The organism is Streptomyces sp. NPDC060205 (assembly GCF_042728395.1).
GTDB lineage: Bacteria > Actinomycetota > Actinomycetes > Streptomycetales > Streptomycetaceae > Streptomyces.
This window is the reverse complement of sequence record NZ_JBHWZP010000002.1, coordinates 1-56520: the sequence shown is the minus strand read 5'-3', so window position 1 is coordinate 56520 and position 56520 is coordinate 1. Positions and strand designations below refer to the sequence as shown.

At 70.4% G+C, this 56520-nt stretch carries 51 protein-coding genes and 2 pseudogenes (1 of these 53 only partly in view); 27 read left to right on the top strand and 26 right to left on the bottom strand.

All coding sequences use genetic code 11. The features are described 5' to 3' along the window. A protein-coding gene (locus tag ACFWGJ_RS00685; RefSeq protein WP_387320029.1) for a hypothetical protein crosses the window boundary here: on the top strand, window positions 1–241 show its final stretch. Its footprint begins 317 nt before the window's first position; 241 of the gene's 558 nt are visible here — the last part of the coding sequence; the start codon falls outside the window, past its left edge; its stop codon occupies window positions 239–241. A 126-nt stretch (window positions 242–367) separates the two neighbouring features. Here ACFWGJ_RS00685 and ACFWGJ_RS00680 read toward each other — a convergent pair whose 3' ends face one another. From ACFWGJ_RS00680 to ACFWGJ_RS00660, 5 genes are read right to left on the bottom strand one after another with little or no spacing between them, the layout of a single operon-like run. Next, complete coding sequence (locus ACFWGJ_RS00680) at window positions 368–1363, bottom strand: ornithine cyclodeaminase family protein (protein ID WP_387320028.1); 996 nt, start codon at window positions 1361–1363, stop codon at window positions 368–370. A gap of 58 nt (window positions 1364–1421) precedes the next feature. After that, window positions 1422–2345, bottom strand: coding sequence for an ABC transporter permease (locus ACFWGJ_RS00675; protein ID WP_387320027.1), 924 nt, complete (start codon window positions 2343–2345; stop codon window positions 1422–1424). Further along, window positions 2342–3421 carry an ABC transporter permease gene (locus tag ACFWGJ_RS00670; protein WP_387320026.1) on the bottom strand — a complete coding sequence of 360 codons (1080 nt, stop codon included), beginning with the start codon at window positions 3419–3421 and terminating at the stop codon, window positions 2342–2344. The genes ACFWGJ_RS00675 and ACFWGJ_RS00670 overlap by 4 nt, the downstream gene beginning before the upstream one ends. 52 nt (window positions 3422–3473) lie before the next feature. Next, on the bottom strand, window positions 3474–5195 hold the full coding sequence (locus ACFWGJ_RS00665; RefSeq protein WP_387320025.1) for an ABC transporter ATP-binding protein: 1722 nt from the start codon (window positions 5193–5195) through the stop codon (window positions 3474–3476). Beyond that, window positions 5192–6250 carry a BMP family protein gene (locus ACFWGJ_RS00660; RefSeq protein WP_387320024.1) on the bottom strand — a complete coding sequence of 353 codons (1059 nt, stop codon included), beginning with the start codon at window positions 6248–6250 and terminating at the stop codon, window positions 5192–5194. The genes ACFWGJ_RS00665 and ACFWGJ_RS00660 overlap by 4 nt, the downstream gene beginning before the upstream one ends. Window positions 6251–6415: 165 nt before the next feature. Between ACFWGJ_RS00660 and ACFWGJ_RS00655 the strand changes: the two genes are divergently transcribed. Continuing rightward, window positions 6416–7135 carry a GntR family transcriptional regulator gene (locus ACFWGJ_RS00655; RefSeq protein WP_387320023.1) on the top strand — a complete coding sequence of 240 codons (720 nt, stop codon included), beginning with the start codon at window positions 6416–6418 and terminating at the stop codon, window positions 7133–7135. A gap of 50 nt (window positions 7136–7185) precedes the next feature. On the opposite strand, the gene ACFWGJ_RS00650 is transcribed toward ACFWGJ_RS00655, so the two are convergent. Then, window positions 7186–7653, bottom strand: a complete 468-nt coding sequence (locus ACFWGJ_RS00650) for a MarR family winged helix-turn-helix transcriptional regulator (protein ID WP_387320022.1) — start codon at window positions 7651–7653, stop codon at window positions 7186–7188. 102 nt (window positions 7654–7755) lie between these two features. On the opposite strand from ACFWGJ_RS00650, the gene ACFWGJ_RS00645 reads away from it, so the two are divergent. Next, window positions 7756–8970, top strand: coding sequence for an amidohydrolase family protein (locus tag ACFWGJ_RS00645; protein WP_387320064.1), 1215 nt, complete (start codon window positions 7756–7758; stop codon window positions 8968–8970). A gap of 109 nt (window positions 8971–9079) precedes the next feature. Here the strand turns inward: ACFWGJ_RS00645 and ACFWGJ_RS00640 are convergent, their stop codons facing one another. Beyond that, window positions 9080–10264 carry a serine hydrolase domain-containing protein gene (locus ACFWGJ_RS00640; RefSeq protein WP_387320021.1) on the bottom strand — a complete coding sequence of 395 codons (1185 nt, stop codon included), beginning with the start codon at window positions 10262–10264 and terminating at the stop codon, window positions 9080–9082. A 109-nt stretch (window positions 10265–10373) separates the two neighbouring features. Here ACFWGJ_RS00640 and ACFWGJ_RS00635 point away from each other — a divergent pair, with 109 nt between their 5' ends. Then, window positions 10374–10934, top strand: coding sequence for a hypothetical protein (locus ACFWGJ_RS00635; protein WP_387320020.1), 561 nt, complete (start codon window positions 10374–10376; stop codon window positions 10932–10934). A gap of 21 nt (window positions 10935–10955) precedes the next feature. On the opposite strand, the gene ACFWGJ_RS00630 is transcribed toward ACFWGJ_RS00635, so the two are convergent. Beyond that, window positions 10956–11327: a winged helix-turn-helix transcriptional regulator gene (locus tag ACFWGJ_RS00630; protein WP_387320019.1), complete on the bottom strand. Its 372-nt coding sequence runs from the start codon at window positions 11325–11327 to the stop codon at window positions 10956–10958. A 77-nt stretch (window positions 11328–11404) separates the two neighbouring features. On the opposite strand from ACFWGJ_RS00630, the gene ACFWGJ_RS00625 reads away from it, so the two are divergent. From ACFWGJ_RS00625 to ACFWGJ_RS00600, 6 genes and pseudogenes are all read left to right on the top strand, one after another. Next, window positions 11405–11815: a RidA family protein gene (locus tag ACFWGJ_RS00625; protein WP_387320018.1), complete on the top strand. Its 411-nt coding sequence runs from the start codon at window positions 11405–11407 to the stop codon at window positions 11813–11815. A gap of 232 nt (window positions 11816–12047) precedes the next feature. Beyond that, window positions 12048–12632 carry a dihydrofolate reductase family protein gene (locus tag ACFWGJ_RS00620; protein WP_387320017.1) on the top strand — a complete coding sequence of 195 codons (585 nt, stop codon included), beginning with the start codon at window positions 12048–12050 and terminating at the stop codon, window positions 12630–12632. A gap of 126 nt (window positions 12633–12758) precedes the next feature. Continuing rightward, on the top strand, window positions 12759–13580 hold the full coding sequence (locus ACFWGJ_RS00615) for an APH(3'') family aminoglycoside O-phosphotransferase (protein ID WP_387320016.1): 822 nt from the start codon (window positions 12759–12761) through the stop codon (window positions 13578–13580). A 274-nt stretch (window positions 13581–13854) separates the two neighbouring features. Beyond that, window positions 13855–14088 (top strand): annotated as a pseudogene (locus tag ACFWGJ_RS00610) (hypothetical protein); the annotation flags it as partial. A 124-nt stretch (window positions 14089–14212) separates the two neighbouring features. Continuing rightward, the gene (locus ACFWGJ_RS00605) at window positions 14213–14395 is read left to right on the top strand and encodes a helix-turn-helix domain-containing protein (RefSeq protein WP_387320015.1); all 183 of its coding nucleotides are present in this window, start codon (window positions 14213–14215) and stop codon (window positions 14393–14395) included. Window positions 14396–14553: 158 nt separating this feature from the next. Then, a complete protein-coding gene (locus tag ACFWGJ_RS00600; protein ID WP_387320063.1) occupies window positions 14554–15237 on the top strand; it encodes a hypothetical protein in 684 nt (227 codons plus the stop codon). 86 nt (window positions 15238–15323) lie between these two features. Here the strand turns inward: ACFWGJ_RS00600 and ACFWGJ_RS00595 are convergent, their stop codons facing one another. From ACFWGJ_RS00595 to ACFWGJ_RS00540, 12 genes are all read right to left on the bottom strand, one after another. Continuing rightward, window positions 15324–16934, bottom strand: a complete 1611-nt coding sequence (locus ACFWGJ_RS00595; protein WP_387320014.1) for a nucleoside hydrolase-like domain-containing protein — start codon at window positions 16932–16934, stop codon at window positions 15324–15326. 38 nt (window positions 16935–16972) lie between these two features. Continuing rightward, a complete protein-coding gene (locus tag ACFWGJ_RS00590; protein ID WP_387320013.1) occupies window positions 16973–17941 on the bottom strand; it encodes a sugar-binding transcriptional regulator in 969 nt (322 codons plus the stop codon). A 115-nt stretch (window positions 17942–18056) separates the two neighbouring features. Further along, on the bottom strand, window positions 18057–19049 hold the full coding sequence (locus tag ACFWGJ_RS00585; protein ID WP_387320012.1) for a D-ribose ABC transporter substrate-binding protein: 993 nt from the start codon (window positions 19047–19049) through the stop codon (window positions 18057–18059). Between the two features lie 118 nt (window positions 19050–19167). Further along, window positions 19168–20343 (bottom strand): ABC transporter permease, encoded by a 1176-nt coding sequence (locus ACFWGJ_RS00580; protein WP_387320011.1) that lies wholly within the window; start codon window positions 20341–20343, stop codon window positions 19168–19170. Further along, window positions 20336–21895, bottom strand: coding sequence for a sugar ABC transporter ATP-binding protein (locus ACFWGJ_RS00575; RefSeq protein ID WP_387320010.1), 1560 nt, complete (start codon window positions 21893–21895; stop codon window positions 20336–20338). The genes ACFWGJ_RS00580 and ACFWGJ_RS00575 overlap by 8 nt, the downstream gene beginning before the upstream one ends. After that, window positions 21892–22566 carry a DUF2291 family protein gene (locus ACFWGJ_RS00570; protein ID WP_387320009.1) on the bottom strand — a complete coding sequence of 225 codons (675 nt, stop codon included), beginning with the start codon at window positions 22564–22566 and terminating at the stop codon, window positions 21892–21894. Before ACFWGJ_RS00570 ends, ACFWGJ_RS00575 begins: the two co-directional genes overlap by 4 nt. Further along, window positions 22563–24032: an FGGY family carbohydrate kinase gene (locus ACFWGJ_RS00565; RefSeq protein ID WP_387320008.1), complete on the bottom strand. Its 1470-nt coding sequence runs from the start codon at window positions 24030–24032 to the stop codon at window positions 22563–22565. The genes ACFWGJ_RS00570 and ACFWGJ_RS00565 overlap by 4 nt, the downstream gene beginning before the upstream one ends. Continuing rightward, window positions 24032–24985, bottom strand: a complete 954-nt coding sequence (locus tag ACFWGJ_RS00560) for a transketolase family protein (protein ID WP_387320007.1) — start codon at window positions 24983–24985, stop codon at window positions 24032–24034. The genes ACFWGJ_RS00565 and ACFWGJ_RS00560 overlap by 1 nt, the downstream gene beginning before the upstream one ends. Continuing rightward, on the bottom strand, window positions 24982–25890 hold the full coding sequence (locus ACFWGJ_RS00555; protein ID WP_387320006.1) for a transketolase: 909 nt from the start codon (window positions 25888–25890) through the stop codon (window positions 24982–24984). Before ACFWGJ_RS00555 ends, ACFWGJ_RS00560 begins: the two co-directional genes overlap by 4 nt. Next, window positions 25887–26924 carry a TIM barrel protein gene (locus ACFWGJ_RS00550; protein WP_387320005.1) on the bottom strand — a complete coding sequence of 346 codons (1038 nt, stop codon included), beginning with the start codon at window positions 26922–26924 and terminating at the stop codon, window positions 25887–25889. Before ACFWGJ_RS00550 ends, ACFWGJ_RS00555 begins: the two co-directional genes overlap by 4 nt. A 233-nt stretch (window positions 26925–27157) precedes the next feature. Next, on the bottom strand, window positions 27158–27811 hold the full coding sequence (locus ACFWGJ_RS00545; RefSeq protein WP_387320004.1) for a hypothetical protein: 654 nt from the start codon (window positions 27809–27811) through the stop codon (window positions 27158–27160). A 14-nt stretch (window positions 27812–27825) separates the two neighbouring features. After that, complete coding sequence (locus tag ACFWGJ_RS00540; protein ID WP_387320003.1) at window positions 27826–29355, bottom strand: alpha/beta hydrolase; 1530 nt, start codon at window positions 29353–29355, stop codon at window positions 27826–27828. 221 nt (window positions 29356–29576) lie between these two features. On the opposite strand from ACFWGJ_RS00540, the gene ACFWGJ_RS00535 reads away from it, so the two are divergent. From ACFWGJ_RS00535 to ACFWGJ_RS00480, 12 genes are all read left to right on the top strand, one after another. Beyond that, a complete protein-coding gene (locus ACFWGJ_RS00535; RefSeq protein WP_387320062.1) occupies window positions 29577–30755 on the top strand; it encodes a sensor histidine kinase in 1179 nt (392 codons plus the stop codon). Next, window positions 30752–31462, top strand: coding sequence for a response regulator (locus ACFWGJ_RS00530; protein WP_387320002.1), 711 nt, complete (start codon window positions 30752–30754; stop codon window positions 31460–31462). Before ACFWGJ_RS00535 ends, ACFWGJ_RS00530 begins: the two co-directional genes overlap by 4 nt. Window positions 31463–32277: 815 nt before the next feature. Further along, window positions 32278–33543, top strand: coding sequence for an aminotransferase class I/II-fold pyridoxal phosphate-dependent enzyme (locus tag ACFWGJ_RS00525; RefSeq protein ID WP_387320001.1), 1266 nt, complete (start codon window positions 32278–32280; stop codon window positions 33541–33543). After that, a complete protein-coding gene (locus ACFWGJ_RS00520) occupies window positions 33543–34967 on the top strand; it encodes an FAD-dependent oxidoreductase (RefSeq protein ID WP_387320000.1) in 1425 nt (474 codons plus the stop codon). Before ACFWGJ_RS00525 ends, ACFWGJ_RS00520 begins: the two co-directional genes overlap by 1 nt. 74 nt (window positions 34968–35041) lie before the next feature. After that, window positions 35042–35779: an SDR family NAD(P)-dependent oxidoreductase gene (locus ACFWGJ_RS00515; protein ID WP_387319999.1), complete on the top strand. Its 738-nt coding sequence runs from the start codon at window positions 35042–35044 to the stop codon at window positions 35777–35779. Between the two features lie 52 nt (window positions 35780–35831). Continuing rightward, window positions 35832–36821 (top strand): UDP-glucuronic acid decarboxylase family protein, encoded by a 990-nt coding sequence (locus ACFWGJ_RS00510; RefSeq protein ID WP_387319998.1) that lies wholly within the window; start codon window positions 35832–35834, stop codon window positions 36819–36821. After that, on the top strand, window positions 36818–38044 hold the full coding sequence (locus tag ACFWGJ_RS00505; RefSeq protein ID WP_387319997.1) for a pyridoxal phosphate-dependent aminotransferase: 1227 nt from the start codon (window positions 36818–36820) through the stop codon (window positions 38042–38044). Before ACFWGJ_RS00510 ends, ACFWGJ_RS00505 begins: the two co-directional genes overlap by 4 nt. Further along, the gene (gene rarD, locus ACFWGJ_RS00500) at window positions 38041–38994 is read left to right on the top strand and encodes an EamA family transporter RarD (RefSeq protein WP_387319996.1); all 954 of its coding nucleotides are present in this window, start codon (window positions 38041–38043) and stop codon (window positions 38992–38994) included. The genes ACFWGJ_RS00505 and rarD overlap by 4 nt, the downstream gene beginning before the upstream one ends. Before the next feature lie 155 nt (window positions 38995–39149). Further along, window positions 39150–40424, top strand: coding sequence for a UDP-glucose dehydrogenase family protein (locus ACFWGJ_RS00495; protein ID WP_387320061.1), 1275 nt, complete (start codon window positions 39150–39152; stop codon window positions 40422–40424). A 205-nt stretch (window positions 40425–40629) separates the two neighbouring features. Further along, window positions 40630–41046 (top strand): hypothetical protein, encoded by a 417-nt coding sequence (locus ACFWGJ_RS00490; protein WP_387319995.1) that lies wholly within the window; start codon window positions 40630–40632, stop codon window positions 41044–41046. 6 nt (window positions 41047–41052) lie between these two features. Beyond that, window positions 41053–44730: a hypothetical protein gene (locus ACFWGJ_RS00485; protein ID WP_387319994.1), complete on the top strand. Its 3678-nt coding sequence runs from the start codon at window positions 41053–41055 to the stop codon at window positions 44728–44730. Window positions 44731–44871: 141 nt separating this feature from the next. Continuing rightward, complete coding sequence (locus tag ACFWGJ_RS00480) at window positions 44872–45681, top strand: GAF domain-containing protein (RefSeq protein WP_387319993.1); 810 nt, start codon at window positions 44872–44874, stop codon at window positions 45679–45681. Window positions 45682–45748: 67 nt separating this feature from the next. Here the strand turns inward: ACFWGJ_RS00480 and ACFWGJ_RS00475 are convergent, their stop codons facing one another. Both ACFWGJ_RS00475 and ACFWGJ_RS00470 read right to left on the bottom strand, forming a co-directional pair. After that, a complete protein-coding gene (locus tag ACFWGJ_RS00475) occupies window positions 45749–46180 on the bottom strand; it encodes a hypothetical protein (protein ID WP_387319992.1) in 432 nt (143 codons plus the stop codon). 334 nt (window positions 46181–46514) lie between these two features. Continuing rightward, window positions 46515–47507, bottom strand: coding sequence for a LacI family DNA-binding transcriptional regulator (locus ACFWGJ_RS00470; protein WP_387319991.1), 993 nt, complete (start codon window positions 47505–47507; stop codon window positions 46515–46517). A gap of 328 nt (window positions 47508–47835) precedes the next feature. Between ACFWGJ_RS00470 and ACFWGJ_RS00465 the strand changes: the two genes are divergently transcribed. The 5 genes and pseudogenes from ACFWGJ_RS00465 to ACFWGJ_RS00445 all read left to right on the top strand — a co-directional run. Further along, window positions 47836–49554 (top strand): discoidin domain-containing protein, encoded by a 1719-nt coding sequence (locus ACFWGJ_RS00465; protein WP_387320060.1) that lies wholly within the window; start codon window positions 47836–47838, stop codon window positions 49552–49554. Between the two features lie 142 nt (window positions 49555–49696). Further along, complete coding sequence (locus ACFWGJ_RS00460) at window positions 49697–51067, top strand: DUF1996 domain-containing protein (protein ID WP_387319990.1); 1371 nt, start codon at window positions 49697–49699, stop codon at window positions 51065–51067. Continuing rightward, window positions 51043–51642 carry a DUF305 domain-containing protein gene (locus tag ACFWGJ_RS00455; protein ID WP_387319989.1) on the top strand — a complete coding sequence of 200 codons (600 nt, stop codon included), beginning with the start codon at window positions 51043–51045 and terminating at the stop codon, window positions 51640–51642. Before ACFWGJ_RS00460 ends, ACFWGJ_RS00455 begins: the two co-directional genes overlap by 25 nt. Window positions 51643–51804: 162 nt before the next feature. Next, window positions 51805–52602: a hypothetical protein gene (locus tag ACFWGJ_RS00450; protein ID WP_387319988.1), complete on the top strand. Its 798-nt coding sequence runs from the start codon at window positions 51805–51807 to the stop codon at window positions 52600–52602. Between the two features lie 156 nt (window positions 52603–52758). Next, window positions 52759–53139 (top strand): annotated as a pseudogene (locus tag ACFWGJ_RS00445) (hypothetical protein); the annotation flags it as partial. A 178-nt stretch (window positions 53140–53317) separates the two neighbouring features. On the opposite strand, the gene ACFWGJ_RS00440 reads toward ACFWGJ_RS00445, so the two are convergent. The 4 genes from ACFWGJ_RS00440 to ACFWGJ_RS00425 form a co-directional block, all read right to left on the bottom strand. Continuing rightward, on the bottom strand, window positions 53318–53617 hold the full coding sequence (locus tag ACFWGJ_RS00440) for a hypothetical protein (protein WP_387319987.1): 300 nt from the start codon (window positions 53615–53617) through the stop codon (window positions 53318–53320). Between the two features lie 254 nt (window positions 53618–53871). Further along, window positions 53872–54798 carry a Ku protein gene (locus tag ACFWGJ_RS00435; RefSeq protein ID WP_387319986.1) on the bottom strand — a complete coding sequence of 309 codons (927 nt, stop codon included), beginning with the start codon at window positions 54796–54798 and terminating at the stop codon, window positions 53872–53874. A 181-nt stretch (window positions 54799–54979) separates the two neighbouring features. Next, the gene (locus ACFWGJ_RS00430; protein ID WP_387319985.1) at window positions 54980–55156 is read right to left on the bottom strand and encodes a hypothetical protein; all 177 of its coding nucleotides are present in this window, start codon (window positions 55154–55156) and stop codon (window positions 54980–54982) included. Window positions 55157–55807: 651 nt separating this feature from the next. Next, window positions 55808–56386 carry a dihydrofolate reductase family protein gene (locus ACFWGJ_RS00425; RefSeq protein WP_387319984.1) on the bottom strand — a complete coding sequence of 193 codons (579 nt, stop codon included), beginning with the start codon at window positions 56384–56386 and terminating at the stop codon, window positions 55808–55810. Between the last annotated feature and the right edge of the window lie 134 nt (window positions 56387–56520).

Sequence of the window (56520 nt, the reverse complement as noted above, 5' to 3'; positions counted from 1 at the left end):
GGTGATCGACGAGGACACACTCCGCCACCGGCTCGCGACCCGCACCACGAACACCTTCGGCCGGCATCCCGAAGAACTGGCGGCGGCCCTGAAATGGAATCCGTTGCTGCAGTCGATCCATGAAGGCCGTGGGTCGACGGTCATCGATGCGTCCAGGCCGCTGGCCGAGGTGGTGAGCGACGTGCTCGACGCAGCTCAGACGCTGGCGGACGGCCGATCGAGGCTGTCCGACGGACCGTGACGGTCTGGGCCGCCAAGCCGTCCTCGACCCGTGTCCGAACGTGGCCGGCGCCCCCGCCGGTCATGTCTCCCTGACGGCTGACGGGGGTGCCGGCCCGGGGCGGCGGGTCCGGTCGCGGACTCGGTGTCAGGCTGCCAGGTCGGTCCGGGTGCCCGTCCCGGACTCCGTGGCGAGGTCGATCAGCAGGCGGGCCACGGCCAGGTCCTGGAGTCCCACGCCCACCGAGTCGAAGAGAGTGATCTCGTCGTCCGCCGTGCGCGCCGGTACGAGTCCTTCGAGCACATCCCCCAGCTCCCGGTCGAAGTCGGCTTCCGTGAGCGCGCCTTCGGCCAGGGGGATCAGCACCTCGCCCGACTTGCGGCGGGCCGTGGCGAAGGAGTCGACGACCAGCCGGGAGCGTACGATCCCCGCGGTGTCGATCTCCCGGTGGTCGGGGCGGGGCGGCGCGCCCACCGCGTTGACATGGGTTCCCGGGTGCAGCCACCCGCCCTCGATCACGGGCTCCCGGGACGGCGTGAGGGTGCACAGCACGTCCGCCGCTTCCGTCACCTCGCGAGGACCGGGCAACAACTCGGCGTGCAGACCCAGTTCGGCCGAGATCCGGTCCACGAGGGCGGCGCCGTTGGCGGGGGTGCGGCCCCACACCACCACCGACTTCCAGTCCCGTACGCTCGACAGCGCCCGCGCATGGGCCAGGGCCAGTGGCCCCGTCCCGACCAGGCCGAGGACCTGGGCGTTCGGCCGGGCCAGCAGCCGGGTGGCGACGGCGGTCGCGGCGGCCGTACGGAACCGGGTGATCAGAGCCCCGTCGAGGACGGCCTCGGCCTCCCCGGTCCGGGCCGACAGGACCAGGACCGTCGAGCGCTGCACGGGCAGCCCGCGCTCCCGGTTGGCGGGCAGATCCGCGAGGAGCTTGACCGAGGCCAGGCCCGCGGGTGCGGACACGGCGGCCATGGGCAGGAACGTGCCGTCCGAGCCGGGCAGGTCCAGAGCGGGTGGTGCGGGCAGGGACACCCGTCCGCGGCTGAGATCGCGGTGGGCCTGTTCCACCGCCGCCTCCACCTCGGCGGTGGCGTGTTCGAGCAGGCCGCGGATGTCGGAGCGGTTCAGGATCAGGGTCATCGTCGGCTGTCTCCGGTACGTCTGGTGGGGTGGGGGGATCGGTGAAGGCAGGGCGGCGTCATGTGCCGCGTACGAACGGCACGGTGAGCGCCGACGGCGCCCTGCTGCGGCCGACCAGACCGCTGACCGCCAGCAGGGCGAACACGTACGGCAGTGTGGTGAGCAGTGGCGCGGACACATGGAGTCCGAGCGCGGGCGCGGCGAACTGGAGGGCCTGCGCGGTGCCGAAGAACAGGCAGGCCAGCATGGTGGGCCAGGCCCGCCAGCGTCCGGCGATCACCGTGACGACGGCCAGATAGCCCACACCGGCCGTGAGGTTGTCGCTGAAGGAGTGCACCTCCGACAGCGCGAGCTGCGCGCCCGCCAGGGCCGAGGTGGCGCCGGTCAGCAGGACGACGCCGTACCGCACGGCCCGTACGGGCAGCCCGCACCGGTCCGCGGTGGTCGCGTCCTCCCCGACCGCGTCGACCGCCAGCCCCCAGGCCGTACGCCGGGCTCCGGCGACGGCGAGTACGGCCGTGACGGCGAACGCCGTGTAGCCGAGGGCGCTCTGCTGGAAGAGGGCGGGCCCAAGGACCGGGATGTCCCTGAGGACCGGTACCGGCAGCGGGTCGAAGCCGGGCACCGAGTCGGCGCCGCCGTCGCCGAACCACAGCCGCGCCGCGTAGGTCGTGCCGCCGAGAGCCAGGGCGTTGATCGTGATGCCCGTGACGATCTGGTCGGCCCGCAGGGTGACACTCAGCACCGCCTGGAGCAGCGCGACGGCCAGACCCGCGACGAGCGCGGTGCCCACCCCCACGACCGCGCTCCCGGAGGCGAGCGCGCCGGCCGCACCCGCGAACGCGCCGGTGAGCATCATCCCTTCGACCGACAGATTGAGAACTCCCGCGCGTTCGCTGAGCAGTTCACCGGCCGAGGCGAGCAGCAGCGGCACCGCGAGGCGGACCCCGCCCGCGGCGAGTTCGTCGAGCACGGCGCTCATACGGCACCTCCCGCACGGCGGTTGCTCCACAGCATCGCCGCCGCGATCAGCAGCACCAGGACGCTCTGCACGATCTGCACCGACGACGCGGGCACCCCTGCCGCGAGCTGCAGGTTGATGCCGCCGCTGGTGAGGAAGCCCAGCAGCAGGGAGACGGCGGCCACCGCGATCAGCGAGCCGCGCGCCAGCAGGCCCACGACAAGCCCCGTGAAGCCGTACCCGGAGGAGAAGTGCTCCGCCAGCACGTACGGCGCGCTCGCCACCAGACAGGCACCGGCGAGCCCCGCGAGGCCGCCCGCGACCGCGAGCCCGCCCTCCTGGAGACGGGACACCGGCAGTCCGAGCCGCGCGGACGCTGCGGGGGAGTGGCCCACCGACGTCAGCTTGAGGCCGGTCCCGGTGTACCGCAGGACGACGGCGGTCACGACGACGGCGACGGCCGCGACGACCACGATCGCCGTCGCGGGCGACTGCGTCCCGGCGACCAGGGGGAGCCGGGCGCCCTCCGCGAGCGCCTGCGACTGGGGCAGTGTCTCCGATGAGGTGACCGGCTGCCGCAGCAGTCCCTCCTCGTGCACGGCCACCGACACCGCGCCCGCGCCCACGAAGTTCAGCAGGAGTGTCGTGATGACCTCGCTGGTGCCGCGCCGGGTCTTCAGCAGCGCGGCGATCCACGCCCATCCGGCGCCGCCCAGGAACCCGGCGAGCAGGGTCAGCGGTACGCCGACCGCGGCCGGGACCTGGGCGGGCAGGGCCAGTCCGGTGGCCGCGGCGGCGAGTCCGCCCGCGCACAACTGCCCTTCGCCGCCCACGTTCACCAGCCCCGCCCGGTGCGCCACGCTGAAGCCGGTGGCGATCAGGGCGAGCACGGCCGCCGAGTTCAGGGAGGTGCCGACGGAGTACGCGGACCCGAACATGCCCTCGTCGAGGGCGGCCCAGGCGGTCGAGGGGTCGGTGCCCGCGGCGACGACGAGCACCGCGCCGACCCCGAAGGTCAGGATCGCGGCACCGGTGGCCAGCGACAGGGGATGGCGCAGCCGGGAGAGCAGGCGGGGTGGGGCGAGGGAGAGGGTCATGACGGTCCTTGCGCGAAAAGGGGTGCGAGGGGGTGGCGGTGGGACGCCGGAGTCAGGGCAGGGGTGGGGCGATGGGCGAGACATGTGCCGCGGGCGCCCCGTGCGCCGGGGGAGCGGAATCCGCTCCCACGAGTTCCGGCGTTACGGGGTCGGGCGCGGCCTCGGCGCCGAGCATCAGGTGTCCGATGTGCTCCCGGGCCGTCGGCGCGCCGGTGTCGACGGGCGCGGACAGCCGGCCCCGGTAGGCGACGACCACGCGGTCGCACAGGGCGAGGAGTTCGTCCAGTTCCGAGGAGACGACCAGGACCCCGGCGCCCCGGGCCGCGGCCTCGCGGATCCGGGTGTGGACGGCGTCCACCGCGCCGACGTCGAGACCGCGGGTGGGCTGCGCGGCGGCGAGACACACCAAGGGGTTGAGGGCGAGTTCCCGTGCCAGCACGACTTTCTGCTGGTTGCCGCCGGACAGCGTGGACATCGGGGCGTCCGGGCTGTCCGCCCTGATGTCATGGGCGGACAGCACGTCCTGGGCCGCCCGGCGCATCGCGGGCCGGTCCAGGAACAGCCCGCCGCGGCGGAACCGGCCGAGCCGTCCGAGGAAGAGGTTGTCCGTCACGGACAGCTCCGGGACACAGCCGTCGTGGTGACGGTCCTCGGGCACGACGCCCAGTCCGGCCGCGGTCCTGCGCCGGGGAGCGGCCCGGGTGATGTCGGCGGCGCCGAGCGTCAAGGAGCCCGAGTCCGGGGTGCGGGAACCGCCGAGCATGGCCATGAGCTCGCTCTGCCCGTTGCCCTCGACACCGGCGATTCCCACGATGTGCCCGGGCTCCACCTCCAGCCGGACGTCGTCGAGGACGGGCGTCCCGTCGGCACCGCGCACGGTGAGGCCGTCGATCCGCAGTGCGGGCGGTCCCTGGTGGGTGGCGGAGGCGGTCGTGGGTTCCGTGGGGGTCCGGGCGGCGGTGCCGCCGTCGGGGTCGGCGGAGGGGGAGCGGAGCGCCGCAGCGGGGCCGGCCAGGCCTATCGTGCCGGACAGCGCCGGGTCCAGGGAATCGGCGGGGCGGCCGATCATCAGGGGGACCAGCCGCTCGGGGGCCAGGTCCGTGAGCGGACCGCCCCCGACGACCCGGCCGCCGCGCAGCACCGTCGCCGTGTCACCGGTCCGCGCGACCTCACCGAGCTTGTGGGTGATGAGGACGACCGCGCCGCCCCGGTCCGCGATCGACCGGCAGGTCGCCAGCAGGGCTTTTGTGCCGGCCGGGTCGAGGACACCCGTCGGCTCGTCGAGCAGCAGCAACCGCGGCTCGCGCAGCAGAGCTTTGACGATCTCCACCCGCTGGCGCAGTCCCACGGGCAGTTCGGCGACCCGGGCGCCGAGATCGAGCACCAGCCCGTACTCGTCGGCGACCCGGTCCACCCGCCGGACGAGATCGGGCAGCCGCAGCAGCCGCAGGTTCTCGCCCACGGTGAGTGTGGGTACGAGGCTGAAGTGCTGGTGGACCATGGCGATCCCGGCGCCGAGCGCGTCGGCCGGGCGGCGCGGCGCGTACGGCTGCCCGTACAGGCGCAGGGTGCCGGTGTCCGGGGCGAGTGAACCGCCGACGAGATGGCACAGCGTCGACTTGCCGGCGCCGTTCTCGCCCAGCACGCAGTGCACGGTGCCGGACTCGACGGTCAGCGTGATGTCCCGCAGCGCGTGCACGGAGCCGAAGGACTTGGTGAGGTCCCTGATCTCCAGGGCGGGGACCCGCGGTTCGCGGCCTGCTGACGTGCTCATCGGGTCCTGATCTCCCCGGCTGCGATCTTCGCCTTGAGCGCGTCGAGCTTCTTCGCGGTCGCCGCGGGCGGCTTGCCGCACAGCACGATGTCGTTGTGCGGCTCTTCGAAGGTCAGCCCGAAGTGGACCGACTCCGCCTTCCAGGTGTCGGCGGCGAGGTGGTCGGCCGCGTACTCGATCTCCGCGCCGATGTCCGTCTCGACGTACCCGGCGTATGCCGCGTCCGAGGAGCACGGGTGGGCGATCGGACCGCCGATGAGGGAGCCGTCGCTCTGCGCGGCCGCCTGGGCGAGGCCCTTGTGGCCGAGGTTGAGGATCTGGCCGAGGACGTCGGCACCGGCGCCGAAGTCGGCGAGCGCGGACTGTTTGGCCTTGGCGGCGTCGTTGAAGTCGCCGACGTACTGGGTTGCGAGGACCTTCACCCCGGGGTCGGCGGCCTTGGCGCCGTCGGCGAAGTTCTTGGCCGCGTTGACGATGGCGGGCAGTTCCGCGCCGCCGACGAACGCCACCGTGTCCTTCTCGGACAGCAGGGCGGAGGCGGCCCCCGACAGATAGGCGGCCTCGGCCTGCTGGGGGTCGTAGAGCGCGAGGTTGTCGAGCGGCTCGGCGTCGGCGGGGCCGCCGATCTCGGCGAACTTCACGTCGGGGAACCGCGCGGCGACCTTCCGTACGGCGGCGTCGGTCTGCCCGCCGAGGGAGATGACGAGGTCCGAGTCGGTGGCGAAGCGGACGAGGGCCTGCTCGTAGTCGGCGGTGGTGACCTGTTCGACCTTGCTGAACGCGATCGTGCCGTCGTGCTTCTTCGCGGCCCGCTGATAGCCGCGGTACGCCGACTCCATGAAGCCGTCGTCGGAGAGCGAGCCGGGGAAGAGCACGCCCACCTTGAACGTGCTGTCGGCGGTGCTCGCCGACGGGGATCCGCCGCATCCGGTGAGCGCGACGAGCCCGCCGAACGCGGCGGCACAGGCCAGCGCACGGTCGAAGCCGCGGGCCCCGGAGCGAGCGCGGGAACGGGCGCGGGAACGGGTGCGGACGAGGGGACGGGACTGCGGCATCGAGTGCCTCCGGGGGACAGGGCCGAGAGCCAGTTACTGGTATACCGTTAAGTGGCACTCAGTGTGGAAGCCCTGTGTTTCAGCGGTGTTAGGGCGCGGTTAGCACTCGCTGCGCCTGCCGGGCGGCGGCCTAGAGTGAGCAGTCCCGGAAACTGGAGGAAACCCGTGGTCAAGAGCGCCGGACCGCCCGCGGAGCCGCGCGGATACCTGCGCCAGCGTGCCTACGACTCGCTGCGTCAACGGATCGTCGAGGCCGAACTGCGGCCCGGGCAGCGCCTGGTGGAACGCGACCTCGCCGCCGAACTGCAGGTCTCCCGGATTCCGCTGCGGGAGGCCCTGCGGCTGCTGGAGGCCGACGGCCTGGTCCTCCTCGTACCCCACCGCGGCGCCCTGGTCGCCCCGTTCACCCCCGCCGACGTACGGAACCTGTTCGACGTGCGGGAATCCCTGGAGTCACTCGCCGCCCGGCTGGCGGCCGAACGTGCCGACAGCGCCGGCCTCAAGCGGCTTGCCGACCGGCTCGACAGTGCCCGCACCGCGACCCGCGACGGTGACCGCGACGCCATTGCCGCCGCCAACGCGGGCTTCCACATCGACATCGTCGACCTCGCCGACAACCCGCTCCTGACCGGCATCATGCGCCCCCTTGAGGCGCGTACGCACTGGTTGTTCCGTCTCACCGCCCAGCGGGACCCGGCCCAACAGTGCAGCGAGCACGAGGAGTTGTACGACGCGATCCGGGCGGGGGACGGCGACCGGGCCGCGGCCCTCGCGCACGACCACATCGCGGCCGGCCGGCAGACGAGTCTCGACCTGGCCGCCGAGTGGACGGACCCGCAGCTCGACCCGGAGGCGGTCGCGGCCCGCCGCCGGCGCCGCCGCTGAACCGAGCGCCTGGACGCCCGGCCGTGCCCCCGTCCCGGGGCGCTGCTCGATCAGTCGCGGCTCGGGTTCTGTTTCCTGGACCAGGCGGTGGCGTCGGCTCCGTACCGTGTCAGGAGGCGTGCGAACTGGGTCCGCTCCTCCGGTGCCCAGGCGGCGGTGATCTCCAGGAACGCTTTTCGCTGCTCGGCGGCGAAGCGGTTGCGTTCGGCCTCGCCGTGCTCGGTGAGTTCGAGCACGGTACGCCGTCCGTCGGCCTGGGACGCCGCCCGACGCAGCAGCCCGTCCTCTATGCAGGCGGCGACGGTCCGGCTGGCCACCGGCTGTGCCACGCCCATCTCGGCGGCGAGCCCGCCGACGGTCGTCTCGCCCGGCGCGTCGGCGATGACGTTGAGCACGAGGTTGCGGGAGAGGTCCTTACTCGATGCCGGAGTGCGGCGCCGCAGACGGGACAGCGCCGGGCCGATCTGATCCAGCGTCGGGTCGTCGGCGGGCCGCTCGGAGGAGGACGTGCTGCTCATGTGCTGAGTCTAGGCCCGGCCGGCTCATTTGCATACCTTTCAATAAGTGCATAGCATTAGGTATGTAAATACCGAACGAGCTGGGAAATGAGGCGGACCGCCATGGCGCTCACCGCGATCACAGGCGCGCAGATCTTCGACGGAGAGAAGACGGTCGGCGTACGGACCGTTGTCATCGAGGACGGGAGGATCGCCCGCGTCGGCGGCGACGCTCCGCAGGGCAGCGAGATCGTCGACGGCAGCGGCGCGACTCTGCTGCCGGGGCTCATCGACGCTCATGTGCACTCCGCTCCGGGGTCCCTGGCGCTCGCCCTGCGGTTCGGGGTGACGACCGAACTGGAGATGCAGGGGATGAACACCCGCGAGAACCGGGGGGCCGTCACCGATGACGACACGCAGGCCGACGTGCGCTCCTCCGGCTTCGCCATCACACCGCCCGGCGGACACCCGAGCGAGCTGATGCCAGAAGGGTTCCGGCCCAAGTGGGACCTGCCCCCGGTGATGCCCCTGATGCCGTTCTCCACCACGCCCGAGGAGGCCGCCGCGTTCGTGCCGCAGCTCCTCGCCCGGGGATCCGACTACATCAAGTTCATGATCGACGACGGCAGCGTGGAGGGACACCCCGGGCTGCCCTCGCTCGACCAGGCCACCGTGAACGCCGGAGTCGCCGAGGCCAAGAAGTACGGCGCCCTCACCGTGGCCCACGCCCTGACGGTGGAGGCCACCCGGATGGCGGCCGAAGCCGGCGTCGACGGCCTCACCCACGTGTTCATGGACCAGCCGCACACCGCCGAGATCATCGCCCTCATCAAGGATGCGGGCATGTTCGTCATCCCCTGCATCAGCCTGAACGCCTCGATGATGGGGATCACCGGCAGCGCCCTCGCCGACGACCCCCGGGTCGCCGCACGCCTCGACGACGCGTGGGACCGGACCCTGCGGTCCAGCTACAACCGCTTCCCGCAGGGCAAGCTCGACGACGTGTACGACACCGTGCGCGCGCTGGACGCCGCCGGCGTCGACGTGCTGGCCGGTACGGACGTCTCCATGCCCGAGACGTTCTTCGGGGGCCTGGCGCACGGCGCGAGCGTGCACCACGAACTGCAGTACCTGGTGGCGGCCGGCCTCACACCCGAACGGGCCCTGCGCGCGGCCACGGCGACCACGGCCCGCCGCTTCCGCCTCAGCGACAGGGGCCGTGTCGCCGAGGGCCTGCGCGCCGACCTCCTCCTGGTCGACGGCGACCCGACCACCGACATCGGCGACACCCTCAACACCCGAGCGGTCTGGCGCCGCGGCACGCGCCTGGCGGCATGACCGCAGAACCTCCCCTTCAGGCCCCTTCCGGCCCCTTCGGAGAGGGACTCAAGCGTTCCGCCGCCGCAACAGCGCTTGCAGTTACGGGTGGCGGTGCCCCGGGACTGGTTCAGTGGGCCTCGGCGCGGACTCGGTTCGTGATGCCCTGTGTCAGGTTCTCCGCCTGGTCCTCCAGGTTCCATTTGCCTTTCTGGTAGGCGTGGTTGCTGACCCAGAAGACCAGGACGCCGTCGCGCAGTGACCTCGTCAGGTAGGCGAGTGACCAGTCGTTGCCCCCGTTGTGCCATACGGTCCGTCCGGCGGGGGTTTCGCGGACCGCCCAGCCGTACCCGTACGAGCCGTCCAGGCCGGGCACCCGTACGCGGGGCGCGAACAGCTTCTTCCTGGCCTGTTCCGGCAGTACCTCGTCGCCCGAAAGCGCCCGGTGCCAGCGGAACATGTCCTGGGCGGTGGAGAGCATGCCGCCGTTGCCCCGCAGATGCCAGTACGGCCCGTCGGCGGCCCAGGGGTGGTCGAGGGGCCTGCCCTGGCTGCGCCCCTCGCTGTCGTACTCCACCGCGACCAGGTGCCGCGGCCACCGGGGCAGGACGTATCCCGTACGGTCCATACCGGCCGGCGTGAACAAGTGCCGGGCCAGGAAAGGCTCGTATCCCTCCCCGGACGCCTTCTCGACGATTGCGGCGAGCAGGCTGTACCCGGTGTTCGAGTAGTGGAACTCCTTCCCCGGGGCCGACTGCGGTTTCGACGCCAGTGCCCGGCGCACCAGTTCGTCGCGCGTGATGGGCTGGTAGTCGTCGCCGAGCGCCTCCACGAGACCCGAGGTGTGCGTGAGCAGCTGATCGATCGTGATGTCGCGCTTGCCCTCGGGCACCGGCCCCAGGAAGCGGCTGATCCGGTCGCTCACCCGCAGCCGTCCCATCACCTCCAGTTTCAGGATCGCGGCGGCCGTGAACTGCTTCGTGATCGACATGACGTCGTACACGGTGCGGCAGCTCGCGGGAGTGCCGGTGGCGCGGTCCGCCGCCCCGAAGCCTCCGCAGTAAGCGAGTTCGTCGCCGCGTGCGGCGATCACGGTGCCGCCCGCCCCGGCAGGCAGGACACGGTGGAGGAAGTCGGCGACCGACTCCCCGCCGCGCTCCTTGGAAGCGGCGGTCGCGGCGGAGCCGGTGGCCGGCCGCGGGACATCACCCTCCTCGGAGCACGCGCCCAGCATCAGCAGGGCCGCCAAGGCGGTGACGGCGACCCGGGTACGACGGCAGCGGGACAGACCCATATGGCCTATGACCTCCAACATCGGCTATGCGCACCGAGGTTGACGGCCGATGCCGGCGTTCCTCAAGCTGTCATGGTGTTCGAGCTTGTGCGAGCCCGTGTACGTCCAGCTCATCAGGGGGACCGCTGTCATGACCACCGCACCGCCCACCCCGCCGGACACCGACGCGGCCGCCTTCGTGGCGGCGCTGCGACGGCTCAAGGTCTGGTCGGGACTGAGCTACCGCCGGCTGGAACGCCAAGCGGCCGACGCGGGCCACAGCCTGCCGTACTCCACGGCGGCGACCATGCTCGGCAGGGAACGCCTTCCCCGTGAGGAACTCGTCGCGGCGTTCGTCGCGGCCTGCGGACTCCGGGGCGACGAGGCGGAGGCGTGGCTGGACGCCCGCACCGACATCGCTTGCCGGCTCGTACCCGTACCCGTACCCGTGCCCGTACCTGTCCCTGTGCCCGTCCCCGTATGCGCACCCGTCCCCTCACCCGCACTCGCAGAGGCCGTGCCTGTGGATGCCACGCCCGCGGGCAGCGCGCGCCCGGTCGCCGCACAGGCGCGGGCCAGGTCCTGGCGGACGCGGTGGGCCCTTGCCGGTGCGGCGGCACTCGTCACCGCGCTCCTCGGCGGGGCGACGGCGTCCGGCGTCCTCACCGACGACGAAGAGGTGCTGCGGACGTCGACGTCGGTCCGTCTGTGACGCACCCTGCGTGGGGTTCTCTCAGAGGCCGGACTCTTCCCGGCTGTCGAATTCGCCGCGTGCCTGTTCGATGGCGGGCATGTGCTGTGAGGCCCACGCCAGCAGCACGTCGACGGGATCCCTCAGGGTCTTGCCGAGCGGTGTGATCCGGTACATGACCGCCACGGGGCGGGTGGAGACGACCTCGCGTTCGATCACGCCGTTGCGTTCCAGCCGCCGGAGCGTGGCGGTCAGCGATTTCTGGGTGACCTGGGGGATGGCCCGGCGCAGTTCGTTGAAGCGGCACGGGCGTTCGCAGAGTTCGTTGAGGACGCTCAGCGACCACTTGTCGAGGATCTGATCGAGCAGTTCGCGGTGCGGGGCCTCGATACGGAGTTCGTCGGCGGTATCCATGGCGAAACCTGGTCTCGTTGAAGTGTCCTTCTTCCACTAGGTAGCTTACCGATACCTAGTTCGGAAGCGAGAAGACCATGACTGTTCAGCACTTCACCCCTGAAGGCATGCTGCGGCCGACCCCGTACCACCACGTCGCCGTGGGCACCGGGACACGGCATGTCCACGTGAGCGGGCAGATCGCGCGCCAGGCCGACGGAACCCCGGTCGCACCCGACGATCTGGCCGGACAGGTCGCCCAGGCGCTGCGCAACACCTCCCTCGGGCTGGCGGGCGCGGGCGCGTCGTTCGCGGACGTGCTGCGTCTGACGTTCTACGTGACCCGGTGGAGCCCGGAGAAGATCGGCGATCTCATGGCCGGTGTGGAGGCCGTAGCCGAGGAGACCGGGCTCAGGCTTCCCATGCCCCCTGCCTCCCTCATCGGTGTCGACTACCTCTTCGAGCCGGATGTCCTCGTGGAGGTCGAGGCAACGGCAATCCTTGAGTGATCGTCGAGGCGGTGCCGATCAGTTGTGCGGTGCCAAGCCACGCCATGTCATGCCGTGCCACGCCATACGCCATCTCATGCCGTGCCGCGTCATGTCATGCCGTGACGCGGCCCGTGTGTCCGGCGGGACCTGCGGGACCTGCGCGTCGGGCCCGATGAGTTTGCCGGCTGTCCGAAGTCTTCCTGGTGACATCCCGTCCCGCCGACGTCATGGCGGAGAGAAGGAGACCGGAATGCGCAATCCGATTCGGCTGTACATGTCGATGTCGCTCGACGGTTACGTCGCCGGTCCGGACGACCGGCCGGGCCAGGAGCTCGGACGTGCCGGCGGACGTCTGTTCAACTGGCTCGACGACCGGGAATCCGACGGTCCCAGCGGACAGGTCTATCGCGAGGCCCTGGCGACCGGCGCGTTGATCTCCGGCCGCCGGACCTTCGAACTCGCCGGGCGCTGGCAGGGAGACCATCACGACGGCGTGCCGATCTTCGTCCTCACCCACCGGGTGGACGACGAGGACGTGCCACCCGGCCACGCGCAATTCGTCACCGATGTCGACGCCTGCGCCCGTCAGGCTCGCGCGGCAGCGGGGGACCGGCCGGTCATGGTCCACGGGGCGGGCACGGCCCAGGCGCTCCTCCGGGCCGGGCACCTCGACGAGATGGAGATCCACCTGGTTCAGGTGCTCCTCGGAGGAGGCCGACGGCTCTTCGACCACCTCGGTGGTGAGCACATCGAACTCGACCTCGTCCGGCGGCTGGACGACCGGGACGTCACACACCTTCGCTACCGGGTGCGGGGCGCCGGGAAGACCGCTTGAGACGTGCTCCGTGGCCTGCCGCGTGGCCTGCCGCGTCGACGGCCGCATCGCGGCCGGAGCCGAGCTCTGCGGGCAAGTCCCCGTGCGGGGCCGGCTGGAGGTGGGTGGCTGGCTAAAGTGAAAGCCATGAGTGATCGCCGCGCAGCCCGGACCATCTCACCGGTGCTGCTCGGCGTCGAGGATGCCGAGTGGCTGCCTGTCACCGCGGGCGAGTCGGGCGCGGCTGTCTTTCGCAGCGCGGACGCCACCCGGTACGCCAAGTGCGTGCCTGCCGCGGACGCGGCCGACCTGGAGGCCGAGCGTGACCGGAGCACATGGCTGAGCGACCAGGGTGTACCCGGCCCCCGAGTGCTCGACTGGCGGTCCGGCGACGCCGGTTCGTGTCTGGTGACGAGTGCTGTCTCCGGCGTGCCCGCCGATCAGGTGCCCGCTGAGGACCTGCGGGTCGCCTGGGAACGCATCGCGGACGCGGTCCGCGGACTGCACGCGACGCCCGTGAACCAGTGCCCCTTTCGCCGGGGGCTGGACGCCATGGTCGCCCTGGCCCGCGACGTCGTGGCGCGTGACGCCGTCAACCCCGAGTTCCTCCCCGTCGACCAGCGGCAGACGTCCGGCGCGGAGTTGCTGGAACGCCTCACCCGGCAGGTCGAGCGGCGGCGCGAGCAGGAAGCCGTCGATCTGGTCGTGTGCCACGGGGACCTGTGCCTGCCCAACATCATCCTCGATCCACGGACCCTGGACGTCTCGGGCTTCATCGACCTGGGCCGCCTGGGACCGGCCGACCGCCACGCCGACCTGGCGCTGCTGCTCGCCAACGCGCGTGAGACGTGGACGGACGAGGAGCAGGCCCGGGACGCGGACCTGGCCTTCGCAGAGCGGTACGGCATCGCCCTCGACCACGACCGACTGCGGTTCTACCTCCATCTCGACCCGCTCACCTGGGGCTGATCGACTTCCTGGGGCGCGCTCGCCGGTGCTGCGCTGCCTCTTCGCCTCGCGGTCGAGAGCCGGCGGCCTGCCACCGGCAGGTGCGCCTGCGCGCTGACGCGGGAGCGCACGTTGTCCGGCCGGACATGCCACCCGGGGCAACGCTGATTACCAGGGCGACGCCTCCGCCCGGCTGGCCTCCCGGGTCGACCTCGCCCACGGTCTGCTGACCGGACGCTTCGACACCGAGGCCCTCGCCCGTCACCTGGGGCTCGACCCCGCGCAGGGCGCCACCGTGATCGGCATCGACCTGCGTGAAGCGCGGCACCCCGGCGCCTCGGCGGCCGTGGACCTGCGGCGCGAGGAGTCCGCCGGAATCATCTCCCTGCACGCCTCGGCGTTCCGCCGCGACGCCCTCGTCACCCAGGCCTGCGGCCAGATCTACGTACTGCTTCCCGGGACGCACGGCACCGCCGCCGGCACCGCGATCCAGCGCTGGGCCACCGAGCTCGTCACCGCGCTCCGACGGCAGTTCGGTAGACGAGCATCCCGACTCCCGCCACGAAGGTCTGGAATCACTTGCCCCGCACGACGCCGAGCAGGGCTCCGAACTGGCCCGTTCGCTGCTCGCCTACCTCGACGAGTTCGGAGACGTGGCGCGGACCGCCGAGGCCCTCAACGTTCACCCCAACACCCTCCGCTACCGCGTCCGCGCGGCGACCGCCCTGAGCGGGATCAGCATCGATGACCCCGACCAGCGGCTCGTGGCCATGCTCCAGCTGCGCCTCGTCCTCAACGGTGAGCCCCTCGCGAAGGATCCCTTCCCGGGCCCGTGACAGTGTCGGGAACACGAGGGTGATGTCGACGCAGATCGATGGAACCGATTCGTTGATACCGGACCTGGACATTCTCAGGATCATCTGATGATCGGACCGGTCCTAGTGTCGGTGGAGTCAGCAGGAAGCACTGCAACCGACAGCCGCTGGAGATCATGATGCGTTCGCGTCTCGCCGCCCGTTCCACCCGTCTCGTCCTAGCCGCCGCGGCCGTGACGGCCCTCGCCGCCATCACCGCGTGCCAGCCCGAGGACTCGTCGGACACCGGCAGTTCCTCGGCCCCTTCCGCCGCCTCCTCCGGCGGCGGTGGGAAGGAGACCTCCGCCGGCGACAGCCCGTCGGCTGGGACCGGCACTCCTGCCGGTGACTCCAGCAGCGGCGGCTCCGGTGACAAGGGCGACTCGGGCAGTGGCGACAAGAGCGGCTACGGGCAGTCCTGCGGGACCAACGACCTGGACTTCACGGTCGCCTGGAAGTCCGATCCCGATGTCGACGGCTACTACCAGGTGACGGCCAGGGCCAAGTCCGGCATCACCTGCTACCTGGACGTCAACACCCCCAGTGTGGCCTTCGGTTCCGGCGCCGACGGAGTCGCCTCTCCCGTCGGACAGGGCGGCGAGGACCCGATCAAGCTCACCGGGTCCGCCGTCGCGTACACCGGCATCGACGCCAAGACCACCGACGGCGACGTCGGCAAGCAGTTCGAGAACGTCATCATCGCGGTCAGCAACGACGACCCGGACCCCGCCGAACTCGAACTCCCCGACACGGCCACCGTGGACAAGCCCATCGTCACCAACTGGTCCACCCGGCGCGACGAGACGGTCCCCCGCCTCGTCTGAGAAGGACCGGCGCCACGGCTGATGAACCGCCGTGGCACCTCACAGCAAGTGCGCTGACCAGCGCGGAAGTTGGTCCGCCGGCCCAGTCAGGTGACGGTGATGACGACTCGCTGATAGCTGGTCAGGGCCGGAGTGCCGTCGTCCTTGGCCTCGACGACGAGATGAATGGTCTGGCCGGGCCGGGCGTCCGCGGGAACGTCCACGTGCACCGCACCCGTACGCGTGTGCCGGATGGCGACGGTGCCCGGGTAGGTTCCGGCTTCCCTGTACTGCCACCACGTGCGGGTGACGGTGTCGCCGTCGGGGTCCGCGGTCCTGGCCGTGAGCTCGACCGTCCGGCCGGCACGGCGGCTGAGGTCCAAGCCCTGAGGTACGCGGACACGGGGAGCGTGGTTCGCGTCGGCGAACGCGCTGACACTCCAGTCGAGCCGGGCGGCGAAGTCGTTCTGGATGGCGGAGAACCAGCGCGCGGCCGCGTAGTCGCGGGGTGTCGCGCCCGTCCCGTCGGCGTCCTGCGCGCCCTGGTTGGACCACCGGTGGGGGTCGTCGGGGTCGACGACCTGTCGGCCGCCCCAGCCGCCCCAGCCGGGATGCTGATAACTGCGCAGTCCGTTGTCGACAAGGAGCGCGAAGTTGGAGGAGTCGCCTTCGGAGATCCACGATCCCTTGGGCTGCGGCGGCGTCCAGACCAGGTATCCCATCGCCCGCAGTTCCTCGGCCGTGTAGCCGGACAGGCCGAAGTAGTCCTCGTCGTCGAAGCCGGCCGCCATCTGCTTGCCGTCGCCCCAGACGCGGTAGGCGGCGCCGATCGGCCCCGTGCCGGAGACGTTGGCCCGGGTCCAGTCGGCGGAGTGGTAGACCGCGTCCTCGGGGCGGACGACGCCGCGGGAACCGTAACCCCAGACGGATGTGGCCACCTCGCGGTTCTGGATGTCCGGCCAGTTGGGTTTGATGTAGTCCTCGAAGGTGGAGTCCTGCTGTCCGAAGCTGGTGATGACCGCCTTGTTCACGATCTTCTTGTAGACGGCGCGCCACCGCGGAGTGCCGTGGTACTGGTCCTGAATGGACTTGAGGGCCCGGGCGATGGTGTTGGGTCCGCCCCAGGCCTGGAGGAACACCTGTCCCGGCTTGTCGTCGAGCAGGACCTTCCTGATGAGGTCGGAGCCCTTCGTGTCCGCGGCCATGTCGCCCTCGTCGATGACGTTGCCCGTCGCGATGAGCGACCGCAGCCGGGAGGGGGAGGGGTATCGCGAGTCGTGGCGGATCAAGTTCTTGTACACCTTGGCGTAGGCGTCGACGGCCTCGTCGATGTGCAGCCGGGCGCCGGGCGCCGGCCAGCGGTGCGGCTCCAGGCCGCGACTTGCGTCGCCCTGGTAGTGGTGCTGGCTGGACGAGTAGACCAGGCCGGCGATGTCCATCTCGTTGCTGTACAGCAGCATGCGCAGCATCGAGTTCAGGTCGTCCAGTTCCGGGTCGGTCGTCACGATCGTGCGGGGTGCGGCCGACGGTGCCGTGGTGTGACCGCCCGTCCGTGCCTGCATGTCCTTGCCCGCCGCAGGCGTGCCTGCGCCCGTCGCCGAGCCGGGCTGCGTCATCGCCAGGGTGAGCCCGAGAGCGGCCGTACTCACGACGAGCATGCGGGCCAGGCGGGAGGATCTGGGGGAGTGTGTGGTGCCGATCTGGACGCGGAGTGTCATCGAATGCCTCCATGTGTGGATCGCTGAATCGGTCGCGATCAGTCGTTCAGCAGCTCTCGGGCGACGTCGACGTCGGTGACCAGGATGTTGATCCACCTGCCGCGGACCGCACCGCGGATCGCCGCCACCTTGTCCATTCCGCCCGCCACCGCGATGCGGCGTTCCACGGCGCGGAGCTGGTCCGGTTCGATGCCGATGAGCCTGTCGTTGAAGGGTGCGTCGACGGAGTTCCCGTCGGCGTCGAAGTACCGGGCGCAGACGTCGCCCACGGCTCCGAGTTTCTTGAGTGCCCGCTGGTCCTGGGCGGTGATCGCGTTGCCCGAGCGGCGCAGCAGCGGCGAGGGGTCGAGGCTGCCGATGCCCAGCAGGGCCAGGGTGAGACGTGACCACGCTTGCATCACGTCCACCATCGCCGGCTCCTGGGACAGCAGGACCCTCAGCTCCCTGCTGCCGACCAGGGCGGCGGAGGGGGCGAACACCGGTCGTGCGCCGGTCAGTTCGGCCAGACGGCTCGTCAGGCGCGTTGCGTGCAGCTGCACTTCGGGGCTGCCCGAACCGCCGACGATCTGTACGACCTCCTGTGCGCCGGAGGAGGTCCTGGCCCGCATCACCTTCACGGACTCCAGCAGCGTGGCGCTCCAGGAGGAGACGCCGATGACGTCTCCGCCCTTGAGGGTGGCGTCGAGGTAGGTGGCGGTGGCGGCGGCGAGCGCGGGGATGACATCGGCTCCCGACCCCTCGACCTCGACCACGACGGCGTCGCGCAGCCCGTACCGTGCCACGAGGGCCTCTTCGAGCTCGGCGTGCACACCTTCCGGTGACACGACGACGGTACGGACCACTCCTCGGTCGACCGCTTCCTTCAGCAGGCGGGAGACGCGGGGCTGCGACATGTTGAGGTGTGCCGCGATCTCGGGCTGGCGCACTCCGCGCTCGTGATACATGCGGGCCACCTTGATCAGCAGCCGCATATGGTCAGGGGTGGGAGTGGACGCTGCCGCCACCATGTCTCCATCCTTGTCGTCCCTGGCGGCCGGGCGCCAGAGCCTGTCACCGCTGCGGAACACCACACCCTATCGTCGGGGTTCCGCCACGGTCGGCCGCGGTGCCGGGCCGTCGGCATCAGAGTTTGGCGAAGACCCCGTATTCGTCGGCGTTCTTCACGGTGATCAGTTCGCAGTCGATGGACTGCTTCTCGGGCTGTCCTGTCTTGCCCGTCTTCACGTACTTGTCGGCCTGCTCGACCGCCCGTTCGGCTCCCAGCGCGGCGGGCTGGAGTGCCGTCGCCCGCATGGTGCCCGCCTTGATCTGGGCGATGGCGTCCGGGCTGCCGTCGAAGCCGACCACGACGATGTTCTTGCGCTTGGCCGACTTGATCGCGGCCACCGCGCCGAGGGCCATGGTGTCGTTGCCCGCGATGACACCGCTGATCTTCGGATTGCGCTGGAGGATGGTCTCCATCTTGCTGAAGGCCTCCTGCTGGTCCCAGTTGGCCGTCTGCTTGGCGACCTGCTTGAGGTCCGGGTACTGCGAGATGACATCGGCGAAGCCCTTGGAGCGGACACTGGCGTTGGTGTCGGACTCCTTGCCGGTCAGCTCGACGTACTCGCCCTTGCCCTTCGTCGCGGTGACGAACTCCTGCGCCGCGAGCTGCGCGCCCTGGGCGTTGTTGGACACGATCTGGGCCTTGGCTATGCCGGTCTCGTTGATCTCGCGGTCGATGAGGAAGACGGGGATGCCGGCCTTGGTGGCCTTGCGGACGGGTCCGATCGACGCGTCGGCGCCCGCGTTGTCCAGGATGATCGCCGCGGCCTTGCGGGAGATGGCGGCGTCGATGAGTTCGCTCTGCTTGTTCGGGTCGTCGTCGTGCGAGGCGACCGAGGTCTTGTAGCCGAGGCTCACGGCCTTCTTCTTCGCCGCGTCCGCCTCCGCCTTGAAGAAGGGGTTGTCCGCGGAGGGGGTGATGATGGCGACCAGGTTGCTCTTCGATCCGCTCTTGGTCGTGCTCGCCCCGGACGACGAGTCGTCGGAGCTCCCGCACGCGGTCAGGAGCAGGGCACCTGCGGCGAGGGCCGCGGTGGTGGTGACGGTGCGATGGGCTCTGCGGTGGAACATTCTGGTCTCCTCACAACGATGTGCGGACTTGCGTCAGTAGAGGTGCGGTACTGCGAGGGGCGGATGAGGGGGTGGACGAGTGGTGGATGAGGGGGTGGAGAGGGCGGCCGAGCGGATGTCAGTCGTCCGCCGGCCTGCCGGAGCCGCTCCGTGCGGCGCTGCCCGCACCAGCCGGGCCGGGATCGACCGGGCCGGGATCGGTCTTCACGGCGACCGCGGATGCCGCCGCGCGACGGCGCTGGAAGCGCTGCTGGCTCTGGTCGAGGATGACGGCGATGATGATGACGGCGCCCTTGATGAGCATCTGCCAGAACGTCGAGACGCCGAGGATGACGAGGCCGTCGGCGAGGAAGCCGATGACGAAGGCTCCGACGAGGGTGCCGCGTACGTTGCCCCGGCCGCCAGAGAGGGCGGCGCCGCCGATGACGACGGCCGCGATGGCGTTGAGCTCGAAGGTCTCGCCGGCCTGTGGTGCGGCGGAGGTGAGTTCCGAGGCGATGATCAGGCCGGCCATCGCGGCGCAGGCGCCGGAGATCACGTAGACAAGGAGTTTGACGCGCTTGACGGGGACTCCGCTGAGTTCGGTGGCGCGTTCGTTGCCGCCGGTGGCGTAGAGCCAGCGGCCGAAGGGGGTCGAGCGGAGCAGGACGGCGACGAATCCCGCCACCACGATCATGATCCAGACCGCTACGGGCAGACCGAGGGGCCGTCCTCCGCCGAGCCAGTCGAAACCGGTGTTGTGGGTGCCCGGGTCGCCGGCCAGGTCGGGGTAGGTGGTGCCGTCGGAGATGAGCAGGGCGGTGGCGCGGGCCACGTACAGCATGCCGAGGGTGGCGATGAACGGGGCAACGTTGAGGCGGGTGACGAGGATGCCGTTGACGGTGCCGACCACCGCGCCGACACCGATGCACAGGACGATGACGGCCCAGACCTGCGGATAGGCGACGACGTCGAGGACGCTCAGGTGAAGGCCCTGGAGCAGTTCGCCGGCGATCACCCCGGACAGGCCGACGGTCGATCCGACGGAGAGGTCGATCCCGCCCTTCAGGATGACCAGCAGCATGCCCAGCGCGAGGATCGCGTTGATGGCGACGTGCTTGGTCATCGTGATCACGTTGTCGACGGTGAGGAAGGAGTCCGACAGCAGGCTGAAGACGACGATCAGGACGCCGAGTGCGATGAAGGCACGCAGTTCGAAGATCGAGTCGACCGTCTTGAGGCGTCGTGCCTGGGCAGCCGCGGCACGACGCTGCTGCAGCACTACCTCGTGGTCCTTGGTCAGGGTGTCACTCATGGTGTGCCTTCTCGGTGGTGTCGGCTCCGTCGGCCAGGCTCATCAGCCGGTCCCGGGTGATCTCTCCGGCTTTCAGGTCGGCGACGAGACGGCCGCGCGCCAGGACCAGGAGCCGGTCGGGCATGTGCAGCGCCTCCTCGGCCTCGGAGGTGGTGAAGAGGACGGCGAGGCCGCGCTCGGCCTGCCGGGCCATCAGCTCGAAGACGTCGGCCTTGGCTCCCACGTCCACGCCGCGGGACGGTTCGTCCAGCAGCAGGACGCTCGGGCCGGTCATCAGCGCCTTGCCGATGACGACCTTCTGCTGGTTCCCGCCACTGAGCGAGCCGATGGGCGCCCGGGATCCGGGGGTCTTCACCGTCACGTCGGAGATCATCGAGGTCACCGCCTCGTCCTCGGCACGCCGGTTGAGCAGCAGACGGCGTACGAACCTGGTCACGGAGGCCAGTGACAGATTCTGACCGACCGTCATCGACTGGACGAGACCGTCCCGTTGCCGGTCCTCGGGGACGAGGGCCAGCCCGTTGCGGATGCGGTCGCGGACGCTGCCGGTGAGCGGTTCGCCGTGCAGACGCAGTTCGCCCGACGCCGCGGGCATCCGGCCGGCCAGACACTCCAGCAGTTCGGTACGGCCGCTGCCCATCAGGCCGTAGATGCCGACCATCTCGCCCGCCCGGACGGACGTGGACAGGCTGTTCACCGCGAGCCGCCCGGGGACGGCCGGGTCCGCGACGGACAGTTCGGTGATCTCCAGGGCGACGGGACCCAGGGTGGGGTTCCGGTCGGGGAAGAGATCGTCCTGGCTGCGGCCCACCATCTTGCGGACGATCCAGGCGAGGTCGATGTCGTCGGCCCGTGCGGTCGCGACCATGGCGCCGTCTCGCAGGACGGCCACCTCGTCGGCGACGGAGAGGGCTTCCTCCAGGTGGTGCGAGATGTACACGATCGCGACGCCCTCGGCCTTCAGCTCCCGGATCACCTGGAAGAGGATCTCCACTTCCGGTGCGCTGAGCGCGGAGGTCGGTTCGTCCATGATCAGCACGCGGGCGTTCTGCAGCAACGCGCGGGCGATCTCGACGAGTTGCTGCTGGCCGAGCCGCAGCTCGCCCACGGACGTGTCGGGGTCGAGCCCTTCGTCGAGCCGGCCCAGCACCTGTCGTGCCATGGTCCGCTGGGTGGTGCGGTCGAGCAGCGTCCCGGCCTGCCGGGTGCGTTCGCGGCCGAGGAAGAGGTTGTCCTGGATGCTCAGGTTGGGACAGAGGCTCAGTTCCTGGTGGATGATCGAGACGCCGTGGTCGGACGCCTCCCGTGCACTGCTGAACCGCACCGCCCGGCCGTCGAGTTCGATGTGCCCGGTGCTGGGGGACTCGACGGCGCTGAGGATCTTCATCAGGGTCGACTTGCCGGCCCCGTTCTCACCGAAGAGCACGGTGGTGCGGCCCGCCGGGATGTCCAGCGAAACTCCTTTGAGTGCCTGCGTTCCGCCGTACACCTTGGTGACCTCGGCGGCGCGCAGCACGGGCGCGGCCGGCGCTTCCTTGGCCGTGGAGGTCATGACGCGGCCTCGATCGAGACGGGGGTGAGGGTCAGTACGTCGGCGGTCAGCGGTGTCATGGCGCCGACGACGGTGACCTTCTTGCCGCGGACCGCCGCGGGATCGAAGGCCTTGAGCACCTTGTCCTTCATCGCGCGGTTCAGTGCCGTGGCGGCGTCGGCGTACTCGACCTGGTTGGTGAATTGGCCGAACGTGATGAAGCCTGCCGCGTCGCGAAGTGCCGTTCCGTTGATGGCCGGGCCGACCTGCACGGAGACGCGGGTCTTGGCCAGACCGGGCACGGTGACCTGCATGAGGCCGTTCTCGGCGGCGCCCGCGGTCCCGGTCACCGTCACGGCGTAGCTGTACGGACCGGTGCCCGGCCGGTGCCCGTACTGCTTGCCGGCCGCTTCGGGGTCGGCGGCGATGGCCTTGTACAGGGTGGCGATGTCCACGGCGTTCTTCTCCATCGCGGGGACGACCTTGGGTTCGTAGGTGCCGGCGGCGTACTTGGCGGCGTCGAACGCGGGCTTGCCACTCGCCTTGTCCTCGCTGTCCGAGCGGTAGGTGGTGGTGGCCGCGATGGCGGCGAGCAGGAGTACGAGGGCGATGAGGGAACCGCTGCCCAGGGTGATCCGGCCGCGGGAGTGTGCCCTCTTCCTGTCTGGCTGGGGCAGGTCTGCTGTGGTCATGACGTCCTTTGCTGTGCGCGTGTCCCGAGGTCGCGAGCGGCCGCGACCCGGTGACGCCAGCGCGCGAGGGTGTCGCTGCGCCGGGCGTCGTCCCAGCCGGCTGTGAAGGTCCGCAGGCCGGCGTCCGCGCGCTGTTCCAGGTCGGCGGTCGTCCACAGGCCGAGTCCCAGGCCCGCCAGGTGCGCGGCGCCCGCGGCGGACAGTTCGTGGTGGCGGGTACGGGCCACCGTGACGTCGGAGATGTCGGCCTGCAGTTGCATGAGCGCGTCGCTGCGGCTGAGGCCGCCGTCGGCCACGACCTGCCGCAGACCGGGCAGGGCGGCGAGGACGTCGGCCACCTGGAAGGCCACCGACTCCAGTGCGGCGCGCGCCACGTGGGCGCGGCCGGTACCCAGCCCGAAACCGGCGAGGACGGGCACGGCGCGGGTGTCCCACCAGGGTGCCCCGATGCCGCCGAAGGCCGGCACGAGTGTCAGGTCGCCAGCGTCCGCGTCGGCTGCGAGCCGGATGAGTTCCTCCGCCTCGGTGCCGAGCAGGTCGGCCAGCCAGGTGAGGGTGCGCCCGGTGGAGCGGATGTTGGCCTCGTGCGCGTGGACGGGGTGTCCGGTGGACCAGGCGATGGTGCTGCACACGTGTTCCGCGGGTTCGGGGGAGTCCGTCACCGTCATGACGGAGGATCCGGTGCCGTAGGTGACCTTCACGGTGCCGGGGCGCCAGCCCGCGTGGGCGAACAGCGCGGCGTGCGAGTCACCCATGACGGCCAGGAGCGGGGTGCCGTCGGTCAGCGGGTCGAGGCCGTGCAGCGTTCCGAAGGGCCCGGTGGAGGGCACGACACGGCTCAGTGCGGCACGCGGGATGTCGAAGAGGCCGAGGAGTTCGTCGTCCCAGTCACCGGTGGCGAGGTGGAGCAGCTGGGTCCGGGACGCGTTGCCGATCTCGGTGACCGCCTGCCCCGTGAGCCGGTGGATCAGGTAGGCGTCGACGGTGCCCAGGCGCAAGGTGCCGTCCTTGCTGCGGGTTCGTGAGGGGTCGTGCACGTCGAGCAGGGCGGCCATCTTCAGAGCGGAGAACATCGGGTCGAGCGGGAGTCCCGTGCGGCGGCGGATCTCGTCGGCCGCTCCGGCGCCGGTGAGGCGGGCCGCACGTTCCCCTCCGCGCTGGTCCTGCCAGCTGACCAGCGGTGCGACCGGTTCGCCGGTCGCCGCCTCCCACAGGACGGCCGACTCGCGCTGGGTGCTCAGGGCCACACCGGCCACCGTGCGCGGGTCGACACCCCTCAGGCAGTCGGCGACGGCGCCGCGCACACTGTCGAGGAGCGCGGTCGCGTCCTGTTCCACCAGGCCGGGGCCCGGATGCGTCTGGGACAGGGGCACTTCGGCCCGGCGGACGATGTCGCCCGCGGCGTCGAGGAGCAGTGCCTTGGTGGAGCTGGTCCCCTGGTCGACGGCGAGAACGTGCGGTCCCATCACACCCGTCCCAGTGCCTCGCGTGCGGCGCCGGCGACTCCGTCGGCGGTCAGCCCGAAGTGTTCGAGCAGGAAGGCCGCGCTGCCGGTCGGGGCGAAACTGGGCACGCCCAGCATGCGTACGGGGACCGGGTTGCTCTCCGCCACGACCTTGGCCACGGCGGCTCCCAGGCCGCCGGACAGGAGTCCTTCCTCGGCGGTGACGACGGCTCGGGTCTCCCGGGCGGCGGCGACGACCGCGGCGACGTCGAGGGGTTCGACGAAGGTCATGTTGAGGACGCGGGCGGAGATGTCCTGCTGGGCGAGCAGGTGCGCGGCGTCCAGGGCGCGGGAGACCATCGTGCCCACGGCGATGAGGGTGACGTCGGAGCCCTCGCGCAGCCGTACGGCCCGGCCGGCTTCGAAGGGCGCGTCGTCGGGGGTGACGGCGGGCACCTTGAAGCGGGGTACGCGGATGTACGTGGGTCTGCCCGACGCGGCGGCCCAGCGGACCGCGCTGCGGGTCTGCGCCGGATCGGCCGGCACGATGATGTCCAGACCCGGGATGGCGCGCATCCAGGACAGGTCCTCGATGGAGTGGTGGGTGGGCCCCAGCTCTCCGTAGGCCATGCCCGGGCTCTGGCCGCAGAGCACGACGTGGCGGTGGGTGTAGGCGATGTCGGCCTTGATCTGTTCCAGCGCGCGACCGGTGAGGAAGGGCGCCGCCGCGGACGCGAAGGGGATGAACCCGGCGTTGGCGAGACCGGCCGACACACCGACCAGGTCCTGTTCGGCGATGCCGACGTTGATGAGACGGGTGGGGAACTCCTCGCGGAACTTGACGAGGTTGCTGGAGCCCACCGAGTCGTTGCAGACCGCCACGATCCGCTCGTCGGCGCGGGCCAGCACGGCGAGTTCGTCGGCGAAGTCGGCGCGGCAGTCGAAGGTGGGTGCCTGTTCGGTCACGGAGGTCATCGGTTCAGCTCCTCCAGCGCGAGACGCACCTGGTCGTCGGTGGGCACCTTGTGGTGCCATTCGACGCGGTCCTCCATGAACGACACGCCCTTGCCCTTGGTGGTGTTGGCGATCACCGCGACGGGTCGCCCGGTGGTCGACGGCTCGTACGCCTCCTTGATCGCCCGGTGGTCGTGTCCGTCGATGACGCGGACCTCCCAGCCGAAGCTGGCCCATTTGGCGTCCAGCGGCTCCAGTGACTTGGTGTCCTCGGTGCGCGCGCCCTGCTGCAGCCGGTTGCGGTCGACGACGGCCGTCAGGTTCGCCAGTTCGTAGTGGGCGGCCGTCATGGCGGCTTCCCAGTTGCTGCCTTCCTGCATCTCGCCGTCGCCGAGCACCACGATGGTGCGCCAGGTCTCGCCGCGCAGCTTCGCTCCGAGCGCGCAGCCGGTGGCCACGGGGAAGCCGTGTCCGAGCGGTCCGCTGTTGGTCTCCACCCCGGGAACCTTGAGCCGGGCCGGGTGGCCGTTGAGCGGCGACAGCGGAGCCATGAACTCACTGAGGCGGCTGCGCGAGAAGAACCCGCAGGACGCCAGCGTCGAGTACAGGGCCGCGGCGCAGTGCCCCTTGCTGAGGACGAACCGGTCGCGCTGCGGGTGGTCGGCCTGCGCGGGACGCATGCGCAGCGTGCCCCACAGGGCGGTGACCATCAGGTCGGTGACGGACAGGTCACCTCCCACATGCCCCATGCCGGCCGACTGGATGGTGGTGATGATGTCGCGGCGGATCGAGGCCGAGATGTCGGCGAGTTCCGCGGCGGCCTCCGTGGGGGAGGCGGCACGAAGGCGGGCGCTGCGCGGTTCGTAGGCGCGCGCGGCCACGTCGTCGGTCCGCAGGGGGGCGGGGGCCGACAGGACGGTGCTCATGCGGACTCGCTCTCGGCGAGGGCGCGGAACAGGGCACGCTTGGCGATGCGTTGCGCGCCGAGGGCGTCCTGTGAGGCCTGCGCGGCGGCCAGTTCCTCGCGGTCGAGGTAGCCCAGTGCCTGGTGGAAGGCGCGCATGGTGCGGATGCCGGTGCGGGCCGCCTCGACGGGGTCCTCGCGGAACGGGAACTGGTCGAGCTGCCAGACTCCCTGCCAGCCGGCGTCCTGGAGCGCGAAGAAGAACTCGAAGGTCTCCAGCAGGTGGACCGAGCCGACGACCATGTCGTCGTCCCAGCCGCGGAAGTTGTCGTTGACGTCGATCGCGAAGAGCCGGTCCCGGGCGATGGCCAGCCGGGCGGCCTCGGCGGGAGTCTCCCCGCCGTACAGGGAGTGGCCGAAGTCGAGCAGGACGCCGACGTTGTCCACGCCCATGTCCTGGATGGCGAGCAGGGTCCGTGCGACGGACGAGAAGACCATCCGGTTGCGGGGCTCGCGCGGCTTGTACTCGATGGCGAACTTGAGGTCCGGGAAGGACTGGGCGAGTTCGCGCAGTGCGTCGACCGACTTGGTCCACAGGTCGGTGTAGTCGGCCTGGAAGGGATAGTCGTAGCCGTCCTGGCCGGGCCAGATCTTGATGTAGTCCACGCCCAGTTCGCGTCCGACCTCGGCCGACGCGGCGACCAGGTCGATGGCCTGGCGGCGGACGGCGGGGTCGGGGTTGGTGAAGCCTCCCTTGGCGAACCTGCCGGTGTAGAACTCCGGCGTCACGGCGATGGCCCGCAGGTTCTGCTCGGCCAGGGCTTCCCGTACCTCGGCGGTGCTGATGTCACCGGGCGGGAAGGGCCAGTTCAGGTCGAGGACGGACAGATCGCCGACCGCTCCGGCGAGCTTGATGGCGTCGAGGATGGTGCGTGGTTCGCCGTAGCCGTCCGTGGCGTATCGGTCGACGTAGGTCGCGAAGTGCCAGACACCGGCGCCGTAGATCGGTTCGTTTTGACCTGGCTGCTGAATGTCTATGCGTGGTTGAGTCGACATGCAGGTCAAGTTACGAACATGAGTCAGGCGCGTCAAGACCTCTGCATCGATGGTTTTCGCGCCGGTCGGGACCGGGGCTTCGGCCGCGACCGGCACGTGTAACTAGCTTTCGTCCGGCCTGTTGACATGCCTCCGAGGTGCTCTCAGAATCTCACTGGTTGCCGATTCGCATGTGAATGGACATGCGTTTCGGTTGTGTTCGTGTGCAGCCGTGCTGCGGTGGCCTCGTAGAGTCAGCCCGCCGCGCCGTCGAGCAGCCGGCTGTACCGCAACCGCAGGGCCCGCTCGGTACTGGCCGCCAGGGTGACCACGGTCAGCACGACGTTGCCCCAGGCCGGCAGACGGACCGGCGCGGTGAAGGTCCCGACGCGCTCGGCCACCGCGGGCACCTCGGTGACTTGCTGGGCGAGCTGCGTGACCAGCAGGATCAGGGCGACGACGAGCACGGTCAGCGAGACGGCACCGATCCAGCGGCTCAGAGCCGGATGCGCGCGGTCGAGGTGGGCGCGGCGCCCCTCGGCCGAGTCGCGGTCCGGGACCAGCAGACGTTCGGTGCCCTCGCCGGTGACGTAATGGCAGCGCCGCAGCCCGAAGTTGCTCAGCCGCACCTCGACCGTGCCGCCGGGGACCGGGAAGGCGGCGGGGAGTTTCGACCGGGCGTGGTGCCTGCCGTCCAGGTACAGGTCGGCCTTCGCCTTCGAGGACGTCTGGTCCTGACCGCGTCTGACGTCCACGGCGTAGACCGTCTTCCCGCCGGCGCCGTCGGGCAGCGGCAGGTAGAACAGGGAACGGTAGGGCAACTGCCACCAGCGGAACCGCTTGAGCGGCCGGCCGTCCCCGGGGGTGATCCGCCGCGCGGCCCGGCGGCTTCGCATCTCCTCGAACATCGCAGGCGCCTCCCTTACTTGCTCGGTTCGCCGGGGCGCGCCGCTTGACCGGGGCGCGCGGCTTCACCGGGTCGCGCCGCTTCACCGGGCTCCGCCGCGCAGGCGAGGTCCCGCGCGGGGCGTTCCCCGCTGGTCAGGAACGTCGTCGCGGCATCGTTGGCGCACGTGTTGCCGCCGTACGGATAGACACCGTGGCCGCCCTGGTCGACCGTCACCATCGTGGCCCGCCCGCCGAAGGCCCGCCGCAGCTCACGGGCGCCGGCCAGCGGTGTGCCCGGGTCGCGCTCGTTCTGCATCATCAGCACGTTCGACGGGCCCCGGCCGGTGATGCGTACCGGCGGTTCGGCGCTCTCCCGCGGCCAGTACGCGCAGGGGTTGATGCTCGCCGTGGAACCGCCCAGCATCGGGTACCTCAGCCGGTCGACGGCGACATTGCGCTGGTAATCCCGGACCGTTCGCGGCCAGCGCGTGTCGGCGCAGACCACGGCGAACCGTGCGGCCATGAGATTCTCCAGGTCCGCGGGCGGCTTCGGGAGCGGCAGTTCCCCGCCCGTGTCGACCGCCTGCCAGAACTTCGCGAGCTGGGGCATCGAGCCGTCGGCGTACAACTGCTCGAAGGTGAACGCGCGGAACCCGGTCCCGTTGACGCCCTGGACCGGCTTCGCGTCCAGCCGCGCCACGAGCTCGTGGAACGTGGCCGTGAGCTGCTTCGGCGTGGAGCCCAGACCGTACTCGGGGTGCGCGGCGGCGAACGTGACGAAGTCGGGGAAGCGGTCCTCAAGCCCCCGGGCGAACGACCGCATGGCGGTGACGTCGTAGCCGCCGGGACCCAGGTTGCTGTCGAGCACGATCCGGTCGCCGTGTCGCGGGAACAGTGTCGTGTAGACCGCGCCGAGGTAACTGCCGTAGGAGGCACCGAGGTACGACAGCTTCGGCTCGCCGAGTGCGCCGCGCAGACGGTCCATGTCGCGGGCGGTGTTGGCGGTGGTGGTGTGCGGGAGCATCCACGCCGTCCGCGCGTCCCCGCACTGCCCGGCGATTCTCCGCGCGTACCCCGCCTCCCGTGTCACGTCGGACGCGGTGTGCGCGTACTTCGGGAAGTTGCCGCGCCACTGCTGTTCCTTCGTCAGGTCGCAGGTCACCGGGGTGCTGCGGCCGACGCCGCGCGGGTCGAAGCCGATGATGTCGTACGAGTCGAGCACCTTCTGCGGCAGCCCCGAGGCGGCGAGGACGGCCGGGTAGACCAGGCCGGAACCGCCCGGGCCGCCCGGGTTGGTCAGCAGGACGCCGCGCCGCTGCGACGGCTTCTCGCTCGCCAGCCGGGAGACGGCGACATCGATCCGCCGGCCGTGCGGATCGCGGTAGTCCAGCGGGACTTCGAGCGTGGAGCACTCCAGGCGGGGCGCGGCGGCTCCCTCGGGGCACGGGCCCCACCGCAGGGCGCCGGGCGCCGTCGTGGCCGCCGCCGTCGCGGACACCGACCCCGGAAGTACGGTCAGTGTCAATGCCGCGGCGCCGAGGGCGAGGGACAGACTTCTGCGCATGAGGTGTCCTCCTGTGGGGGCCTTTACCGGCTGTGGGGGGGGGCTGCCGGCACGCGAACCAGTCTGTTGACCGGGAACGGCGGGCACATCGGCCCGACGGACCGCCCCGGCCCCGACCGGGGGAGAGGCGCCGGTTAGACCTGGGTCGAAGGCGTATCCGTCGTGGGTGTGATCCACCGGTCGCACGACGTGGTGACAATGGCCTGGTGAACACGGACGTGATGCCGCGGCTCGGAGTGTGGCAGCAGGCCTGGCGGCTCATGGTGGCCGCGGTCGTGAGCCTGCCGATCTGGCTGACGACCCTCGCGCTGACGCGCAAACAGCCCGGCGGCCCGGACACCTGGGTCCTCGTCGCCGATCCGCTGATCGCCCTGGGCTGTCTGACGCTGTTGCTGTGGCGGCGGCGGTGGCCCCTCACGGTCGCCCTGGTCGTCGCGGTCGCCTCGACCGCGTCGGCGTTCGCCACCGGCGCCGCACTGCTGGCGCTGTGCTCGGTCTCCACCCGCCGCCGCCCGGTGGAGATCGGGGCCGTCGCCCTGGCGTACGTGATCGCCTCGCAGGTCGCCGTCAAGATGTTCCCGGTGCAGGGCTCGGCCGACGTGTCGTGGTGGGTCCAGGTCGTGGTGCCGGCGCTGACCGCGGGGATCGCGGCGGCAGCGGGCATGGCCGTCGGGGCGCGGCGGGTCGAGGTGCGGTCCCTGCGGGAACGGGCGGAGAGCGCGGAGCGGGAGCAGAGCGCGCGGGCGGCGCAGGCACGCGCCCTGGAGCGCAACCGGATCGCCCGCGAGATGCACGACGTCCTCGCGCACCGCATCTCCCTGGTCGCCATGCAGGCCGGGGTGCTGGATCACCGCCGCGACCTGTCGGCCGACGAGAACCGCGTCCTGGTCCGCGGTATCGCCGAGGGCTCCCACCAGGCGCTGGAAGAACTGCGGGAGGTCCTCGGCGTGCTCCGCGCCGACCCCGGCCGCCCGGAACCGCCGCAGCCCTCCCTCGACCGGATCCCCGACCTGGTGGCCGACGCCCGCACCTCGGGACTCGACGTCCGGCTGACCGACACCGTGACCGGGACCCCGCCCGGCGGCGTCGGACGGACCTGCTACCGGATCGTCCAGGAAGCGCTGACCAATGCCGCCAAGCACGCCCCCGGCGCGGTCGTGCACGTCACCCTCGACGGCGCTCCGGGCGGCGCCCTCGACATCGGCGTCCGCAACGGACCGGCGCCCCTGCGCACCGCCCGGCCGCCCGCTTCCGGCTTCGGCCTGCTCGGCCTCGGTGAACGGATCACGCTCGCGGGCGGCGAACTCGACCACCGTCCCACCCTTGAGGGCGGGTACGTTCTCACCGCACGACTGCCCTGGCCGGACGGCCCCGCCCACAGCCACGAAAAGAGCGCATGAGCAACGACCACGACGAGAACACGTCGACGCAGAGCCGGCACGATCCCGTGCGGGTCGTCATCGTCGACGACGAGGAACTGGTCCGCATGGCCCTGCGGCTCGTCATCGACGGCGAACCCGACCTGACCGTCGTGGCGGAGGCGGCCGACGGGAACGCCGCGCTCGCCGTGGTGGACGAACAGCGGCCCGACGTCGTGCTGATGGACGTGCGCATGCCGGGCCGGGACGGTCTGGAGACGACCCGGGAACTGCTCACCCGGCCGGCGCCGCCCCGGGTGCTGATGCTGACCACCTTCGACTCCGACGACCTGGTCCTCGGGGCGCTGCGCGCCGGAGCGCTCGGCTTCGTCCTCAAGGACACCCCGCCCGCCCGGATCCTCGACGCGGTACGGACCGTCGCGGAGGGCAACCCGGTGCTGTCCCCGGCGGCCACCGCACGGGTGATCGCCGCGGCGACCGGCCCGGCCTCCGTACACAGCCGCGACCACCAGCGCGCCGCCGCGCGCGAACAGCTGTCCTCGCTGACCGAACGGGAACGGGAGACCGCCCGGGCCATCGCGGACGGACTGGGCAATGCGCAGATCGCCGAGCGGCTGCGCATCACCGTCGCGACGGTCAAGGCGCACACCGGGAATCTGTTCGCGAAGCTTGCGGTGGAGAACCGGGTCCAGATCGCGCTCCTGATCCGCGACGCCGAAGACACCTGACCCGGCAGCAACCAAAAGCCACACCGACCACGAAATGCACCCCGCGTACGGCCCGTCCGCAGATGTGGTGTGGGTCTCATCATGCGGGCCGGAGTCGTCCTCGCCGCACCCGCCGCCTCGTTTTCCTTTTTGTTTACCCTGTGCGGGATCACTGTCAGTTGGATTCCGTCGCCGGTGATGTCAGCACATCACCGCCGTGTCGTCGGTATTCCGTTTCGCCTTCCGGCTCCCGGAGAAAGGTAAACGGTGCCGTAAGGTGTTGACAGGGGCTGGTAGTGGACTGTTGTATTAATTCCATCCACGGGGGATGGATGGCAAACAGCGACCGGTCAGAACGACGGACATTGTAAGGGCTTCGCATTGGTCTGCTGCCATCCGCAGTTGGGGGCGATGGTGAGCAAGGTCAAGCACGCGCTCTGTCATCTTCGGGACCGAGTCGGCCACAGAAGAGCTGTCGGTCACTCGTGTTTCACGCGAGGATTTCACTGCGCTTCATTGCGGTACCGCGCGGGAGCGGTGCCTGACGGTCCACCAATGGTGTCGGCCGGCCATCGCCTTTCCACTGCCCCGGCGGTGTCATCCGTACGTTCGTGCAGCCGACCGACCGGGGAAAGCGCTGTTTCATGACGAGTCCGCACGGCCGGATTCGATGATCGTCCGCATGCGTTTCTTCGGCATGCCGAAAAGGATGCCGAAAAACAGGAAGTAGATTCACCTCTCCCGGTCCGATTCGTGGGCCGGCGATTCCCGAACAGGAAAAGCGTGATGCGCGTGCGCGAAATCCCGTCAACAGCTCCTACATTATCGAGGTAGACATGGCGTCGTCTTCGCAATCCGTACGGCTCAGGAATACACCCTTCGTCATCAAGGAGTCGTCCGCCCAGTACGAGCGTGCTGTCGACAGCAGCCTGATGCAGGTGAGCATCACCGGCCGCAAAGGGAAGCAGGTGTTCCTGCCGGACGGCCGCGGGGTGGTCGAGTTCGTCAACTGCTCCTACCTCGGACTCGACCTGCACCCCCGCGTGATCGCGGCGTCGAAGGCCGTGGAGGAGGAGTGGGGGATGAACTTCTGCTGCGCCCGGTCACGATTCTCCTTCGAGCCGCAGCGACTCCTCGAAGAGGAACTGTCCGCGCTGTACCGGGGACGGGCCATCACCTTTCCCTCGACGACCACCGCGCACATCTCTCTCATGCCGCTCCTCGCCAGCGGGGTGCTCTTCGAAGAGGGCGCGGCGCACCGGACCTGCCTGATCTTCGACCAGTTCGCCCACTCGTCCATGGCCTATCTCAAGCCGGTGCTCGCCGCCGAGGCGACGGTGGAGACGATTCCGCACAACTCCTTCGAGGACCTGCGCAAGCAGGCCTCGGCCGCACGGGCGCGCGGCGAGGTGCCGGTCTACGTGGCCGACGGCATCTACTCCATGGGCGGCCTGTGCCCGGCCCGCGAACTGCTCGACCTGGCCGAGGAGCTGGATCTGTGGCTCTACATCGACGATGCCCACGGCCTGGGCATCTTCGGCGAGCGCGGTGAGGGCCAGCTCCTCAGCCAGATCGAGGGAGACATCCCCGAGCGCGTCATCCTCACCTACTCGCTGTCCAAGGGCTTCGGCGCCTACGGCGGCGGCCTGCTCGTCCAGGGCGAGTGGCGCGAGCGGCTGATCCGCTCCTACGGACAGGTGTACGCGTTCTCCGCGGCGCAGACCTTCCAGGCGGTCTACGCATGCCGGGCCGTCGTCGAACTGCACGAGGAGGGAGCGATCGCCCCCCTCCAGCGGACCCTGCGCGAGCGGGTGGCGCTCTTCGACGAACTGATGGGGCAGTCCCTGCCGTTCAGCCCCATCCGGATGGTTCCGATCGGGGACGAGGCGAATGCCCTGAAGGCCGGCGAGGAACTCCTGGCCGAGGGCTACTACGCGTCGGTGGTCTTCTTCCCCATCGTCCGCCGCAAGTCCGCGCAGCTGCGGCTGTGCATCGCGGCCAACCACACCGAGGACGACATCCGGGGTGTCGCCGCCGCGCTCAAGCGAGTCCACGCGACCTACGCGACGTACGGGACCGACGGCAACGGGGAGGCCGAGTGATGAGGCACAAGGAACTGCACGTGGTGATCGGCGCGGGAATCGCCGGCTGCGTCGCCGCGATCACGCGCAGCCGCGCGGGGTACGACGTCGTCGTCCTGGAGGGCCGACAGGCGCGCTCCGAAGGCACGTACCCCGTGTGCACGCAGACCAGCAACATCGTCAGCGAGAACCACAGCGGCGCCGAGTACCCCTTCGACCCGCAGAGCGCGCGTGACTGTCTGGACGGCCGTATCGAGAACGAGCGCTTCTTCCCCGAGACGATCTACGGCGGCAAGACGAACAGCCGCATCATCGCCTCCCGGAGCATGATGGACGACGGCCACGACATCGTCGGCCAGTGCCGCACGAACATGGACGTCATCCGCTCGCACTACGCCCGGCGGTGCGAGGAGGACCCGGCCAACGCCGTCTTCGGCGATCCGTCGCAGGTCTGCCGCGAGGTCCCCACCGTGGACGGCGTCGAGGACGTGGCCGCCGCGTTCCTGACGCCGCAGCGCGGGATGAACCCCGCGCTCGTGTCCACGGTCCTCGACTGGGAACTGCGGCAGTGCGGCGTCGACTTCCGCGAGGGCAGCAGGGTGCGGACGGTGGAGCGCCGCACCGACGGCCGGTACGACGTCAGCTACACGAACGCCGGCGGGGCCAAGCACACCGTGGTCGCGGACCAGGTGAGCCTGTGCGCGGCGACGGCGGCGTTCGGCCTGGCCAAGGCGCTCAATCCGCGCATCGAGTTCCCGCGGCTGTTCATGGCGCTGCGGGAGATCCTCTACGTCGACCTCCCCGACGGTACGGAGAAGAACTTCACCTGCCTGAAGCTGGAGGACTCCTACGGGGGCATGCTCAGTCCGCTCAACGAGCACGTCGCGATGATCTACCACCCGCCGGCCGGGCACGTGATGAACCTGGTGATGGACCCGGTCACCGGCGCCGCCCCGTACGCGCGCTATCTCGCGGAGGGCCACCCGGAGATGCGGGAGCGCGCCGAGCGGACGGTGAGCCGCCTGCGTGCGTACTACCCGGAGCTGCGCCGGTCGCAGATCCTCGGGACGTACCTCAAGATCGCGATCAACACCGTCTCGGACTCGCGGATGCGGCGCAACATCGGCGTCTTCGGCGTCGACTCCGGCGCCACCATGACCGTACTGCCCAAGTGGACGATGTGCGCCGTCAACGGCCGCAAGGAGCTGGCCCTGGCCCTGGAGCACTCCAAGGCTGCCGGCAACGTGGACGCGGACGAGGCCGAGGAGATCCTCGCCGGGGCGACCCGCACCTGCTGGGAGACACCGCCCGACTGGGCGGGCAAGCCGGAGCTGCTGACCGCCCGGGCGAAGAAGCACGCGGTCAACATGAACGTCCCCGAGGTGCTCGCCCTGCGGTTCAGCGACGTCGTCGAACCGTCGGGCTCGCGGCAGGTCCCGCAGTGAGCACGGCCGGTGAGGCACAGCGAGTTCCTGTGCAGAGCGCGGGCCGTGACATCCGGCCCGCAGGGGAGGCACACATGTCCGGGAAGAACATCGTGATCACGGGTGCCGGCAGCGGCATCGGGGCCGAGACGGCGCGGCGGCTGGCCCCGGGGAACCGGCTGATCCTGCACTACCACTCGGCGAAGGAGGGCGCGCTGGCCCTGCGGGAGGAACTGGCGCCGGTCTGCGCCGGCGTCGACGTGGTCGGGGCCGACCTGACCACGGACACGGGCTGCGAGGCGCTGTCCGAAGAGGTCGGCAGGCGCATGGACGCGCTCGACGTGCTGGTCAACAACGCGGGCGGCATGATCGAGCGCCAGTCCGTCGGAGACCTGACGTGGGATCACCTGGCCGCGACGTTCGCGCTGAACACCTTCTCCGCGATGCGGCTGACCAGCCTGTGCACCGGTCTCCTGCGCCGGGGCGGCAACGACCCCTGCGTCGTGAACGTGACCTCGATCGCGATGCGCCACGGCGCGCCGACCGCGACGGCGTACGGCGCGTCCAAGGCCGCCATGGACTCCTTCACGCGCGGCGCGGCCAACGAACTCGCGCCGGACATCCGGGTCAACGCGGTGGCCCCCGGCATCATCGACACCCGCTTCCACGAGCGCGTGACGTCCGAGGACAAGATGCGGCAGTTCATCGAGAACACCCCGCTGAAACGCGCCGGAAGGGTGGCGGACGTCGCCCGCACCATCGAATACCTGGTCGGCGCCACCTTCGTCACGGGGGAGACGGTCGACTGCAACGGCGGCCTCGCCATGCGGTAGGCGTCATGGCCGCCCCCTGCCCCCTCACGGTTCCCTGGAAGGTCCTACCCCTATGAGTACACGTGTCCTTGTCACGGGCGGTGCCGGGTTCATCGGATCGCACCTGTGCGAGCGGCTGATCGACGATGGCCACGAGGTCATCTGCCTGGACAACCTCTTCACCGGACGCCGCAGCAACATGGCGAAGCTGCTCGGCAATCCCCGCTTCGAGTTCGAACGGCACGACGTGGCCGAGCCCTTCCACGCCGAGGTCGACCAGATCTACCACTTAGCCTGCCCGGCCTCCCCGGTCCACTACCAGCGCAACCCGGTGCGCACCGTCCGCACCTGTGTGCAGGGCACCCTGAACGCCCTCGAACTGGCCCGTGAGACCGGCGCCCGGCTCTTCATCGCCTCCACCTCCGAGGTGTACGGCGATCCGGAGGTCCACCCGCAGCAGGAGGACTACTGGGGGCACGTCAACCCCATCGGGATCAGGGCCTGTTACGACGAGGGCAAGCGCTGCGCGGAGGCGCTCGCGGTGAGCTTCGCGCGGCAGTACGCAGTGGAGGTCCGACTCGGGCGGATCTTCAACACCTACGGTCCGCGGATGCACGAGAACGACGGCCGGGTGGTGTCGAACTTCGCGGTGCAGGCACTGCGCGAGGAACCGTTGACCATCTACGGCGACGGCAGCCAGACCCGGTCCTTCTGCTACGTCGACGACCTCGTCGAGGCGGTCGTGCGCCTGATGGCTGCCGAGACCGACGCCCGGCCCGTGAACCTGGGCAACCCGCGGGAGACGACCGTCGAGCAGATCGCCCGTCAGATCAAACGGCTCGCCGGCTCGACGTCCGAGCTGGTCTTCCGGCCGCTGCCCGAGGACGACCCCACCCGCCGCCGGCCCGACATCTCCCGGGCCGACACGTTGCTGGGCTGGGAGCCGAAGGTCGACCTGGAGGACGGGCTGCGCCGGACGATCGCCGACTTCTCCGCCAGGACGACGGTGACGGGCGGCCGGCGGGCCGAGTCCGCCCGGGTGCGGCAGGGGGCCGGCCGATGAGAGAGGGGCCTTTCCAGGCCGCGAACCGTCTGCGCGGCCTGGCCCAGTCCGACATACGGCGCATGAGCCGGGAGAGCGACCGGCTCGGGGCCATCAACCTCGGACAGGGGATCTGCGACCTGCCGACCCCCACGGTCGTGGCCGAGGCGGCCAAGGCGGCGATAGACGCCGACCAGAGCATCTACACCTACCCCGAGGGACACCTCGCGCTGCGCCGGGCGATCGCCGAGAAGGCGGCCCGGTACAACGGCCTGACGGTCGCACCCGAGGGGGAGGTCGTGGTGACCGTCGGCGCCACCGGCGCGTACACCGCGGCGGTCAACGCGCTGCTCGACCCGGGCGACGGCATCCTGATCATGGAGCCGTACTACGGCTACCACGTCAACGCCGCGATCGTCGCCGGCCTCGAACCGCACTTCCTCACCCTCGCTGCACCGGAGTTCACCCTCACCGAGGAGGCGCTGCGGGCGGCGGTGCGGCCCACCACCCGGGCCATCGTGGTGTGCACACCGTCGAACCCCAGCGGCAAGATGTTCAGCCGGACCGAGCTGGAGGCCATCGCGCGCGTCGCACACGACCGGGACCTGCTCGTCATCAGCGACGAGATCTACGAATACATCCGCTACGACGACTGCCCGCACCTCTCGCCTGCCACGGTGGGCGGCCTGTGGCCCCGCTCGGTCACCATCACGGGCCTGTCGAAGACGTTCAGCATCACCGGCTGGCGCCTCGGGTACGCCCTCGCGCCCGAGCCGCTGGCCAGGGCGATCGCCCTCGTCAACGACCTCTACTACGTCTGCGCGCCCAACCCGCTCCAGCACGGCGTCCTCGCCGGCTTCGCCCTGCCGCCCTCCCACTTCGACGAGATGCGGTCGGACTACCAGCGCAAACGCGACCGGCTGTGCGACGCGCTGGCCGCCGCCGGCATGGCGCCCATCGTCCCGAAGGGCGCGTACTACGTCCTGGCCGATGTCTCGCAGTGGGGCTTCGCCACCTCCCGGGGCGCGGCGATGGCGCTGCTGGAGCAGGGTGGTGTGGCCTCGGTCCCGGGCAGCGCCTTCTACCAGGGGACGACCGGCGAGAACCTGCTGCGGTTCTGCTTCGCCAAGGAGGACGCGGTCGTGGAGGAGGCAGGCCGGCGGATACGGCGCTTCCGGCCCCGCGGCGACCTGATGGAGGGCGGCCTCGTGGACGCGGACAGAAGCGGGCTGGGGACCCGGTGAACGACTCACGCCGCGGAGGCCTGTTCGGGGTCGCCGCCTACGTGCTGTGGGGACTGTTCCCGCTGTACTTCCGGCTCCTGGAAAGCTCCAGCACCCTGGAGATCCTGCTGCAGCGGCTCCTGTGGACGCTCCCGGTCTGCCTGCTGGTGGTCGCGGCCACCGGAGCCGCGGACCGGCTGCGCGCGCTGCTGCGCCGGGGGCGGCGCGTGGCCGCGCTCGCGGGGGCGGCGGCCGTACTCGCGGTGAACTCGGGCTGCTACGTGTACGCCGTCAACACCGACCGCGTCATCGAGGCGTCGCTGGGCTACTTCATCAACCCCCTGGTCACCGTGGCGCTGGCCGTGCTGGTACGGCGCGAGCGGCTGCGTCCGCTCCAATGGGCGGCGGTGTCCACGGGCGCCCTGTCCGTGCTCGTCGTCACCGTCGACTACGGCAGGCCACCCTGGATCGCGCTGATCCTCGCCACCTCGTTCGGCCTCTACGGACTGATCAAGAAGCAGGTCGGCGGAGACGTCGACGCGCTCGCCGGGCTCACCACCGAGGCCCTCACCCTCGCCCCCCTGGCCGCGGCCGGACTGGCCTTCCACACGGCCACCGGACACGGGACCTTCACCCAGGACGCCCCCTGGCACGCCGTGCTCCTCGCCGCGGGTGGCGTGACGGTCGTCGCCCCGCTCCTGCTGTTCGCGGCGGCCGCCCGGCGGCTGCCGCTGGCCACGATCGGGCTGCTCCAGTACCTGACGCCGGTGCTGCAACTGCTCATCGGCGTCGCGCTGTTCCACGAGGAGATGCCGGCCTCGCGGTGGAGCGGCTTCGTCCTGATCTGGATCGCGCTGGCCCTCCTGAGCACCGACGCGCTGCGCGAACAGGACCGGCAGAGCGCGCGACGCAGGAAGAACGCGCCTGCCGTGCGGCCCGTCCGGGCGGAACTGCGCACCCCTGACGAGTGAATGACGAACCGGCGAACCGACGACACATGGAGTCCTCCGTGCAGAGCAAGACCAACCCCGCCACTGCCGCGCCCCCCTCACCCCCTGCGGCATCCCCTGACCACCGCCTCTCCGTCATCGGCACCGGATACCTGGGAGCCACCCACGCGGTCTGCATGGCCGCGCTCGGATTCGAGACGCTGGGCCTGGACACGGACGCCGAGAAAATCGCGGCCCTCTCGGCCGGCCGGCTCCCGTTCCACGAACCCGGACTCGAAGACCTCCTGCGCGGCCAACTCGCCACGGGACGGCTGCGGTTCACCACGTCCTACGAGGAGGCCGCGGCCTTCGCCGACGTCCACTTCCTGTGCGTCGGCACCCCGCAGCGCGCCGACGGGCCGGCCGCCGACCTGCGGTACGTGGACGGAGCGGTCGAGGCGCTCGGCCCGCACCTGACACGCCCCTGCCTGCTGGTGGGAAAGTCCACCGTCCCGGTCGGCACGGCCGCGCGCCTGGGGGCGCGGCTCGCACGGCTGGCACCGGCGGGACGGGACGCGGAAGTGGCGTGGAACCCGGAGTTCCTGCGCGAGGGGTTCGCGGTGCAGGACACCCTGCGGCCCGACCGGCTGGTCTTCGGTGTCGCGTCGGACCGGGCGGAGCGGCTGCTGCGCGAGGTCTACGCACCTCTGCTCGAACCGGTGAAGGGGAGCGAGCCGGTGCCGTTGGTGGTCGCCGACCTGGCGACCGCGGAGCTGGTGAAGGTCGCGGCGAACTCCTTCCTGGCCATGAAGATCTCCTTCATCAACGCCATGGCCGAGGTCTGCGAGGCGGCGGGGGCCGACGTGCTGCCACTGGCGCAGGCACTCTCCCACGACCCCAGGATCGGCGGCCGCTTCCTGCGCCCGGGGGTCGGCTTCGGCGGCGGCTGCCTGCCCAAGGACATCCGCGCCTTCACGGTCAGGGCCGAGGAGCTCGGCGTCGGCCGGGCCGTGGAGTTCCTGCACCAGGCCGACGAGGTCAACCTGCGACGGCGTACCGCGGTGGTCGACCTGGCGAGGGAGCTGAGCGGCGGCGAGCTGTGCGGACGGCGGATCACGGTCCTGGGGGCGGCCTTCAAGCCCGGCTCCGACGACATCCGGGACTCACCGGCGCTCGCGGTGGCCGACCTGATCGAGCGGGAGGGCGCCGAGGTGGTCGTCTACGACCCCATGGCGATGGACAACGCGCGCAAGGTCTTCCCGTCGCTGTCCTTCGCCGACTCCGTCACCAAGGCCGCAGTCGGCAGCGACGTCCTGCTCCACCTCACCGAATGGCCGGAGTTCGAGCACATCGACCCCCACACCCTGGGCACCACGGTGGCCGGGCGACACATCATCGACGGCCGAAACACCCTGAACGCGTCCCGCTGGCGCGCGGCCGGCTGGGAGTACCGGGCGCTCGGGCGGCCATGAGCGCGGGGGCGGGGTTCAGCGACTCGCTCCCGCACTGACCCGGGTGAAGGGTCGTACTTGGTGATTCGGTGGGCGAACGACGGCGGCATGCTGCTCCTGGTTCGACTACACGTTGCCCTTCTTGCGTCAGTATCTGTCGTTCGCTGCATGCGGCCAAGTGGCGGCAGTACCTTGCCTGAACCTTGTTCGGGTAAGGGGGGCGAGCATGGATCCGGTGGTGTTGGCCGCAGGCACGGCCCTGGTGGGGGCCATGGCGAGCGACGCGTGGGAGGCGGCGCGGGGCGCACTGGTCGGCCTCTGGCGCAAGGGGAAACCCGAGGAGGCCGAGGCGCTCGGAAGCGAGCTGCAACGGGCGCGGACCGTGGCGCTGGAGTCCCGGCGCACCATCGACACCGACGCCGAACAAGCCCTCATCGGTTTCTGGCGGATGCGGCTCGACCACCTCCTGTGCGAGCGCCCGGACCTGGCGCACGATCTGCGCGTCGTCCTGGAGGACGACCTTGTCCCGGCCCTCGGCGCGGGCGAGCGTGACCGGGCGACCACGCTGCTGGGCCGGGCCGAGGCCCACGACCACGCCCGTATCTACCAGGCAGGCAGGGACCAGCACATCCACGGGGGATGACGTCCGATGACAGAGGAACGGGACCAGGGTGAACCGCCGGCCGGCGAAACCGGCGCGGGACCCGCACACTTCCACGCGCAGGCGGCGGGCCAGGGGCGCGTCTACCAGGCGGGGCGCGACCAGCACGTCCACTACGGGCAGGGGACCCGCACCCGGACGTACAGCGAGGGCAGTGAGGACGCCAAGTGCCCGTATCCGGGGCTGGCGTCCTTCGGGCGCGATCAGGCGCGCTGGTTCCGCGGCCGAGAGGCGCTGACGAGCGACCTCGTCGACACGCTCGATCGCAGGCTCCGTACCGGCGGCGTGCAGATCGTGATCGGTCCGTCAGGGGCGGGCAAGTCGTCCCTGCTGCGTGCCGGGCTCCTCGCCCGGCTGGCGCAAGGGGCCCTGCCGGGTTCGGCCCCGTGGCGGCAGATCCTGCTCACCCCGACGGCCACTCCGGCGGACACCCTCGACGCGGCGCTTGGCCCGGACGGCAACGGCGACGCACGGACCGTCGTCGTCGTGGACCAGTTCGAGGAGCTGTTCACGCTGTGCCCCGACGCGGCGGAGCGGCAGGTCTTCATCGACCGGCTCACCCGGCTCGCCGCCGCAGCGGACGGGCCGCCTTCCGCACTGGTGGTGGTCGGGGTGCGCGCCGACTTCTACGCCGCCTGCCTGGAGTACCCGCAGCTCGCCGAGTCCGTCGACGACGCGCTGGTCGTCACGGCGATGACGGCCGAGCAGCTCCGCGAGGCGATCGTCTACCCGGCGCAGGACGTCGACCTGGAGATCGAGCCCGGCCTGGTCGAGATCCTCCTTCGCGACCTCGGGGCGGAGGGCGGCGGCCGGGCCGGCTACCTGGCGGGGCGGTTACCGTACCTGGCCTACGCCCTGCGGCGCAGCTGGCAGGTGCGGCACGGCTCGACCCTCACCGTCGAGGGCTACGAGAGCACCGGCGGCATCGAGTCGGCGATCGCCGACACGGCCGAGCGGATCTACCAGGGGCTCGACGAGCGCGGCCGGACCATCGCACGGGCCCTGTTCCTGCGGCTGGTCAGGGTGGGCGACAACACCCCGGACAGCTCTCGGCGGCTGGCCCTCGACGACCTTGTCGGCACCGGCCTCCCACAGCGGGCGGCGGACTCGGTGATCGACGCCTTCACCGGGGAGCGTCTGCTCGCCCGGGAGCAGGACGAGCACAGGGACGACGTCGAGATCACCCACGAGGCGCTCATCCGGGGCTGGCCGACCCTGCAGATGTGGGTCGAGACGGACCGCGCCGAACTCCTCGTCCATCAGCGCCTCGCCGAGGACGCCGCCACCTGGCGCGCCAGCGGCGAGGACACCGCCTACCTGTACGTCGACAGCCGGCTCGCCGCAGCCGCCGAACTGGAACGGGGCCCGAAGGGCGCGGAACTGACGTCCACCGAGCACAGCTTCGTCACCGCGGCCGTCCACCGAGCCCGGCGCCGCACCCGCGTGACCCGCGGAGTCATCGCCACGCTGACGACGCTGTTCCTGCTCGCCGCCGCCGCAGGTGTCGTCGCCGTCCTGCAGAACCAGCAGGTGACCCGCCAGCGCGACACCGCCATCTCCCGGCAGGCCGCCGACGCCTCGGAGAAGGTCGCCGACTCCTCACTCGCCGCTCAACTCGGTCTCGCGGCCTACCGGATCGCCCCGACACCCGAGGCACGCGGGGCGCTGCTGTCGGCGCTGTCCCGACCGGTGGGCGCCCGCATGATCGGACACACCGGGCCCGTCGAGCTGGTCGCCTTCCGACGCGACGGTCGCGTGCTCGCGAGCGCCGCCAGTGACTCCACGGCCCGGCTGTGGGACGTCACCGACGCGGCCCGCCCGAAGAAGCTCGGCGTCCTGAAGGGACACCGGGGCAGTGTGATCGGAGTGGCCTTCAGTCCGGACGGCCGCACCGTGGCGACGGCGTCGAACGACGCGACAGCCCGCCTGTGGGACGTCTCGCAGCCCTCCGCACCACGGACCGTGGCCGTGCTGAGGAAACACCGTGAGCGGGTGCGCTCCGTGGCGTTCGCGCCCGGCGGCACTCTCCTCGCCACGGCGTCGGACGACGGGACGGCCGACATCTGGAACCTCTCCGACCGCGCCCGGCCGCGTTTCCTCGCCGAGGTCACCGCCGACGCTGGCTTCCCCGCCGTGAGGTTCAGTCCGGACAGCCGGACGATGGCCGTCTCCTCGCGCGACGACCGCGCCGAACTGTGGGACGTGCGCACACCGGAACACCCGAGGAGGAAGGCTGTCCTGGCCGGGCACACGGGCTCTGTCACGAGCGTCGCCTTCTCCCCGGACGGACGGATCGTCGCCACCGCGTCGGCGGACACGACCGTCAGGTTGTGGGACACCACCGGTGGGCACACACGCCGCCTGGGGAGCGTACGGGGGCACACGGCCCTCGTCTACGACGCGGCGTTCAGCCCCGACAACCGGACACTGGCCACGGCAGCGGCCGACCAGACGGCAAGACTCTGGAACATCACCGACCCCCGGTCGCCGCGCCCCCTGTCGGACCTGACAGGGTTCACCAACACCGTCACGGGCGTTGCCTTCCGGCCCGACGGACAGGTACTCGCCACCTCGTCCGCCGACGGCACCGTCAGGGCATGGGACGTCTCCTCACCGGCACACGTCGCCCACCGGGCACTGCTCACGACCTCCGCACGCTATGTCAGCCGTGTCGCCTACTCACCCGACGGTCAACTGCTGGCCTCCACCGGGGACGACGGCACCGCCATGCTGTGGGACGCCTCCGATCCCGCCCGGGCCCGGTCGCTCGCCACGTTGAAGGGACATCGCGAGGAGGTCAGCGCCATCGCGTTCGCGCCGAACGGGCGACGCCTCATGACCTCCTCCTCGGACTTCACCGCAGTGCTGTGGGACATCGCCGATCCGGCACACCCCGTCGTTCTCTCCCGACTGCGCGGCCACGCCAACGCCGTCCAGTCGGTGACGTTCGGCCCGGACGGCTCGCTGGCAGCCACCACCGGACGCGACGGACGGACGATCCTGTGGGACCTGTCGCGGCCACGCCACCCGCGCGAGGCGTCACGCCTGGGACCGCCCGACAACTGGATCAACATCACGGCCTTCACACCGGACGGCCGGACCATCGTCGTCGGCTCGGGCACCGGAGCGGTCAGCGTCTGGGACATCGCCGACGCGACGAAGCCACGACGTCTGGCAGTGCTCCGCGCACACGACAACGCCCTGACGGACGCGAAGTTCGACCCCTCGGGAAAGCTGCTCGCGACCTCCTCGAACGACGGCACCACGCGTCTGTGGAACCTCGCCCGGCCCACCCGGCCGGATCCTGTCGCGACGCTGCGCGGGCACAGCAACACCGTCCACGGTGTCGACTTCAGCCCCGACGGGGCCATGCTCGCGACCGCCTCCCTCGACTCCTCGGTACGGCTGTGGAACATCGGAGAACCGTCCGATCCCACACTCCGAGCGGTCATCAGCACAGGCACCGCTTACGCGTACGACGTCAGGTTCAGCCCGGAAGGCGACACCCTCGCCATCGCCGACGGATACGGCCACGTCATCCTGTCCGCCGTGGACATCGCGAAGGCGCAGAACTACGTCTGCACGCGAGCGGGCATGCCGATCACCCGGGCGGAATGGGCCCAGTACGTCCCCGACCTCCCGTACGCGCCACCCTGCGGCACCTGACAGTCACTGCACCAGGTGATGTGGCCCCTCGCCTGAATTCGGCCCCCAGAAGTGCCGTTCGTGTCCAAGTCGGCCTGTCGCGGGCGGCCGGGCTTCTACGCTGGTTGTCTGTGGTCAGGCGGCGTGGGGCAGGTGGAATCCGTGGTGCGGTCTTTGCTGGCGCCGGCCGTCGAGGCGTCGGTCGTCTCGCAATCCGAGCAGGCGGTCGTCCAGGTCGCGGGGCAGCTGGATCATCGCGGTGCCATGGCGTTGATGAAGTGGCTCTCGGACCTGACGGACGAGCACCGTACGTTCGTGCTCGATTTCAGCCGCGTCACGTTCCTGGGGTTCGCCGGAGTCGCGCTGGTGGAGGCTGTGGCGGAGCAGGTCCGAGCGGCCGGTGGAGAGCTGGAGGTGCGGGGAGCCGACGACCCCAGACTCCGGGCACTTCATCTGAGCGGCGGACTGCGGACGTTGCGCATCGGCGACGGAACGAGAAACGGTGCGTGGCCCGCTCGTACCGGCGGAGAGCGCAACGCGGTGGTGCTGGGTGAGGCGCTGGCCGCGGCACTGCGGGTGACGGGGGCGCCGATGGGCAACGTCCAATTCCTCGATCCCGTGTCGGACACGCTGCGGATCACGGCGCAGCGCGGGTTCCATCACCCGTTCCTGCGCTTCTTCCGCAGTGTGCAGGTCGCGGGGCACGGGAGTGCGTGCGGCGCGGCGGCCCGGGAGCATCGGCCCGTGTTCGTGGAGGACGTCCGTGACTCGCCGCTGTTCGTGGGCACTTCGGCCGGGGACGTGCTCCATGACGCGGGGGTGCGGGCGGTGGCGTCGCTGCCGGTCACGACTCCGCGGGGTGAGTTGGCGGGGATGCTCTCGGTGCACCGCGCCGACCCCACCGTGTGGGGGACCGAGACCCGCCGAGAACTGGAGTACGTGATCCAGGCGGCCGACCGACTGGCCGTGTAGCGGCACCCGTCGGCACGGGCCTGCGGTTCGCCCGGTCAGCGCGCGTCACGGGCCTGCGGTTCCCTGGTCAGCGCGCGTCCGGGCGGGATGCGGCGTGGTGGTCGGCCGAGGCGAGGGCCGCGCGCAGGCAATGGACCGGCAGGACCGGTGCGTTGACCGCCCATTCCTTGGCCTCGACGGCGGGCTGGAGACTGGCGGACCACACGGTCACCAGCAGCCGCGCCGCCGTTCTTCGCTGTCCGGCGGCGACAGTGGGGCCCGCCCGCCCGACGGCGTTCTCGGCCAGTTGCCGAAGGACGGGATCCGCAGGGCACCCGCCATCCGCAGGGCACCCGCCGACGACGTCGTACAGCAGGACGGCGTACAACATCATGAAGAGCTGCGCGTCCTCGGCATCGAGCTGCATCGTGTCCTGTGCGTAGCGCACGAGTTCGGACAGCCGTGCCAGCAGCACGGGCAGCGCCTGACCGGCACCCTGCCGGCTGGGGGAACGATGCATGGCACCCTCGCCCGCCAGGTCCGGACGGGCACGCCTTCCCGGGCCCGTGCCGCGAGAGAGCCCTCACGACATGCCCACACGAATTGTTCCCCCGTCGCCTGCCCGATTCGCGGACAAACGACCATCCGCCTGTTGCGTGGCCGACCCAACCGGCACCGGCCGCCGGAGCGGCCCCTCGGCCTGACACACCGCCAGGGGCGCGCTGACCTGCGCGGACACCACCATCAGGCGGGCCGGACCACCTGCTGGGAGGGGAGCGTGGCCAACCCTTCATACGCCGGAATCATCCGTACGGGTGACGCCGGTGTGGACACACGGCTCAACAGTCGCGCGATCACGTCGATTCGCGTACCACCAGTTCGTTCGGCATGATCACCGGATCTGTGGGGCCGCCGTCTATCAGGTTGAGGAGCAGGTGGACGGCCGCGGTCGCCTGGTCCGCCATCGGACTGCGGACCGAGGTGAGCGCGGGGCTCGTGTAGGACGCGGCCTCGATGTCGTCGAAGCCGATCACCGCCACGTCCTCGGGAACGCGTCGGCCCGCCTTCTGGAGGGTGCGCAGGGCGCCGATCGCCATCAGGTCGTTGGACGCGAACACCGCGTCGAGGTCCGGATCGTCCTCCAGGAGCTGGCGCATGGCTTCGGCGCCGGAGACTCTCGTGAAGTCGCCCAGTGCCACGATCGAGCGACGGCCGGTGTCCTGCAGCGTCTGCCGGTAGCCGGCCAGGCGCTCGCGTGCCTCGAAGAGTTCGAGCGGCCCGGTGATGGTCGCGATCCGGCGCCGGCCGCGCTCCAGCAGATGACGTACGGCCAGTTCCGCTCCGCCGGCGTTGTCCAGTGCCACGTACGGCACGTCCTGCGCCGAGGTGCGGTTGAACGAGACGACGGGCAGACCCTGCCGGGCGAGCGCGGCCGGCAGGGAATCCGTACCGTGCAGGGCGACCAGGAGCACGCCGTCCACGTGTCCGCCGGCGATGTACTGCACCACCCGCGTCCGGCTCTGGTCGGATTCAGCGAGCATGAGCACGAGCCGTTTGCCCGCCTTCTCCAGCTCTCTGCTGACGGCCCGGACCACGGCGGAGAAGAGGGGGTCGTCCGAGACGACTCCCTGGGGCGGGTCGGAGACGACCACGGCGAGGGTGTCGGTGCGGCGGGTGACGAGGTTGCGGGCCGCGCCGTTGGGCACGTAACCCAGTTCGTGCACCGCGCGCATGACGACGTCCCGGATCTCCGGGGCGACCGTCGTCTCGCCGTTGATGACCCGGGAGACGCTCGATTTGGACACGCCCGCCCGGGCGGCGACCACTTCCAGAGTGGGGCGTTTCATACCTGTCCGTCCCCTGTGCCGCCGCCCGGGTTCGTGCGCGGGGCGGGTTTTCTCATCAGGGCGACCTCCGGTTCGGCGTCATGACGTTGCGAGCAGCGTATCCGCAGGCCGGAGCGTCATGAGCATGCCCAAGGACCGCTCACCTTCCGTGCCGCGTTCGGTCCGACAGTGTCGCGAGAACGTCGTCAGGGACCGCTCCCTGGAGAATTCATACGCGTTACGCCGCTGTTTTTCCAAGGTGAAACAGCTCTTGACAGCTTTCTCGCGCCCCTCCATCCTCCCCTTCAGGGAGCGCTCCCTCACCTCGCCCCCACTTGAGGAGTCGCCCATGCACGCGCTGTTGCGCCGCTTCGCCTTATTTCTGACACTCGCGACCTCACTGCTCACTTTCATCGCTCTCCCCGCACCTTCCGCACAGGCCGCGGAGGTCCTGCTCTCGCAGGGAAAGACCGCCACCGCCTCAAGCACCGAAGGGGACTTCAACGCCCGGAACGCCGTCGACGGAGACCCCGGGACCCGGTGGTCCAGCGCCTTCGCCGATCCGCAGTGGATCCAGATCGACCTCGGCGCGAGTGCCCGGATCAGCCGGGTCGTCCTCAACTGGGAGGCCGCGTACGGCACGGCGTTCAGGATCGAGGTGTCGGGCGACGCGCAGAGCTGGACCACCGTCCACCAGACGGCCTCGGGCACCGGCGGCACCCAGAACCTGACGGTCACCGGCACCGGCCGCTATGTGCGCATGTACGGCACGCAACGGGCCACCGCCTACGGCTACTCGCTGTGGGAGTTCCAGGTGTACGGCACCGCCGGCGGTACCGGCGGCGACCCGGGCAGGCTGCTCTCCTACGGCAGGCCGGGTGCCGCCTCCTCCTCCCAGAGCGACGTGAACTGCTGGGAGTGCACACCGGCCAGGGCGTTCGACCGTGATCCCGCCTCCCGCTGGGCCACCAGCTCCACCACCGGCTGGACCGACCCGGGCTGGATCTCCATCGACCTCGGCGCCACGGCGCAGATCGACAAGGTCGTCCTGCAATGGGATCCCGCCTACGCCAAGTCCTTCCAGATCCAGGTCTCACCGAACGGCACCGACTGGACGCCCATCTACTCGACGACCTCCGGCACGGGCTTCAAACAGACACTGACCGTCTCCGGCTCCGGCCGCCATGTGCGCATGTACGGCACCGAACGCGCCACCCCGTACGGCTACTCGCTGTGGGAGTTCCAGGTGTACGGCACCGGCGGCGCCCCGATCACGCCTCCGCCCCTGCCGAGCGACCCCGCGAACCCGCCGCGGCTGGTGTGGAGCGACGAGTTCGACGGCGCCGCGGGCGGCAAACCTGACGCCTCGAAGTGGCGGGCCGACCCGGGCACCGGACCGAACAACGAGCTGGAGTACTACACCGACCACCGCAACGCCTCGCTGGACGGGTCGGGACACCTGGTGATGGAGGCCCGCAAGGAGGTCACCGCCGGATCGTCGTGCCCGCGTGACCCGTTGAGCGGCAGCACCACCTGCCAGTACACCTCGGCGCGGATGAACACCGGCGCGACGTTCCAGTTCACGTACGGGCGCGTCGAAGCACGTATCAAGGTGCCCAAGGGCAACGGCCTGTGGCCCGCGTTCTGGATGATGGGCGCCGACTTCCTGACGGGCCGGCCGTGGCCGTACAACGGCGAGGTCGACATCGTCGAGGTCCTCGGCAAGGACGTGAAGACCGCGTACTCGACCGTCCACGCGCCCGCCTACAACGGCGGAGGCGGCATCGGTTCGCCGTACACCCTGCCCGGAAACGCCGACTTCTCCGACGACTTCCACACCTGGGCCGCCGACTGGAACAGCAAGGGCATCACGTACAGCCTGGACGGCCGGACCGTCTTCTCCCTCGACAAGGACCAGGTGGAGCAGACCCGCGGCCCGTGGATCTTCGATCACCCCCACTACATGATCCTCAACCTCGCGGTCGGCGGTGACTGGCCGGGCCCGACGGACGCGAGCACTCCGTTCCCGTCCAAGATGCTCGTCGACTTCGTACGGGTCTATCAGTAGCCCTCGGTTCCCACGCCCGGGCCCGAGCCGACGGCCGGGCCCGGGCCACCCCGGCGCGCTCGTGCCGACAGCTCCTTCGCCCAGCACCAGCACCCCCCGATGTCCGTCCTGATGTTCGTCTCGATGTTCGTGAGGAAGTGAGATGCGCAGATATCGCGTCCCTCTGTACACGCTCTTGGTGAATGCCCTGGTGGTCGTCCTGGCCGCCGCCCTGAGTCTGACCGTCTCGACCCAGCGGGCCCGGGCCGCGACGGTCACCGTCCAGGCCGAGTCCTACGCGGCCCAGTCGGGCGTCGCCCTGGAGGCGACCGCGGACATGGGAGGCGGGCAGAACGCCGCGTTCCTCGCCGACGGTGACTGGATGCGGTTCGACAACGTCGACCTCGGTACGGCCGGCCGGCTGACGGTGTCGGCCCGGATCGCCTCCGCCGTCGGCTCGGGCACGGTCGAGCTGCGTACCGGCACCCTCACCGGACCGCTGCTCGCGGTCATCCCGGTTGCCCCGACCGGCGGTTGGCAGACCTGGGCGACCCGGGAGACCGAGGTCTCCAGCCACCCCACCGGTGCGCAGACGGTGTTCGCCGTGGTGCACGGCCCGGGGGCCGGTGACTTCGTGAACATCAACTGGTTCTCCTTCGTCGGCGAGGGCGGCGGCGCGGCGCCCGGCTGGGTCCCCGTCGACCAGACCAAGTGGAACGCCCAGCTCAGCCAGTTCCGCGCAATGACGCCGGCCGCGGTGCCCGGCGGTGTGGTCCGCGTTCCGGAGTTCAACGCCACCTGCACCTACAGCCACTCCAAGCCGGACGACCCGATCGTCCTGCCGGGCCTTCCCGGCGGGTCCCACATGCACAGCTTCTTCGGCAACAAGAGCACCGACGCGTTCACCACGACCCAGTCGCTGCTGGCCAACAGGCCGACCAGCTGCACACCTGCCGACGACCTCTCGGCGTACTGGATCCCCAGCCTCTACGAGGGCGACCGGGCCGTCGAAGCCGAGGGCATGATCGTCTATTACGGTTCCCGGCTCACCGACCCTTCGGCGACCGTGCCCTTCCCCGAGGGATTCCGCATGATCGCAGGAGACGCCAAGGCGCAGACGCCGACACCTGCGGGATCGACCGGTCAGTACTGGTGCTCCGGCGAGGGCGGTGAGACCGGCCGCAGCGCCGACGGCAACTGGCCGGTCTGCGCCCCGAAGGCCCACCTCACCCACCAGCTCGTCTTCCCCGACTGCTGGGACGGCAAGAACCTCGACAGCCCCGACCACAAGTCGCATGTGGCGTTCACCTACGACGGCAAGTGCAGCGGCGCCTACCCCGTCGCCGTCCCCAACCTCTCCTTCGTCGTCAGCTACCCGACCAGCGGCAGCGCCGCGGGTTTCCGGCTGGCCTCGGGCATGGCGTCGTCCATCCACGGCGACTTCTTCAACGCCTGGGACAACGCCGCTCTCGGACACCGTGTGAAGGACTGCATCACCCAGAAGGCCAAGTGCAACTCCGCCGGCACGTTCTGACCCTGTGGTCGGTGTGCGCCGCGGCTGTGGCGCTGCTGGTCGTCGGCTGCACCGCGCAGCCGACGGCCGGCGGTACGGCGCCGGAAGCCGCCGCGTCGCGGACATCGGCCTTCAACGCGACCGACACCGCCTGGATCCTGCTGATGATCCCCATGGCCGAGCGCGCCCGGCAGCTGACCGACCTGGCGCCCTCCCGCTCGGCGGACCCGGCCGTGGTCACGCTGGCGGCGAGGACCGGCTCGGCGCTGCGTACGGACCTGCGCCGGCTGCGTGCCGCACTGAAGCTGTCAGGTGTGCCCGACACGCGCCCCCACGAGGGGCACAACATGCCGGGCATGGTCAGCCTCGACACCCTCGGCAGGGCAGCCGCCGCGAAGGGCCTGCCGTTCGACCGGCTCCTCACCGGCGCGTTGCGCGCCCACTTCACCCAGTCCCGGGTGCTCTGTGCCGGCGAGCAGAACCAAGGGCGGGCCGACGAGGCGACGGGACTGGCCGCGGCCATCGCGAAGAGTACGTCGCACCAGCTGGCCGGGCTGGACCGGCTGCGAGCGGCCGGTGCGGCGACGCGGCGGTAGCGGGACCGCGGTGAGGCTGCCGACGCGGGGGCTTTGTGGCGCAAGTGGTTCGCTCGTTCGAGGAGGACGAACGTTTCCGCGCTTTTGAGCATGGCCCGGTCAGGTCATGATCTGCGCGGATTCTCGCGCCGGTGAGGGTCTTCGCCCGCTCAGGAGGTTGCCTTGACCCTCGTCATCATCGTCGCCGTGGTGGCCCTGCTCGCAGGGCTGGCGGCGAACCGCTACCTGCGCCCCCGCCTGATGAGTGACGACGACGCCGGCATGGCGGTCAAGGACCTCGTCGGCCCACTCCTGACCCTCACCGTCCTGCTGCTGGCCTTCGTGCTCGTCACCGCCTCCGGATCCCACGGCAAGGCGGAAGTCGCCGCCCGGGGCGAGGCACGCGCACTGGACCAGCTCAGTGAGATCGCCGAGTACACGCCGACGACGGAGCGGGCACGGATCCAGGCGGACACCGTCTGCTACGCACGCGCCGTACGTGTCCATGAATGGCCCGCCATGGCCGACGGCAAAGGGGCCGCCGAGCCCAGCGTGTGGTCGACCGACCTGCGCCGCTCCTTTCGTGACCTGGAAGGAAAACCGGTCTTCGGCATGCTGATCGGCGCCGACAACAAGCGCTCCGACGAACGCGAGGAACGTCTCACCCAGGCCACCGCCAGCATTCCCAGCGCCATCTTCTGGTTCCTGCTCGCCACTCTCACCCTCACGATCGTGACCCTCGCCGTCTGCCTGCCTCGCAGGAACAACCGCGGCCAGCTCATCGTCCTCACCGTCATCACTGCACTCCTGACGACGACGCTGTGCATCATCCGCGACGTCGACCGGCCCTTCGGCGGCATCATCGACGTGGAACCCACCGCCATCACAGAGATCGAACGACAGGCCACCCGCGATTTCCTCGCCAACCACGAGGCCGCCGACCTGCCCTGCGACGACAAGGGCGACCGCCGCACCGTCTGACGCTGCGCACGGGGGTGGGGTTGGGGTGCGCGTGAGTATGGAAGCAGTGCTTACTTGCTGTTGCGGTGAGTCTCGACGACCTGGACGCAGCGGCCACAGCGCCCCTCGTTCTCGTCTCCGCAGCCACCCCTTGGACCACACCACCAGGAGCAGTCAGTGTCGTACTCGCAAGTGCCCACCCCCGAGGAGAAAGTCGCCGACGCGAAGAAGCTGTTGTGCCTCCCGTCCATCGTCGTGATCTGCGGTTCCACCCGCTTCATGGGCGAGATGAACGAGGCCGATGTGCGGGAGACCAAAGCCGGAAGGATTGTCGTCAAGCCGGGCTGTGACATGAAGTCGCCGCACGAACTCCGGTCCGACCCTGTCGAGGCCGAGGCGCTGAAGGTTCGACTCGACGATCTGCACCGGGCGAAGATCCGGCTCGCCGATGAGGTGCTCGTAGTCGGCGACTACATCGGAGACAGCACCCGAGCCGAAATCGCCTATGCCCGGTCGCTGGGCAAGCCCGTGCGGTTCACACACCCTGAAGTCGACCCTTCCGGAACGGGGTCACGGGGTGACTCGGGTCCACTGATTTCGGGTACGCGAATGGGCTCGGCTTCTCCTAACTGTGGAATGCGCGGCGGACCGACGAATGCAATCGCGCCGCCAAATGACAATCCTGCTTGAGGCTCTCCCCGGCCGGCGTCTGCGGCCGGGGAGGCTCTCGGCTGGGTCAGCCCAGGGCGATGAAGTGGAAGGGGCGGTCGCCGACGACTCCGTCCGACTTGCCCGTGATGACCGTCACCTTCTCGGTCGTGGCGTCGGCGACGTGCGTGTTGTCGAGCAGGGCCCATTCCACGCCGTCGATGGTGGCCACGACCGACGGTTTCTCCAGGAAGTCGTTGTTGAAGGTGATGATGTACTTGCCGGTGCTGATCTTCGTCACCTTGAAGCCGTGGCCGGCGGTCCGGGTGCCGTTGGCCGCCACGGTCCCGCGGACGATCTGGAGATTTTCGTAGGCGTTGATGGTCATTCTTTGTTTTCCTCCCTATGGGGGGATTTCCCTTCCTGTATATTTCCGGGCAGAATGCGTCCATGCTCCGTTCGGGCGAAAGATATCCAAGTGAGTGAATAGTGAAATTACCCGATCAGATACCTGACAGGGTGTTTCTCCTCGCGTTTTCGACTCACGCGCCCACGGAGCATCAGGCGGCCCAGGAGTTCAGCACGTTGGCCAGGATTCCGGCTTCTCCCGGCCGGGCGAGCCGGAACCCTGGCCCCCACCTGTCAGGCGCTGCGTTTCGGTTTCGCCGCCGTTTTCTTGGCTGCCTTCTTCGCGGTGGTCTTCTTGGCGGCCGTCTTCTTCGCTGTCTTCTTCGCCGTGGTCTTCTTCTTCGGGCGCAGTTCGTGTACGTCGGCGTCGCCTTCGCCGCGGGAGGCCTTGGCCTCCTTCACGGAGGCTTCCAGGGCGGCCATCAGATCGACGACCTTCCCGGCCAGCGCCTCGGGTGCCGGTGCTTCGGGAGGTGCGTGGCCCTCACGTTTGGCCTTGATGACTTCTGCGAGGGCGTCGGTGTAGTGGTCCTCGAACTCGCTGCCCTCAAGGTCGTCACGGGTCATGTGGTCGATGAGGGCCCGTGCCCCTTCGATCTCGTCGTCCGACACGTCGACGCTGCCGGGTGCTAGCTCCTTCGGGGAGCGGATCTCGTCGGGCCAGCGCATGGCGTGCAGGACGATCGCCTCGTCCCGCACACGCAGCAGCCCGAGGCGTTCGCGGCCGCTCCAGGCGTATTTGGCGATGGCGACCTTGGCGCTGCGCTCCAGCGCCATCCGCAGCAGCTTGTACGGTTTGGCGGCGACCGGTCCGTCCGCCTGGAGGTAATAGCCGTCGCCGACCTGCAGAGGGTCGATCGAGGCGGCTGGCACGAACGCGGCGATCTCGATGGCCTTCGCGGTGGGCAGCGGGATCTCCCGCAGTTCCTCGTCGGATATCGCGATGAGGGTGTCCTTGCTGATCTCGTAGGCCTTGCCGATCTCGCTCTGGGGCACCTCGCGGTCCTCGATCTCGCAGATCTTGCGGACGCGCACGCGGCTCATGTCTTCGAGGTGGTACTGGTGGAAGCGGATCGCGTGGTTCTCGGTCGCGGACACCACGTGGATGGGCACGGTCACCAGACCGAACGAGATGGCACCTGACCAGACAGTTCGGGGCACGACGAACCTCCTGTACGGCCCCGAGAACCCTCAGCCTACGAGTGGCGCCCCGTCTCGGCGCGCGGACCGTGCCGTACGAAGGAGCAGGGGCACGGTCTCATATACGAACGAGTGCCGTGCCCGGCCACTGATGGCGGGGCACAGCACTCTTCTGCCGCCGAGCGGCCGGGCCGGAGGCCTGTCAGTCGACGGACCAGCAGGTGGCTTCGAAGTCCGCGACCTTGACGTCGTCGACCTTCACGTGGCCGCCGGACGCCCAGCAGCCTTCGACGTCCGACGGGTGAGCGGAGGCAGGGGTCACGGCCATGAAGCCGACCGCGAGCACGCCGACAGCAACGAGTGAGATACGCCGAAGCATGAGGATCTCCTTCTGATGGGGAACTTGATACGACTGTTCATCAGCCGCAGCCCGACCGCACGTCGAGTCGCGCGGGCGGGTGGCACCCCCTTGGCTGCCTGGCCGCACCCCTGTCTGCAGCCACCGTCCCCGGGACGGGCGAGATCGTGGACAGTACGCGCAAGGCGTGCGGGTGTTCCGCCTTCGAGGTGTGCGCACTTGTCCCGTAGGGCGGGGACGACCGCGCGCCGCCCTTGGAGTGGTAGACGGCACGTGCCTCCCGGGGGAAGGCAGTGCTCATCAGGCCACATGGGCGTTCAGCGCCAGGCCCAGCGACGCCGGATGGAGCCGGACGCCCGCCGCGCCGAGATACTCGGCGTCGCACGCCACAGCCTGACCACGTTCGTCATGCGCAAGCTGATCGACTGGCGGGTTCCGGTGAGCCGCACCGAGTCGGACGGCTTCCTGCACATGTGGCAGGTCACTCCGCACGTTCGTCCTGCTCTTCCTTGCCGGACGAGCGGCTGTTGTGGGTGCTGCGCGACATCCGCCGCGGCAGTCCTACGTTGCGTCCTCGCCTCCGGCGCCGGCCATGTCTCACGAGACAGAACCCTTCGGCACGACAGCGGTACGAGGGGCCGGCGCCGCTGACTGGCTGACCGGCCGTATTCCCTAGCCGTCCGTGGTGGGTGGTCCGTCGAGGACAGTGGGTTCGTACTCCAGCAGTTGGATCCGGCCGTCGAAGGTGTGGCTCTTGACGAGGTCGAGGCGGACGTCCGGGTACTCGTCGAAGATCCGTTCTTTGCCGGTGGCGCCGGTGATGACAGGGAAGACGACGACGCGGTACCGGTCCACGAGCCCGGCCGCGAGCAGCGACCGGCACAGGGTGAGGCTGCCGAGGGTGCGCAGGGGTTGTGCCGTGTTCTTCTTCAGATCCCGTACGGCCTCGACGGCGTCCCCCTTGACCAGCTCGGTGTTCGGCCAGGTCAGGGGTGCTTCGAGGGTCGACGAGAAGACGGTCTTGGGCATGTTCTTGAGCTGGGCGAAGCCGGGGTCGTCGGGCATCTGGGCGGCGAACCCCGACATCAGCCGGTACGTGGTGGCGCCCATCAGGGTGGCGTGCTCCTTCTCGCCGTCGCTGTCGAGCCAGGCGAGGTACTCGGGCCCTTCCATGCCCCAGAATCCCGGCCAGCCGGCCGCGGACGCGTATCCGTCGAGCGAGATGATGAAGTCGACCATGAGACTTGCCATGGACCTTCTCCTCCGTAGGTGGGCGTGCGTTCCAAGGATTGACCGCCGCCGCCCCGAAAACTCATCGCTGGGCCCGGGCCGACCGAAGGGAGGGGGCCCGGAAGCGGGGGAGGGGCCTGTGCTCGTGACGTCTC

Coding starts and splice junctions, on each gene's coding strand:
- ACFWGJ_RS00520 (WP_387320000.1), top strand. CDS start 33,543: ATGAGGCACAAGGAACTGCACGTGGTGATCGGCGCGGGAATCGCCGGC.
- ACFWGJ_RS00530 (WP_387320002.1), top strand. CDS start 30,752: ATGAGCAACGACCACGACGAGAACACGTCGACGCAGAGCCGGCACGAT.
- ACFWGJ_RS00560 (WP_387320007.1), bottom strand. CDS start 24,985: ATGACCTCCGTGACCGAACAGGCACCCACCTTCGACTGCCGCGCCGAC.
- ACFWGJ_RS00645 (WP_387320064.1), top strand. CDS start 7,756: ATGGCGCTCACCGCGATCACAGGCGCGCAGATCTTCGACGGAGAGAAG.
- ACFWGJ_RS00555 (WP_387320006.1), bottom strand. CDS start 25,890: ATGAGCACCGTCCTGTCGGCCCCCGCCCCCCTGCGGACCGACGACGTG.
- ACFWGJ_RS00470 (WP_387319991.1), bottom strand. CDS start 47,507: ATGAAACGCCCCACTCTGGAAGTGGTCGCCGCCCGGGCGGGCGTGTCC.
- ACFWGJ_RS00650 (WP_387320022.1), bottom strand. CDS start 7,653: ATGAGCAGCACGTCCTCCTCCGAGCGGCCCGCCGACGACCCGACGCTG.
- ACFWGJ_RS00495 (WP_387320061.1), top strand. CDS start 39,150: ATGGCCGCGCTCGGATTCGAGACGCTGGGCCTGGACACGGACGCCGAG.
- ACFWGJ_RS00630 (WP_387320019.1), bottom strand. CDS start 11,327: ATGGATACCGCCGACGAACTCCGTATCGAGGCCCCGCACCGCGAACTG.
- ACFWGJ_RS00545 (WP_387320004.1), bottom strand. CDS start 27,811: ATGTTCGAGGAGATGCGAAGCCGCCGGGCCGCGCGGCGGATCACCCCC.
- ACFWGJ_RS00625 (WP_387320018.1), top strand. CDS start 11,405: ATGACTGTTCAGCACTTCACCCCTGAAGGCATGCTGCGGCCGACCCCG.
- ACFWGJ_RS00585 (WP_387320012.1), bottom strand. CDS start 19,049: ATGTTCCACCGCAGAGCCCATCGCACCGTCACCACCACCGCGGCCCTC.
- ACFWGJ_RS00430 (WP_387319985.1), bottom strand. CDS start 55,156: ATGCTTCGGCGTATCTCACTCGTTGCTGTCGGCGTGCTCGCGGTCGGC.
- ACFWGJ_RS00660 (WP_387320024.1), bottom strand. CDS start 6,250: ATGCCGCAGTCCCGTCCCCTCGTCCGCACCCGTTCCCGCGCCCGTTCC.
- ACFWGJ_RS00485 (WP_387319994.1), top strand. CDS start 41,053: ATGACAGAGGAACGGGACCAGGGTGAACCGCCGGCCGGCGAAACCGGC.
- ACFWGJ_RS00540 (WP_387320003.1), bottom strand. CDS start 29,355: ATGCGCAGAAGTCTGTCCCTCGCCCTCGGCGCCGCGGCATTGACACTG.
- ACFWGJ_RS00475 (WP_387319992.1), bottom strand. CDS start 46,180: ATGCATCGTTCCCCCAGCCGGCAGGGTGCCGGTCAGGCGCTGCCCGTG.
- ACFWGJ_RS00580 (WP_387320011.1), bottom strand. CDS start 20,343: ATGAGTGACACCCTGACCAAGGACCACGAGGTAGTGCTGCAGCAGCGT.
- ACFWGJ_RS00600 (WP_387320063.1), top strand. CDS start 14,554: ATGCGTTCGCGTCTCGCCGCCCGTTCCACCCGTCTCGTCCTAGCCGCC.
- ACFWGJ_RS00550 (WP_387320005.1), bottom strand. CDS start 26,924: ATGTCGACTCAACCACGCATAGACATTCAGCAGCCAGGTCAAAACGAA.
- ACFWGJ_RS00525 (WP_387320001.1), top strand. CDS start 32,278: ATGGCGTCGTCTTCGCAATCCGTACGGCTCAGGAATACACCCTTCGTC.
- ACFWGJ_RS00460 (WP_387319990.1), top strand. CDS start 49,697: ATGCGCAGATATCGCGTCCCTCTGTACACGCTCTTGGTGAATGCCCTG.
- ACFWGJ_RS00590 (WP_387320013.1), bottom strand. CDS start 17,941: ATGGTGGCGGCAGCGTCCACTCCCACCCCTGACCATATGCGGCTGCTG.
- ACFWGJ_RS00510 (WP_387319998.1), top strand. CDS start 35,832: ATGAGTACACGTGTCCTTGTCACGGGCGGTGCCGGGTTCATCGGATCG.
- ACFWGJ_RS00595 (WP_387320014.1), bottom strand. CDS start 16,934: ATGACACTCCGCGTCCAGATCGGCACCACACACTCCCCCAGATCCTCC.
- ACFWGJ_RS00515 (WP_387319999.1), top strand. CDS start 35,042: ATGTCCGGGAAGAACATCGTGATCACGGGTGCCGGCAGCGGCATCGGG.
- ACFWGJ_RS00565 (WP_387320008.1), bottom strand. CDS start 24,032: ATGGGACCGCACGTTCTCGCCGTCGACCAGGGGACCAGCTCCACCAAG.
- ACFWGJ_RS00535 (WP_387320062.1), top strand. CDS start 29,577: ATGCCGCGGCTCGGAGTGTGGCAGCAGGCCTGGCGGCTCATGGTGGCC.
- ACFWGJ_RS00490 (WP_387319995.1), top strand. CDS start 40,630: ATGGATCCGGTGGTGTTGGCCGCAGGCACGGCCCTGGTGGGGGCCATG.
- ACFWGJ_RS00570 (WP_387320009.1), bottom strand. CDS start 22,566: ATGACCACAGCAGACCTGCCCCAGCCAGACAGGAAGAGGGCACACTCC.
- ACFWGJ_RS00670 (WP_387320026.1), bottom strand. CDS start 3,421: ATGACCCTCTCCCTCGCCCCACCCCGCCTGCTCTCCCGGCTGCGCCAT.
- ACFWGJ_RS00425 (WP_387319984.1), bottom strand. CDS start 56,386: ATGGCAAGTCTCATGGTCGACTTCATCATCTCGCTCGACGGATACGCG.
- ACFWGJ_RS00680 (WP_387320028.1), bottom strand. CDS start 1,363: ATGACCCTGATCCTGAACCGCTCCGACATCCGCGGCCTGCTCGAACAC.
- ACFWGJ_RS00665 (WP_387320025.1), bottom strand. CDS start 5,195: ATGAGCACGTCAGCAGGCCGCGAACCGCGGGTCCCCGCCCTGGAGATC.
- ACFWGJ_RS00620 (WP_387320017.1), top strand. CDS start 12,048: ATGCGCAATCCGATTCGGCTGTACATGTCGATGTCGCTCGACGGTTAC.
- ACFWGJ_RS00465 (WP_387320060.1), top strand. CDS start 47,836: ATGCACGCGCTGTTGCGCCGCTTCGCCTTATTTCTGACACTCGCGACC.
- ACFWGJ_RS00675 (WP_387320027.1), bottom strand. CDS start 2,345: ATGAGCGCCGTGCTCGACGAACTCGCCGCGGGCGGGGTCCGCCTCGCG.
- ACFWGJ_RS00635 (WP_387320020.1), top strand. CDS start 10,374: ATGACCACCGCACCGCCCACCCCGCCGGACACCGACGCGGCCGCCTTC.
- ACFWGJ_RS00505 (WP_387319997.1), top strand. CDS start 36,818: ATGAGAGAGGGGCCTTTCCAGGCCGCGAACCGTCTGCGCGGCCTGGCC.
- ACFWGJ_RS00640 (WP_387320021.1), bottom strand. CDS start 10,264: ATGTTGGAGGTCATAGGCCATATGGGTCTGTCCCGCTGCCGTCGTACC.
- ACFWGJ_RS00615 (WP_387320016.1), top strand. CDS start 12,759: ATGAGTGATCGCCGCGCAGCCCGGACCATCTCACCGGTGCTGCTCGGC.
- ACFWGJ_RS00440 (WP_387319987.1), bottom strand. CDS start 53,617: ATGACCATCAACGCCTACGAAAATCTCCAGATCGTCCGCGGGACCGTG.
- ACFWGJ_RS00575 (WP_387320010.1), bottom strand. CDS start 21,895: ATGACCTCCACGGCCAAGGAAGCGCCGGCCGCGCCCGTGCTGCGCGCC.